The 41,752-nt window shown below is 45.0% G+C and carries 34 protein-coding genes and 1 tRNA gene; 16 read left to right on the forward strand and 19 right to left on the reverse strand.

Annotated elements, in window-relative coordinates; translation table 11 throughout:
- Positions 1 to 36 precede the first annotated feature (36 nt).
- Positions 37 to 270 carry a ribonuclease H family protein gene (locus EQU50_RS06715; protein WP_130154393.1) on the reverse strand — a complete coding sequence of 78 codons (234 nt, stop codon included), beginning with the start codon at positions 268 to 270 and terminating at the stop codon, positions 37 to 39.
- On the reverse strand, positions 257 to 1,612 hold the full coding sequence (locus EQU50_RS06720; RefSeq protein ID WP_130154362.1) for a cation:proton antiporter: 1,356 nt from the start codon (positions 1,610 to 1,612) through the stop codon (positions 257 to 259). Before EQU50_RS06720 ends, EQU50_RS06715 begins: the two co-directional genes overlap by 14 nt.
- Before the next feature lie 295 nt (positions 1,613 to 1,907).
- Between EQU50_RS06720 and EQU50_RS06725 the strand changes: the two genes are divergently transcribed.
- From EQU50_RS06725 to EQU50_RS06745, 6 genes are all read left to right on the forward strand, one after another.
- Positions 1,908 to 2,741 carry a M23 family metallopeptidase gene (locus EQU50_RS06725; RefSeq protein ID WP_165380380.1) on the forward strand — a complete coding sequence of 278 codons (834 nt, stop codon included), beginning with the start codon at positions 1,908 to 1,910 and terminating at the stop codon, positions 2,739 to 2,741.
- Between the two features lie 174 nt (positions 2,742 to 2,915).
- Positions 2,916 to 3,293 (forward strand): preprotein translocase subunit YajC, encoded by a 378-nt coding sequence (gene yajC / locus EQU50_RS06730; RefSeq protein ID WP_130154364.1) that lies wholly within the window; start codon positions 2,916 to 2,918, stop codon positions 3,291 to 3,293.
- Between the two features lie 31 nt (positions 3,294 to 3,324).
- A complete protein-coding gene (gene secD, locus EQU50_RS06735; RefSeq protein ID WP_130154365.1) occupies positions 3,325 to 4,920 on the forward strand; it encodes a protein translocase subunit SecD in 1,596 nt (531 codons plus the stop codon).
- A 41-nt stretch (positions 4,921 to 4,961) separates the two neighbouring features.
- Positions 4,962 to 5,870, forward strand: a complete 909-nt coding sequence (gene secF / locus EQU50_RS06740; RefSeq protein WP_130154366.1) for a protein translocase subunit SecF — start codon at positions 4,962 to 4,964, stop codon at positions 5,868 to 5,870.
- 8 nt (positions 5,871 to 5,878) lie between these two features.
- The gene (locus tag EQU50_RS08395; protein WP_165380381.1) at positions 5,879 to 6,052 is read left to right on the forward strand and encodes a hypothetical protein; all 174 of its coding nucleotides are present in this window, start codon (positions 5,879 to 5,881) and stop codon (positions 6,050 to 6,052) included.
- 63 nt (positions 6,053 to 6,115) lie between these two features.
- Positions 6,116 to 6,718, forward strand: coding sequence for an FkbM family methyltransferase (locus EQU50_RS06745; RefSeq protein ID WP_242508840.1), 603 nt, complete (start codon positions 6,116 to 6,118; stop codon positions 6,716 to 6,718).
- A 13-nt stretch (positions 6,719 to 6,731) separates the two neighbouring features.
- Here EQU50_RS06745 and EQU50_RS06750 read toward each other — a convergent pair whose 3' ends face one another.
- Positions 6,732 to 7,799, reverse strand: a complete 1,068-nt coding sequence (locus EQU50_RS06750) for an anhydro-N-acetylmuramic acid kinase (protein ID WP_130154368.1) — start codon at positions 7,797 to 7,799, stop codon at positions 6,732 to 6,734.
- 55 nt (positions 7,800 to 7,854) lie between these two features.
- On the opposite strand from EQU50_RS06750, the gene tyrS reads away from it, so the two are divergent.
- Positions 7,855 to 9,111, forward strand: coding sequence for a tyrosine--tRNA ligase (gene tyrS / locus EQU50_RS06755; protein WP_130154369.1), 1,257 nt, complete (start codon positions 7,855 to 7,857; stop codon positions 9,109 to 9,111).
- Position 9,112: 1 nt separating this feature from the next.
- Here tyrS and EQU50_RS06760 read toward each other — a convergent pair.
- Positions 9,113 to 9,189, reverse strand: a tRNA-Ile gene (locus tag EQU50_RS06760).
- Positions 9,190 to 9,393: 204 nt separating this feature from the next.
- On the opposite strand from EQU50_RS06760, the gene EQU50_RS06765 reads away from it, so the two are divergent.
- From EQU50_RS06765 to EQU50_RS06775, 3 genes are all read left to right on the forward strand, one after another.
- Positions 9,394 to 9,993: a hypothetical protein gene (locus tag EQU50_RS06765; protein WP_130154370.1), complete on the forward strand. Its 600-nt coding sequence runs from the start codon at positions 9,394 to 9,396 to the stop codon at positions 9,991 to 9,993.
- Between the two features lie 321 nt (positions 9,994 to 10,314).
- Positions 10,315 to 11,541, forward strand: a complete 1,227-nt coding sequence (locus tag EQU50_RS06770; protein ID WP_130154371.1) for a pyruvate dehydrogenase complex dihydrolipoamide acetyltransferase — start codon at positions 10,315 to 10,317, stop codon at positions 11,539 to 11,541.
- A 35-nt stretch (positions 11,542 to 11,576) separates the two neighbouring features.
- On the forward strand, positions 11,577 to 14,873 hold the full coding sequence (locus EQU50_RS06775; RefSeq protein WP_130154372.1) for an FAD-dependent oxidoreductase: 3,297 nt from the start codon (positions 11,577 to 11,579) through the stop codon (positions 14,871 to 14,873).
- 2 nt (positions 14,874 to 14,875) lie between these two features.
- Here EQU50_RS06775 and EQU50_RS06780 read toward each other — a convergent pair whose 3' ends face one another.
- The 5 genes from EQU50_RS06780 to EQU50_RS06800 form a co-directional block, all read right to left on the reverse strand.
- Positions 14,876 to 15,445, reverse strand: coding sequence for a hypothetical protein (locus EQU50_RS06780; RefSeq protein ID WP_130154373.1), 570 nt, complete (start codon positions 15,443 to 15,445; stop codon positions 14,876 to 14,878).
- 47 nt (positions 15,446 to 15,492) lie between these two features.
- Positions 15,493 to 16,509 (reverse strand): type VI secretion system baseplate subunit TssG, encoded by a 1,017-nt coding sequence (tssG, locus tag EQU50_RS06785; RefSeq protein WP_130154374.1) that lies wholly within the window; start codon positions 16,507 to 16,509, stop codon positions 15,493 to 15,495.
- On the reverse strand, positions 16,473 to 18,332 hold the full coding sequence (gene tssF, locus EQU50_RS06790) for a type VI secretion system baseplate subunit TssF (protein WP_165380382.1): 1,860 nt from the start codon (positions 18,330 to 18,332) through the stop codon (positions 16,473 to 16,475). Before tssF ends, tssG begins: the two co-directional genes overlap by 37 nt.
- A 59-nt stretch (positions 18,333 to 18,391) precedes the next feature.
- The gene (locus EQU50_RS08685; RefSeq protein WP_130154376.1) at positions 18,392 to 20,251 is read right to left on the reverse strand and encodes a hypothetical protein; all 1,860 of its coding nucleotides are present in this window, start codon (positions 20,249 to 20,251) and stop codon (positions 18,392 to 18,394) included.
- A 551-nt stretch (positions 20,252 to 20,802) separates the two neighbouring features.
- Positions 20,803 to 22,224: an SEL1-like repeat protein gene (locus EQU50_RS06800; RefSeq protein ID WP_130154377.1), complete on the reverse strand. Its 1,422-nt coding sequence runs from the start codon at positions 22,222 to 22,224 to the stop codon at positions 20,803 to 20,805.
- Positions 22,225 to 22,414: 190 nt separating this feature from the next.
- On the opposite strand from EQU50_RS06800, the gene parC reads away from it, so the two are divergent.
- The 3 genes from parC (at position 22,415) to EQU50_RS06815 (ending at position 27,154) form a co-directional block, all read left to right on the forward strand.
- A complete protein-coding gene (parC, locus tag EQU50_RS06805; RefSeq protein ID WP_130154378.1) occupies positions 22,415 to 24,643 on the forward strand; it encodes a DNA topoisomerase IV subunit A in 2,229 nt (742 codons plus the stop codon).
- Positions 24,644 to 24,686: 43 nt separating this feature from the next.
- On the forward strand, positions 24,687 to 26,015 hold the full coding sequence (locus EQU50_RS06810) for a hypothetical protein (RefSeq protein ID WP_130154379.1): 1,329 nt from the start codon (positions 24,687 to 24,689) through the stop codon (positions 26,013 to 26,015).
- Positions 26,016 to 26,128: 113 nt separating this feature from the next.
- Positions 26,129 to 27,154, forward strand: a complete 1,026-nt coding sequence (locus EQU50_RS06815) for a U-box domain-containing protein (protein ID WP_130154380.1) — start codon at positions 26,129 to 26,131, stop codon at positions 27,152 to 27,154.
- Between the two features lie 526 nt (positions 27,155 to 27,680).
- Here the strand turns inward: EQU50_RS06815 and EQU50_RS06820 are convergent.
- Positions 27,681 to 27,935, reverse strand: coding sequence for a hypothetical protein (locus tag EQU50_RS06820; protein WP_130154381.1), 255 nt, complete (start codon positions 27,933 to 27,935; stop codon positions 27,681 to 27,683).
- A gap of 293 nt (positions 27,936 to 28,228) precedes the next feature.
- On the opposite strand from EQU50_RS06820, the gene EQU50_RS06825 reads away from it, so the two are divergent.
- The gene (locus EQU50_RS06825) at positions 28,229 to 29,170 is read left to right on the forward strand and encodes an ABC transporter substrate-binding protein (protein WP_130154382.1); all 942 of its coding nucleotides are present in this window, start codon (positions 28,229 to 28,231) and stop codon (positions 29,168 to 29,170) included.
- An 86-nt stretch (positions 29,171 to 29,256) separates the two neighbouring features.
- Here EQU50_RS06825 and EQU50_RS06830 read toward each other — a convergent pair whose 3' ends face one another.
- Entirely contained in the window at positions 29,257 to 29,601 is a 345-nt protein-coding gene (locus EQU50_RS06830; protein ID WP_207216331.1) for a KGG domain-containing protein, read from the reverse strand.
- A 568-nt stretch (positions 29,602 to 30,169) separates the two neighbouring features.
- The gene (glmU, locus tag EQU50_RS06835) at positions 30,170 to 31,480 is read right to left on the reverse strand and encodes a bifunctional UDP-N-acetylglucosamine diphosphorylase/glucosamine-1-phosphate N-acetyltransferase GlmU (RefSeq protein ID WP_130154383.1); all 1,311 of its coding nucleotides are present in this window, start codon (positions 31,478 to 31,480) and stop codon (positions 30,170 to 30,172) included.
- 68 nt (positions 31,481 to 31,548) lie between these two features.
- On the opposite strand from glmU, the gene fumC reads away from it, so the two are divergent.
- The gene (fumC, locus tag EQU50_RS06840) at positions 31,549 to 32,919 is read left to right on the forward strand and encodes a class II fumarate hydratase (RefSeq protein WP_130154384.1); all 1,371 of its coding nucleotides are present in this window, start codon (positions 31,549 to 31,551) and stop codon (positions 32,917 to 32,919) included.
- Between the two features lie 36 nt (positions 32,920 to 32,955).
- Here fumC and EQU50_RS06845 read toward each other — a convergent pair whose 3' ends face one another.
- Positions 32,956 to 34,254: an MFS transporter gene (locus EQU50_RS06845; RefSeq protein ID WP_130154385.1), complete on the reverse strand. Its 1,299-nt coding sequence runs from the start codon at positions 34,252 to 34,254 to the stop codon at positions 32,956 to 32,958.
- Between the two features lie 97 nt (positions 34,255 to 34,351).
- Positions 34,352 to 35,462, reverse strand: a protein-coding gene (gene prfB, locus EQU50_RS06850; protein ID WP_130154386.1) for a peptide chain release factor 2 whose coding sequence is annotated in 2 segments (ribosomal slippage) — positions 34,352 to 35,392 and positions 35,394 to 35,462 — 1,110 coding nt in all. Because the reading frame shifts where the segments join, the coding sequence is not laid out codon by codon here.
- Between the two features lie 144 nt (positions 35,463 to 35,606).
- Here prfB and EQU50_RS06855 point away from each other — a divergent pair.
- Complete coding sequence (locus EQU50_RS06855; protein ID WP_130154387.1) at positions 35,607 to 35,906, forward strand: hypothetical protein; 300 nt, start codon at positions 35,607 to 35,609, stop codon at positions 35,904 to 35,906.
- Here the strand turns inward: EQU50_RS06855 and EQU50_RS06860 are convergent.
- From EQU50_RS06860 to EQU50_RS06880, 5 genes are all read right to left on the reverse strand, one after another.
- Complete coding sequence (locus tag EQU50_RS06860) at positions 35,878 to 36,900, reverse strand: class I SAM-dependent methyltransferase (protein ID WP_130154388.1); 1,023 nt, start codon at positions 36,898 to 36,900, stop codon at positions 35,878 to 35,880. The genes EQU50_RS06855 and EQU50_RS06860 overlap by 29 nt on opposite strands.
- 3 nt (positions 36,901 to 36,903) lie before the next feature.
- Complete coding sequence (locus EQU50_RS06865) at positions 36,904 to 37,740, reverse strand: TIGR01459 family HAD-type hydrolase (protein ID WP_130154389.1); 837 nt, start codon at positions 37,738 to 37,740, stop codon at positions 36,904 to 36,906.
- A 9-nt stretch (positions 37,741 to 37,749) separates the two neighbouring features.
- The gene (locus EQU50_RS06870; protein ID WP_130154390.1) at positions 37,750 to 38,562 is read right to left on the reverse strand and encodes an undecaprenyl-diphosphate phosphatase; all 813 of its coding nucleotides are present in this window, start codon (positions 38,560 to 38,562) and stop codon (positions 37,750 to 37,752) included.
- Positions 38,563 to 38,649: 87 nt separating this feature from the next.
- The gene (locus EQU50_RS06875; RefSeq protein ID WP_130154391.1) at positions 38,650 to 40,056 is read right to left on the reverse strand and encodes a hypothetical protein; all 1,407 of its coding nucleotides are present in this window, start codon (positions 40,054 to 40,056) and stop codon (positions 38,650 to 38,652) included.
- 130 nt (positions 40,057 to 40,186) lie between these two features.
- Positions 40,187 to 41,557 (reverse strand): hypothetical protein, encoded by a 1,371-nt coding sequence (locus tag EQU50_RS06880; protein ID WP_130154392.1) that lies wholly within the window; start codon positions 41,555 to 41,557, stop codon positions 40,187 to 40,189.
- Positions 41,558 to 41,752 lie beyond the last annotated feature (195 nt).

Consider the following 41,752-nt stretch of genomic DNA (forward strand, 5'->3'; position numbering starts at 1 on the left):
TCTACAAAAGTTTGGGAAATAGCAGAAACCGTAATTTTAAAAACTAGGCTGAGGAGATGTCAGTGCAATCGCCATGAAACTTTCCCGCTGTTTTCTGCTTAGTTTTTTGGAGTCATTTATTTTTTCAAAAAAACTTTGGGGAAATAGAAGTTGATTTATTATAGCAGCTGCTGCAACGACAGGACCTGCCCAGGGCCCACAACCAGCCTCGTCTACACCACTAACGGTGCCAGCGTACAAGTTTTCAAAGTCGAAATTAGGCCGAGTCATCAGGCTGGTGAGGCGCTGGTAACTTATCAGGGTCCAAGGCAACTTCCGCCTTCAGGGGATAATGCTTTTCGCGGTGCTGCTGCCCTTTAAATCTGAAAGATTTTCTGAAATGCTTCAATTCGTGCCGAATCTTACTGAACTTTTCGTTATCAAAAAATCCTAATACACCTTGTAAGCCGGATGAGCTTTGCGCTGCAGAATCTTGAAAATGTTTGGCAATCGCTAACCAGAAGGGGCTGAAAGCTAGTGAAAGGACAGTCAATCCAACGATAAGGCGCTGGCCATCCTCATTAATAATGTTGGTCTCATGCGATATGGTGGCCATTAAAAAGGCAAACTCACCCAGCTGAGCCAATACAACACCAATTAAAAACGCTTGCGGCCAAGGTAGGCGTAGAAGTCTTAGAATGCCAACATTCAAAGCTGTTTTTCCAACGGTCACAACAAAAAGTAACTTTAAGACAATCGCAAAATTTTCCCAAATAAACTCTAAATCAAGCAATAAGCCAATTGATAAAAAGAAGACCATCAAAAGAATGCTTTGAATCGGCTTCGTTGACTCAATCATGGCGAGACGTTCATGGGTGTTTCCAAGGATAAGACCAGCTAAGAACGCCCCATAAGGTGCCGACAAACCAATCAAACCCGATATAGCTGCTGCCGCGAAACAAAAAGTCAAACTTGCCAGGGGGGTTAAATCTCTGTCACCGGCAATCATCTGGGTTAAGGGAAGGCGAACACGTTGGCGACGACTTAAATAAGTGATAAGGGCTGCGATCATCCCGACAGAAGCAATAAGTTTCAAGAAAAGAGAGGGGCTGAACCAGGATTCGCCATAACTTCTTAAAATTAAAATCATTGGGACGATCGCTAAATCTTGGGCAATCAGGATCCCGATCGTTAGCTGGCCAATTTCGGTTTTCAATTCACCGATGCTTTCCATCACTTTAACGACGACAGCTGTTGAAGATATAGACGCCACAAATCCAAGCAACAAGGATAAACCAGCCGACCAACCGAAGAAGCCCGAAATAGCCACAGTAATAGCGATGCTGCTAACGACCTGTAAGATGGTACATAAAGTTGCAACGACCCAAACTTTTTTAAAAGTACGAAGGTTCAATTCCATGCCAACAACGAACAGCAAAAGCAAAACGCCTAATTCTGCCAGAACGCTCACTTGATCACGAGATTGAATAAAAGCTAACCCAGAAGGGCCCAGTAAGATCCCTGTTAAAATGTACCCAATGATAGGAGGTTGCTTAAGGCGCACGAACCCTAACCCGCCAGCAAGTGCGGCAACAACAACCATAGCAACTTCGGTTAAGCTATTTTCTTCCATACATTAAATTTCTCAAACATCCTTGAAGTGCATTCACCATTAATGGTCAGGTGATTAGTGATAGAATAGCGAACAAATTTGTTGAGGCAAGTGTTTAATGTGGAGAGTCTGATTTTATTCATAAATCAATCCATATTTTGGAGAAATTAGGTTTTTTTTAAAGCTCTTATCAAAGTGGATGTCTTTTTTTTAAGATAAACGGATCTGAATTGGGCATATCGCTTGCGTAATGAGATTTTCTTGGCATATAGTGATCATCATTTTGGTAAATATTGTCTATTGCAAGGTGTCGTGTATGCTTAAAAAACTAAGCATTTTTTGTTTGAGCTTGCTTATGATAGCTGGCTGTTCTCGTGACGAACCTCCATCTGAAGTTGTATATAGCAGGCCTTTAAATCCATACCATGTGGTGAAAACCGGTGAGACCACGTTAATTGTTGCTCAGAAATATGGTATGAACGAAGATGAGCTGATAAAAATCAATCGCTTAAGATCCCCCTATAAATTGGTTCCAGGACAGCGTTTATTGGTTCATCGAAAGGCAACTGGTTCGGATGCCCCTCCGGCTTCTGCCCCAGAGGGGGACGTGGTTGTCAAACCCTTAGACGCGCCTGTTGATGCGGCAGTTGCAGTTGGATCTGGCGCGGGCGCAGTTGTTTCGATGCCCACAGCAACTGGAAAATCAAACCTGACAACAGATGCTCCAACAGTCACTGATGAGGTTCCGTCGTCGTCTGCCTCACCAGCAGGTGGGGACTATGTGTGGCCCGTTCAGGGTAAAGTCATTCAAGCTTTTGGCCCCAAACCCGATGGTACATTTAGTGATGGTATTAATATCAGTGCCCCAGGGAAAACGCCTGTTAAGGCCCTTACCGATGGTGTTGTAAAGGACGCTGGGGAGCCTATTGCAGCGTATGGTAAAATGGTTGTTGTGAAGCACGATGATGGCAAATTCAGCATTTATGCTCATCTAAGCGAGATTGCCGTGAAGCAAGGCGCGAAGGTTTCTAAGGGCCAAATCATTGGCCGGGTTGGAGATACAGGAATTGCAAAAAACAATCCCCAACTTTATTTGCAAATTAGAGATGCGTCGAAAAAAACAATTGATCCAGCGAAGTTGCTTCCTTAGCAGCTTTCAGGTATCAGAGGAGCACAAAGTCCACGATGTTTTAAAAGGTCGTGCAGCGTTGTATTGTTCTAAAACCTGACTCCTGAAACCTGATGCCTGATTAAGTGATTGCCAGACGTACCCATTTGAGGATACAAATAGAGAATAATTTTATATATTTAAAGAGATATAAGCATGTTCCTAATAACTGCTGCGCACGCTGATGGAGCCCCAGTTTCCTCAGGGGCTGGTTTTGATATCATGAGTTTCTTGCCTATCATTTTGATTTTTGGTGTTTTCTATTTTCTGATCCTGCGTCCCCAACAAGCCAAAGCCAAAAAACATCAACAGACTTTGACTGCCCTTCGACGGGGTGATCGCGTGGTCACCAACGGTGGAATTATCGGTACGGTTACAAAACTTGTAAGCGATAACGAAATTCAACTAGAAATTGATGATAATGTTAAAGTTCGCTTCATGCGGGCTATGATCACTGATGTTTTGTCGAAAAATGAGCCTGTTGCATCAGAGCCAGTGGTTAAAGCAAAGGCTTCTAAAAAATCGAAAGAGTAAATCCTTTTTAGTATTAGTAAAGGAACGGAACATGTTGGTTATTCCACGTTGGAAACTATGGACAATTTTGGGGATTTGCTTTTTTGGCATGGTATTCGCCATGCCCAACTTGCTGTCTCCCGAACGCTTGCAAACCATGCCCTCATGGTTAAAGAATACTGTCAATTTGGGGCTGGAACTAAGGGGTGGCTCTTACCTTCAGCTTGAGGTTGATTTGAAAGAGGTTGCCAAAGAATATTTGTCAAACCTTTTGGATGAAACACGTCTGAATCTTCGTAAACAGCAGATTGGTTACACTAATTTAGTTGTTGAATCGAAAGGGACGGCTTCTCCTAGTTTGACGTTCTTGCTGCGTAATCCTGACGATGCTGAACAAGCAACTAAAGTTTTGCGAGCTATTGACAGTGGTTTAACGGTTAGCGTTGAAAACGCCAAAGTTACTGCCATTTTGAGCGAGCAAATGCTTGAACATAGAAATCGTTCAATTATTGAACAATCGATTGAGGTTGTTCGAAGGCGCGTGGACGAATCAGGAACTAAAGAACCCATTATTCAACGTCAAGGGGCTGACAGGATTGTGGTCCAGTTGCCAGGCATAGAAGACCCAGCCGAGGTTAAGAAGTTAATCGGTCGTACGGCAAAAATGACCTTCCGTTTGGTTGACAGCGCGACGCCGCCTGTTGTTGGTGCGCCTGGTTCAATGCCCTACAAGTCAGCGCCTTTGGGGACGGAATATTTAGAGGAAGTCTCTCATGAAGGTCAGGTTCGATATTTGGCTGTGAAAAAACAGGTGATGGTCAGCGGTGAATCATTAATTGATGCCCAGGCTACCTTTAGTCATACAGGTCAACCTGCTGTCAGTTTGAAATTTAATTCGGTTGGTGCACGCAAATTCGCGGATATGTCGGCACAAAACATTAAAAAACAGTTTGCGATTGTTCTGGATGACAAGATCATCAGCGCACCTGTTTTTCAGGATATTATTCCCGATGGTAATGGCCAAATTAGCGGTCATTTCACCGTTAAAGAAGCTAATGAGCTGTCGTTACTTTTGCGTGCCGGTGCCCTTCCTGCGCCACTTAAAGTGATTGAAGAGCGCACTGTTGGCCCAAGCTTGGGGGCCGATTCGATTCATGATGGGAAAATTGGTACAGTCGTTGCGTTTATTTTGGTATCGATATTCATGTTCCTCTGTTATGGAACGTTTGGGTTCTTTGCTGATATTGCCCTGATCTTTAACTTGATTTTGCTGTTTGCTGGATTGTCGTTGTTGCAGGCAACATTGACTTTGCCTGGTATTGCGGGTATTGCGCTTACCATTGGTATGGCCGTTGATGCGAACGTTTTGATTTATGAACGCATCAAGGAAGAAATTCGGGCGGGTATCAGACCACTTGCCGCCGTTGATGCTGGGTATAAGCGGGCGGTTACAACGATCATCGATTCGAACCTGACCACCTTGATTGGGGCGGCCGTATTGTTTGAATTTGGCACAGGCCCCATTCGTGGCTTTGCGGTGACGTTGGCCTTGGGTATTTTGATTTCGTTGTTCACGGCCTTATCCCTGACACGTCTGATTATTGTTCTGTGGGCACGTCGACAAAAAGTTTTGGCCCTTCCTCTTTAATCATCTTTGGATTTAATATTTTTTAGGTAAAAGGTTTTCTTATGCGCCGTTTGCAGTTGGTCCCTTATAATACAGCCCTGAACTTCATGGGGTTTCGGTTTATCACCTTTGCGATTGCTGCCGTTGTAACTTTGGCTTCTTTAACAGGGCTCCTCACAAAAGGGTTGAATTATGGCGTTGATTTCCGAGGTGGATTTATTTTAGAAGTTCGCATGCCTCAATCTCCTGATGTGCCGCAGTTGCGAGAGAAATTATCCGCATTAGGTTTGGGCGAAGTCGTGTTGCAAGAATTTGGCGATGCCCGTGATTTGATTATCAAGGTTGAACGTCAGGAAGGCGATGACCACGCCCAGGAAAATGCTGTTGACAGGATAAAAGGAACTCTTGGCGCCGGCGTTGATTACCGAAAAATTGAAACTGTCGGCCCTAAGGTTGGCAGTGAGCTTGTTCAAAATGGATTGAAGGCGGTGGCCTTTGCCCTGATGGCCATGTTGGTTTATATTGCGATTCGTTTTGAGTGGCAGTTTGCCTTGTGCGCCATTTTAGCCCTGGCCCATGACTGTATTGCGATTTTAGGACTGTTTTCATTATTTCCTTTTGAGTTTAATGAAACGGCCATTATCGCGATTTTGATTACGGCCGGTTATTCAATTAACGATACGATTGTGATTTTTGACCGTATTCGTGAAAACATTCAAAAATACAAAAAGTTATCGATGGGTGAACTGATTAACAAAAGCTTGAACGAGACCTTGTCGCGGACGACGCTTACGGCGACCACGACCCTGTTGGCATTGCTAGCATTATATTTCTTTGGCGGAAAAGTCATTTCCACGTTCAGCCTGCCTATTATCATTGGTATCATCATCGGGTCCTTCTCATCCATATGTCTGGCCGCCCCCTTGTTGTCGTATTTGAACCTGAAGCGGGGCGAAGAGGTGAAGGAGTGATTAAGATCATGCTTCTATTTAAAAAAGTAAAAAAGAAAATCAAAGAAGTTATTCTTGTTCTTAAAAGAGAACACCTTTTTGTAGAGAAGAAAAATTTAAAGGATTTTGTTGTCGAAAATTTTCTAGCATTAAATACTCATGAAAAATTTAAAGCCTTACATAAAAATCAATTTCATTCCTAATATGGAGAAGATTTAATTCTGTCCATAGCGTTTATTGATGAGTTAGATAAACACCGATTTTACATAGATGTAGGGGCAAATTCTCCCCACGATGATTCAGTAACCAAATTATTTTATGATTTAGGATGGAAAGGTATCAACATTGAACCTATTACCTACCTACATGATCAACTCCAAGAAGCACGTCCCAATGATATTAATCTGCCTATTCTGGTAGGCCAAGAAGCTAAGGATATTACTTTTTGTGAAATTATCAGTGAGTCCCACGGGCTATCTACTGCCAATAGTGAGGAGATCAAAAAATTGCAAGAAAGACAGCTGCCCTTCAAAACTTATAGCGTTAAACAAAAAACTTTAGATCAAGTGTTTGAAGAATATAATGTTTCCCTTGTTTCCTTTTTGAAGATAGACGTTGAGGGAAATGAAAAAGAAGTTTTAGAAGGCATAACCCTTTCTAAAAACAGGCCTATTGTTATAGTGGTTGAGAGCACGTTTCCTTGTACAATGACCCCCAGTTATCAAGATTGGGAACATATCATTACAGAAAATGACTACGTGTTCGCATTATCCAGCGTCATTAACCGGTATTATGTCAGGAAGGAAAATCCTGAATATCTAGCTCGATTCGCCTTAGCTGGCAGAATTATGAAAATGTTAGAGGATTGAATCCCAATATTGCTCAAGAACTAATCCGCCCCCCGCTGACAGCTTCCAAAACCCCAGTGGTTGTTGGTAAGGTGAGGGGCAGGTTCTGGCGGGATCGCATAGCCAAATAGGCGAATGCTTGGGCCTCTATAAGGTCGCCGTTCCAGCCGAAATCCTCAACAACCTGTGTGCTAAATCCTTCACTTAATTGTTTTCTTAAAAACATATTGTGCCGCCCACCACCTGTTAAAATCAGTTTTTGGATTTGCGGATAAGGGCTGAGGGCGTTAGTAATGGCCTGTACCGTAAAGGCCGTTAAGGTGGCTGCACCATCGTTTGTGCTCAAGGGCTCACAATCTGTTAGAAACCTGTAAAATGTTTGGCGATCGAGGGACTTCGGTAAATCATTATCAAAGAAGGGATGTTGCAACCATTTCTCCACCAGGTGATTTTGAGCGGTACCCTTTGCTGCTGTTTCTCCGTTTTTGTCATAATTTTGACCTGTCCGATTTTTCATCCAGTCATCAATCAGCGCGCCACCCGGTCCTGTATCTCCGGCGTACAAGCCATCATCGGTGATAATTGTTACGTTTGCTACACCTCCCACATTCACAAACGCCACGGGCTTGGGCAAATCAGCCGCCAAGGCCTGATGAAAAACGGGCACTAACGGCGCCCCTTCACCTCCATGGGTTACATCGTTTTGACGAAAGTCATAGACAACGGGAATGCCCAAATCAGTTGCCATTTTTTGGCCGTCGCCAATTTGTATGGTTTGAGCGTTTGACGTTTCCGTGCGAGGACGATGAAGAATAGTTTGACCATGGAATCCAATAAGTGCGGGTTGAATGCCCGCTTGATCCACCAGTTGACGGACTACGTGGGTGTGATGGTCGGTTAATTTTTGTTCAAGGGAACCTCTGTTGTCTGCAAAAGGGTTTTGCAACAAATCGAACAATTCCGCGCGAAAAGCCGGGTCGTAGGGCAGGGTCAGGCCAGGCCCAAGCTCGCTCACCTGAACACCATCGGTTTTCACATAGGCCGCATCAATCCCATCCAGGGACGTGCCGCTCATCAATCCGATGACCCAAACTGGTTTCATTTTCAGTACTTCCCATGTTAAAAAGATAGATCATTCTACTTTGAAGTTTTCGGTTATGACACAGTATCGTTCTGATTTTTTGCATATCGCCCAGGCGCGCGGGTTTATTCACCAGGGAACCGACCTAACGGCCCTTGATCAGTTGATGCACAAAGAATGCGTGCCAGCCTATCTTGGCTTTGATGCCACGGCGACCAGTCTGCATGTGGGCAGTTTGGTCGGCATTATGTGGTTGCGCCTTTTGCAGAAAACAGGTCATAAACCGTTGGTCTTGATGGGTGGTGGGACCAGCAAAATTGGGGATCCAACCTTTAAAGACACGGCCAGAAAACTGTTAAATGATGAAGACATCCAACAAAATATTCAGGGTATCAGCCAGGTTTTTGCCAAGTATCTGACCTTTGGTGTTCATCAAACCGATGCGGTGATGTTGAATAATGCCGATTGGCTGTGCCAGTTGAACTATATGGATTTCCTGCGGGATTACGGCACGCACTTTACCATTAATCGCATGCTGACCTTTGACAGTGTGAAGCTGCGCCTTGATCGTCAGTCGCCCCTGACCTTTTTGGAATTTAATTACATGATCTTGCAGGCCTATGATTTTCTGCACCTAAACCGCCAATACAATTGCCAACTGCAACTGGGTGGGTCAGATCAATGGGGGAATATTATCAATGGTGTTGAACTGGTGCGACGGCTTGCCGACAAGCCTGCCTATGGCCTGACGACCCCTTTGATCACCGCGGCCAATGGTGCCAAAATGGGCAAAACGTCTCAAGGGGCTGTGTGGCTTAATGCGGATTTGTTATCGCCCTACGACTATTGGCAATTTTGGCGCAATACCGATGACCGCGATGTGGCGCGTTACTTGCGTTTATTTACGGAAATCCCTTTGGATGAAATCGCCCGTTTAGAGGCTTTGCAAGGGGCTGAGATTAACGAGGCCAAAAAGATTCTGGCTGATCACGCCACAACCTTGGCCCACGGCCTTGAAAGTCTGAACGCGATCCATCATACGGCCTTTCAGCTGTTTCAAGGTCAAGGTGAAAATACGGACAGCCTTGTCAAGTTTATTTTAGACGCTAAGGATTTGCCCCTAGCCATAGATGAGATATTAGTCAAGACACAGATGGCTGCCAGCAAAGGTGAAGCTAAGCGTCTCGTTGAGGGTCGAGGGGTGCGCCTGAATGACCAGGTTGTGGAGGATTCAAAAGCTTTGATTGCAATTGAAGATTTTATGGAGGTTGAGGCATTTAAGCTGTCGGTTGGGAAAAAGAAGCACCTATGGCTAGATATAGGTGAATCATAGATGGTGGGCCCGGTAGGACTCGAACCTACGACAACGCCGTTATGAGCGGCGGGTTCTAACCAACTGAACTACAGGCCCAACATTAGGGTATTACACACAAAAAACAGGGCCCTCGTCAAACAAAAAATCAATAAATGTAAACGCAATTTAGAAAAGTTCGGTTTTGTGGGTAACAATCGCAGAAAGAAATCTAGAAGGATCAGTTTTTAATAGTTCGTTAATAATTATATGCTGTAATCAAATTTGTGTGCGTAATAAAAAAATTATTTTTAGTTAGAGGAAATGATGAAATTCTTAAAAAAAACAGCGATAACTGCGTTTTTAACAACAGCTTTGGTAAGCGGTGCAATGGCTGCTAGTGCGTTGCCGGAACCTCTTCAGCCCAATAAATATGGTTTCGCTTTAAACTCGATAGCTAAGCTGGTTGTTGTTATAGACGGCTCATTGTTAACAGCCATAAAAGAGAATGCGTTACCAAGCCCAAGAGATCGGACTCATATGAATCAAATGCACTTTCTTAAAGAAGTAGTCGACAAAACGTTGACGTTAGTAAAAAAAGAAAAGGCGGATGCTGATCTAAGTTTTATTATTGGTAAGCTTGGATCTAATAACTTAGAGAAAGAAATCGGTTTCAATTTATCAGCTGATCTAAAAAACACTGAAGTACATAAAGCTTTCCAAGACACGGTTGATGCGACTGCGAAGGATCTTTTTAAGTACCTAGGTTTCAAAAACGCCGATGTTACTTTGGTCAATGGTGATAAAGTTGAGGCAGGTGCGATAAGTGGAACAACACCTGTCATCCCTTCTGCTGCAAGGGTGAAAGTAGAAGAAAGTGATGGAAATAGTCCTATTGAAAAAAGCTATGGAAAAGGAAAGTAAGGATGGTTATTACGTCACGAACATGCGTTATGATAACCCGACTTCCTTTATAGATGATGAGATCAGGTCAGATGAGAAGGTTCTAGCTTAGAAATGCACGGTTTTCTGTCAGGGCTGCTTATTTAGAAGTCCACAGCCCTAACAGCTAAGCTGGACATCATAAAAGTTTGATATCAGTATAAAATACCAGATCATTCCAAAGTCTAAAACCGGACATTATCAAATTGCGCTTACATTTTTTCGTCGAGTGTTTGCCAAAGTTATCGAAAAATCGTAGAATCTGGCTTTATCCTATTTCAGGAACAAGCGAGGATTCGTTTTATGCCCATTCACGTTCTGATGCCAGCCTTAAGCCCCACAATGACCGAAGGAAATTTGGTCAAATGGCATAAAACCGAAGGGGACGCTGTTAAAGCTGGCGATCTTTTGGCAGAAATTGAAACTGACAAAGCCACCATGGAGGTTGAAGCCGTTGATGAAGGGACCTTGGCAAAGATTCTTGTTCTCGCCGGAACAGATAACGTCCCGGTCAATCAGCTGATTGCCTTAATCCTGGAAGAGGGGGAGGATGCTAGTACATTGGAAAAGAGTGCATTGGAAAATATAACCAGTCCTCAAAAGCTGGTGCCAGTGGCATCTGCGCCAACACCATCATTGCCCGACGCCCCCGTTACGTTGCCCTCGAAACCTGTATCTTCTGGGGAACGCGTATTTATAAGTCCCCTGGCTAAACGCCTGGCGCTGCACCACAATTTAGAAATCTCTAATGTGGGTGGCAGTGGCCCTAAGGGACGTGTTATTAAGGCTGACATTGAAAAAGCTTTGCAATCAGCTGCGGCAAAAAAACCAGAAATCAGTCAAGGCGGGTATACTGATGTCAAATTGAATAGTATGCGCAAAACAATTGCCAAACGACTGACTGAATCGAAACAAACCATCCCTCATTTTTACGTAAGCGTTGATTGTACACTGGATGCCTTGCTCACTTTGCGCCGGCAAATCAATGAATTGCCGGGTTCGACACAAAAGGTGTCCGTGAATGATTTTGTGATACGGGCATGCGCTTTAGCCCTGATCAAGGTGCCAGAGGCGAATGTGACATGGCATGACACCTTTGTTCGTCAATATCAGAATGCTGATGTGGCGGTGGCCGTGGCAGTAGAAGGCGGATTGATTACCCCTATTGTGCGCTGTGCTGAACAGAAATCCTTGCTAGAGATCTCCGCAGAGGTGCGAAGCTTGGCCGAACGTGCCCGGGCGGGTCATTTATTGCCGGAGGAATACCAGGGCGGCAGTTTTAGTTTGTCAAACTTGGGAATGTATGGTGTGCGCGATTTTTCCGCCATTATTAACCCCCCGCAGGCGTGTATCTTGGCTGTGGGAGCCGGCGAACAACGCACTGTTGTGAAAGAAGGACAGCTGCAGATTGCGACGCTTATGACTTGCACCTTGTCGGTTGATCATCGTGCCGTTGATGGCGCCCTTGGGGCTCAGTTTTTGAAAACATTTAAAGAGTTGATTGAGAATCCTTTAACGTTGGTGGTATAAAAAAGTCTACTCAGGATTCTTTGCAGATTGCATTCATGGATCTTTTTTTAAACTTCGGCCTTTATTTTTCTGACTTATATGAGCTTGCCCCAAAGGGCGGCTTGATAGTGCTGGACCAGGTCTTTTCAACCTTTTTAAACGAAAGCGAACCTGTTCTGGCCGGGCGCTACCACTATGCCTGTCATCATAATTTATCCCCACGCGAACAGTCTGACTTGATGGTGGATCTGGCGCCTTGTCTTGAAGATTTTATCGGTGACCTGTTCAATATTCGATCCGCCATCGCTGATCTGCAATCAGCCCATCATGTGCTGGCTCCGCTTATGACTGTGAAGCGGCATTTTGTGCAACGGTTGGCGGTTAAGAAATATCCAAATCCAAGTTCTGAAGATGGTTTAGGGCTTGATTTTAAGGATGAGTTGTCATTTGCCGGCCAAGTTTTAGAATGGCAAGATCAAGGGGCGTCTGAAGCACTTGAAGCAGCCGCGCGTTATGCAGCCTGGGCGACCCTGACGCCCCAGGGGCAAGATATTCACAAAGGCGATGTCCTTTTTAAAATCCCTAAAAAAATTGATCCTCACGCGTGTTTGATCCCCCACCTTATCAAAAACGAGCAGGGCGCCTGGCAATTGCCACCTGCTTTGCAGCGGGATCGAAAGGGGTTTAACCTGACTGATCCGGGCTTCACCAGAGCCCAGGCATTCGACCACAGCCATTATTGCATCCACTGCCACCCCCAAAACAAGGATTCCTGTTCAAAAGGCTTACCAGGGAAAACGGGCTGTCCGCTGGAGCAAAAAATATCAGAAATGAATCTTGCCAAATCCAGGGGCTATACGGTGGCTGCCTTGGCCATCATTTGCGTCGATAACCCTATGGTTGCGGCCACGGGGCACCGAATTTGTAACGATTGTATGAAGGCGTGCATTTTTCAAAAGCAGGAGCCTGTGAATGTGCCGGGCGTGGAAACGCAAATCCTGCAAGATGTTTTGAACCTGCCGTGGGGGTTTGAGATCTACAGTCTGTTCACTCGCTGGAATCCCTTAAAGTTTGCCGATCGCTTGCCAAAGCCAGACACGGGCAAGGCCGTCTTGGTGGCGGGCATGGGACCGGCTGGATTCACCCTGGCCCATTACCTTTTGAACGAGGGGCATACGGTTGTCGGCATTGATGGCCTGAAAATCGAGCCTTTACCAGAGGATTTAAAAACTACCCCCATTAAGGATATTAACAGTCTGTATGAATCCCTTGATGAAAGGGTTGTTGGTGGTTTTGGGGGCGTTGCTGAATATGGTATTACGGTTCGTTGGGATAAGAATTTTCTAAAAATCATTCGCTTGTTGTTGGAAAGGCGCCAGCGGTTCCTTTTAAAGGGGGGCGTTCGATTGGGCGGGACGGTGACCATTGATCAGGCCTTTGAGTTGGGTTTTGACCATGTGGCGCTTTGTTTGGGCGCTGGCAGCCCGACCCTTTTAAACATACAGAATCATTTGGTGCCCGGCGTGCGACAAGCCAGCGACTTTCTGATGGGGTTGCAACTGAGTGGGGCGTTTAAAGCTGAATCGTTGGCAAATCTTCAGGTTCGTTTACCTATTTTGGTTATTGGGGGTGGGCTGACAGCGATTGACAGTGCGACCGAGGCGCTGGCCTATTACGTCAGGCAAATTGAAAAATTTTCTAAACGCTATGAACATCTTGTGAAGATGTTGGGCAAGGAAGTGGTACGCCAAGATTGGACGCCCCAAGAACAGGCGCTTGCTGATGAAATGCTGGGCCATGCGATGGCTTTACAGACAAATCCTGATAAAACGCATATGCTTTTACAGCAGTGGGGTGGCAGCACGGTTGTCTACAGGCGCGTCTTAGACCAGGCGCCAAGCTATCGTATGAATGCCGAGGAGGTTGAAAAGGCCTTAGAAGAAGGCATTAGCCTTCTTGATGAAGCGGTCCCCGTAAAAGTTACAATCGATGACTACGGTCACGCCGATGGATTGTTGGTGATGCATCATGGAGTCGAGAAACACATAAAGGCACGAACGATTTTGGTGGCCGCCGGTACGAAACCGAACACGAATCTGAAATACGATATTCCTGACGAGATCGTTTTGGCGAATGGGGCGTTCCAGGCTATTGATGAGCGTGGAAATGCAGTGGATTTGGAACGGTCGGCTAAGCCCAAAGAGACGCATGTCTTGATGCGGTTTAATGGAGGGGGGCAAAGTGTTAGTTTCTTTGGTGATCTGCATCCGTCTTTTTCAGGGAATGTGGTGAAGGCCATGGCCAGCGCCAAGCGGGGCTATCCCATTGTCAGTCGGGCTGTGCAACGATCGCAGTTGGAGTTGAAAAATCCTGAGCCGTTTTTGGCTAAAATGGACGCGTTGTTGTCCGCTTATGTGGTTGCCGTTAATCGATTAACACCAACGATTGTTGAGATTGTGATCAAAGCGCCTCTGGCTGCGCGGGCTTTTCAGCCGGGGCAATTTTATCGATTGCAGAATTTTGAAAGTTTAGGAGGACCTAGTAACACAATGGAAGGGATTGCCCTGACAGGGGCCAGCGTCGATAAAGCAGAAGGCCAGGTATCCCTTATTGTTCTAGAAATGGGTGGATCGTCGAATTTGTGCGCCGCCCTTAAACCGGATGAACCAGTTGTGCTGATGGGCCCCACAGGCACCGCCACTGAATTACCCCATAATGAAACAGTTTTGTTGGTGGGCGGGGGTTTGGGTAATGCGGTTCTATTTTCTATTGGTCAGGGGTTGCGAGCAAATGGATGCAAAGTTTTGTACGCTGCTGGCTACAAAAAAATAATCGATCGATTTAAGGTGCAGGAAATTGAAAAGGCTGCCGATCAAATTATTTGGTGTTGCGATGAACAGCCTGGCTTTACACCTGGACGCCCCCAAGATTTAACCTTTACTGGCAACATCGTACAGGCTGTGACGGCCTATGCCCAAGGCCAATTGGTAAGTGGTGAATTGGGAACGCCTTTGGTCGACTCATCGGACGTTCAACGGTTGATGGTCATTGGGTCTGACCGTATGATGGCCGCGGTTGCCAAAGCCCGTCACCTTGATTGGAAGCCTTACTTGAATTCTGCTCACATAGCCGTCGGAAGCATCAACTCGCCCATGCAGTGCATGATGAAAGAGATCTGCGCCCAATGTTTGCAAATCCAACATGATCCCGTCACGGGCGCTGAAAAAGTAGTCTACAGCTGCGTTAATCAAGACCAACCCTTGGATTGGGTTGATTTCGATCACTTAAGCCAACGTTTATCGCAAAATTCCCTGCAGGAAAAACTAACCGCTTTATGGATGAAGACTCCCTAATCTCATCCCTTTTTTTCATCAGTTTCTCCCGTAAATATACCGAATTGGTCCTCATTACTCTGAACTTCTTCACTTGCGTACTGTTCGAATTTTCTTAGTGCAGACGCTGAAAATGTCAGCAAAACCAGAGCCAGGCCCAGCTTATCCTTATAATAAGGATCACTTATACCGTAAGCAACTCCCGCAACTGTCGTACAGGCCACATTGGCTAGGAAAGAGCCCGCTTTGAACCAGCCCTTACAGAAAAAACAACAAAGCGCTGACGATCTGACATATTTTTTGGCCCAAGAACTTTTCGAAAGGACAGGATGGCGCTTTGGGTTGTAGTCTGCTGAATTCGTTGGTGTTGGAACCACAGCCAAAGATGGAGATATGGGGGAGGATGTCGATGAATTTAATGGATCAGAAGCCCCATGAGTATTAGTGCTGCCGTAATTGGCTGGAGGAGGGGTCGTTAATGACGCTGAAGTCAGAGTGTCGCTGGGCGCGGGCGAAATTTCAATGGCATGCTCGTGCGCATCTGATGCCCATGTGTTGGCGATGAATGCTAGAATGAAAAATAATACGGCCATATCTATAATCCTTTTTAAGTATATAGATATAGTTTAAGCGTAAATTATTAATCGGGTATTAATGCCTGTATTTTTAGGTCGACAACGAATTTTCTGTTGAAGCTCGGCTCGGGACTTAGCCAGCTGTTTAAACCCAAGGCAAAGCCACGATTTAAGATAAGGGGTCTGACGTCTTTGGATTGTAAAATCAATCTTAAACGCAAATCAGCATCGTATCCGACGTATAGTTCACATATTTGTTTTAAAAGCTTTCCATTGCTGGAATTCAACGGCAAAAACGATTCAAACAACGACCACGACAAAGGGCCCAGGGTAATCAGAACCCCTGCCGCCTGATCCCAAGACTTTCGGCCCAAAATCATGGATTGACCTAATGCATGATATCGACTACCCAGCAAGCTCAGCTCATCGGCCTTTGGCTGCCGCCATTGCCCTTGGAACAGGTCCAAGGTGGTTGGAACCTGGAAGTAGCTGTTTAACAGGCATAATAGGCCGGCTGCCGAATGGGGGCGGCGCCATAATAAATCGTTATAGGTGAAAAAGACGCGCTGACTGGCGGCATCATCCATAAATCGGTCAGGGTTTTGGATGCCAGCCAACTGCAACAGCGTTTTGCCCAAAGGATGTTTCTCAGGCTTTACTGATGATAAACCGATGCGGTATTTTTTGCGAAAACGAAACCAAAGGCTAGCCAGGCGATGATTAAAAATGTCTAAGAAATCGCGAAAGGCAAAATCCTTTTGGCGGTTACGCTGCAATACAAGTTCGGTATAGGGGGTGGGCAGGGGGCCCTGGATGCCTGCCAAACTTAGAAAATTCACCCACAAGGTTGTTTTTAGACCTGGCTTTTGGTGAAGTTTGTGCAGCTCCGCTGATGGATTCGCCAGGCTGACATGGGATTTAATCTCAAACGCCTCGGCGTTTGGGTCACTTCCTTCCCCAATGGGTGTGGTCTGCTGCTGGCTTTCTAAAATGGCAACAGCCTGATCAAATTCAAACTCAAAGACTTGTTTTGAAAGGGCGTCCGCTACAGCTGGATTTTGGCGCCAGGTAATAATTGCCATCTCATCCACTCCTTCGCAAAATTTTTGTGTTGTCCAGCTAAGTGACTATCCGTTTTTAAGACCAACTCCACAAAGGATGTCAGCCCAACGTTCAGGGCGAAATAATGTCTTAAAACGGACGCCAGCAAAAAACAAGTATGGCCGGTTTGAATGGATGGTTTCAAACTTAAGCTAACCTCCAACCCCTCCACAAAGCCACGCCATGCCTCTTTGCCAAACCGGCGCGTTACCTTTTGGGTGTGGATCGCCATGATCTCGTCAACCTCGTGCTGATGGGCGGCATAGGCAGGACCCGCGTACAGCTTTAAAGCTTCCTTTAAAAGTTCCAGAGATTTTCCTTCTTCGCTAAGGCCCAAATGATTGACGGACAACTGGGAAACTAATCGCCATAATGATTCTCCATCGGTTGGAGGATCCACCTGCAAGACCGGCTTATTAAGGCAAACAATTTGAGTCAGGGGGGCGACCTCTTCGATCTGAAGCTGCGCATTATAAGGCAGCTGTTCCGCCAAGAAACGGTTGGTACATAAAGTCTCGGCGTAAATAATATGATGCGCAGGCGTTACCGGATTAAATTTCAAATCAACAAATGAAATTTGCATGTCACTGCCCGGGACATCACGCAGCTCCGCTGGAATGCGTTTGATCAACCAGTACAGCCCATGATCGTCATGATTGGTTTGATGGTTAAACGAAAAATAAGGCGTTAAGGTCTGGGACGACGCCTCGCCCTCTATGGTTGCAATAACTTTTTGGATGCTGTGAATTTGGGTGGTTTTATCGCGCCGTTGATCAGGGATCAGGGGGTAGTCAACTTTGCGGCGCGTCAGCCGAAGCGGCTCGGTCGTTTTGTGGAACAGGTTGATGATCGGCGTACACCCCAAGAGAAAATTTTGCGCGCTGACGTTTTTTTGTAAAAAGGGTTCAACCGTGGCAAAAGGAAACAAAATGTCGATCGTTTGGCAAGTGGGGTCAATTTTCCCCGATGTGGCCAAATGCTGAATTTTGAAAAACAAAAACTTCTCGGGCAGGTGGAAATATTCCTGCAACAATTGATAGGCATGTGTGGTCTGGCTTGTCACGGGCAGGCCCATTTCTTCGCGACTGAAGCCCACAGGTTGTAAACTGTCAACGGGTAAGACGCTGGCCCTTTTTTGATCACCCGATATAAACACCCGCGGGTTCGTTTGCCCGAACAGACTTTGGTAGAGGCCCAAGGTCAAAACCCGCTCACCGCCCAGGTGAAAGGTCAGATCATCAGGGGTTAAGTCTTGCCAGCTGAGCCCGCCGTCAATTTGCACCGTGAGTTTCAAAAACCAAGGCGCCGCCGCCCTTTCAGAAAGATCATCCAACACATACGATTCTTTGGGGACAAAACTGACGCTTTGGACGGTGATGGGCCAAAGGGTTAAGGGGTAGACCGTTTGAAACCGGCACGTGACCCCCTGTTCGGTGTAGGTGAACAAAGGCGTGGATTTTTTAAAGGTGTAGCCGACGGTTTGCTTGGCCTTGGACAAGTCGGGTTGAAACTGAGCGATGGCCATGGTGGGCAGGGGGTTGACCAGGTGGGGGTAAAGAACGCCCAACAAAGTGCTGGCCAATTCCGGGAATCGGTCATCAATTTCCTGGCTAAGCCGGGCCGTCATGAAGGCGAAGGATTCCAACAGCCGTTCGGTATGAGGGTCGGGCGACACCGCATCGCTGATTTCCAACCGGCGGGCGATTTTGGGGTATTGCTTGGCAAACGCCTGGCCCGCATTGCGCAAGTAGCGCAGTTCGTTATTGTAATAATTTAAGAAGCGCGTGCGGGCCGATTGGAACACTAAGAATGCCAAATTACATATAATTTTAATTAAATTAAACTATATATTAGCGCGAAAAGCTAGTGCTGATTGGTATGATCCTCTGACACAAACCCAGTAACTGCATTGTAGAAGTAGAAAAACAAGGCAGCTGATGGATTGCTACTAGTAAAAGGGCACTCCCGTGCTTCTCCGCTGAGCCTGTGTTGGGCATCTTGATCCCCAAGCTTCGCTCGTTCTTCAAGGTAAGCATCTCCTGATGCATCATCAAAACCAAGGCTACTCCATTGAATATACATATTGCCATGAGGATCTCTAAGGAAAATATGCTTTGATGCCGCCTGATTAAGCCGCGTTTGAGCATGTTGGTCACCGTTTCTTGCGCGTTCTTCAAGATAAGCCCTGCCCGTTACATCATTAAATCCAAGACTTCCAGTCAGTATCGCACAATTAAGTGCTTCTTGTGCGTTCTGGTCGTTATAGTCCCCTATCCGTTCATCAAGGTAAGCACGTCCTGTTACATCATTAAATCCAAGTTGTTTAGACGAAGCTGCCCAGTTGATCTGCCGTTGTGCGGATTGGTCAGCATGATCTTTTATCCGTTCTTCAAGGTAGGCACGGCCTGTCACTGCATTAAATCCAAGGTTGGAATTATGCTGAGAAAAATAAGCTGCCTGATTGAGCTGTTGTTGTGCGTGTTGGTCACCTTGGCTTGCACGTGCTTCAAGGTAAGAACGTCCTGATACATCATCAAATCCAAGAAATTTAGACGACGCTGCATGATTGAGCTGTTGTTGTGCGGATTGGTCATCTTGGCCTGCACGCTCTTCAAGGTAGGCACGGCCTGTCAGTGCATTAAATCCAAGGTTGGTGGAATTATGCTGACAAAAACAAGCCGTCTGATAGAGCTGTTGTTGTGCGTTTTGGTCATTATGGTCCCGTACCCGTTCTTCAAGGTAAGCACGTCCTGATATATCATCAAATCCAAGAAATTTAGACGACGCTGCGTGATTGAGCTGTTGTTGTGCCTCTTGGTCAGCGTGGTCTCGTACGCGCGCTTCAAGATAGGCACGACCTGATACATCATCAAAAATATTAGCAAAACCACAGGGTCGACTACCAAAGCCTGCCGCACGAGTAAACCTCCATTCTGCTTCAGAATTTACCGTTGCGCCGGCCTGTTCCAACGAATGCAAACCCTCAGCGTAACGTTCCGCCGCCATTAACAGATACCCCTGAAGGGCTTTTGCAAATATAGGTGTGTAGCTGATATTGATACGCCCCATAAGATCATCATCATTGATAAGTCCCTGTCGATTCACAAACAAATTATGAAAATTACGATGTACATAGCGAGAGACAAGAACAGAGGTTCTCAAAGCCTCAACGTTTCTCTCGTCATGTTCTCGAATATATTGACTATTTAATTTTGACGCATGGATTTGCCTTATGACCTTCCAAACAAAGAAACTTCGATAGTTTTTCCTCGTTGACGACGCAAACGCGATGGAATCTTTCATAGAAATCATCTGGAATATAATTGATCCCAAGTCACAATGCATAACACGGTGCATGATACCATTTATTCCAGCTTTGACGTTCCTTACCGACGTTCTCTTCTCAAGGTTGATAAGCTCGTCTTTGGCCAGGCGAAGAGTGTCGTGTCTGTGATTCAAAAACGCCTCAAAGGTGGGGCGTAAGGAGGCAAAGACCTCTTTTCTTTCATGAGTTTGGGCATGGCTGATAATGCTCGGTATAAGCTCTTGGAAATCCCTTTTCGTATCGCTCCAGGCGTCATGAAATTCATCATCATTCATGGCCTTCATCACCATCGCATCAATCGCCAGCACGGCGGCCATGTGACCGTTGAACCGTGCATCCGTTTGCAAACGGGTGGTTGTTTGGGCGCGGTCATAGCCTAAATAACGGTCATTCAGCATGTTGCGCTGGCCCATAAACCGGTGGCGGGTGCGGGTAATCGAATGAATAATCAGCAGCTCTTCCTCTGGTGTGGCCGAGCGTTGCGAAAGGCCATACTTCCCGCCTATGGTAGCGGAAATCTCATCCGTGATTTTTTTAAACCCAGCATAATTGCCGGCAATGTCTGCCTTGTCCCTCTCGTCCTATAGCTGTTCAAGCCAGGCTAGGGCAGCCATGGAGGCGGGTTTTTGGTAAACAACTTGGGTCTCAATCGCCGCATCTGTAGCCACGGCCGTGTGGCTAAGTATTGAAAACAAAAATGCCCCAAGGAAGCCAAACAATCTAAAATTCATTGTATATTGGGTCTGCAGTAATGAAAACCATATGATTTATATATAAGCTGGAGCGTGGACTTTCAAGTTTTTCCCCGCCGCATTTTGTCATCCCATTAAAGGCGGGGTTCATGCAGGGTTAAACATAATGATAGATTCTCCTCCGCCCTCAATAGGGTGACAAAGGGGGGGTAAAAGGCAAAAACCACAACATCATTTAGGCATGCTAGGTTCCGCGTCTAATCCAAAGCACCTGCCTGTGCAATCCTCATAAGGGATAAATCTCTTCTGGCATCTGGACTTCCCAAATCAGCTGCCTCTCTCATAATTTCGATAGCTTGGATATTTTTTTGTGCTATGCCATCAGTTCCATTAAAAAGCATGATGGCGTACTTATAAAGTAGAATGGGTAGATTTTTCTTGCCTATTTCAAACCCTAAGTTAAAAGCATCTTTATATACCTCTATGGCTTTAGGAACGTCCCTTTTTATCCCAGATGTTCTATTTTCAAAAAGAGAAAGTGCATAATTATGTAATGCAGCAGGAATTCCACGTTTTGCTGTGTTAATTATCATATCGGGAATGGCTTTCTTCTTCAGAATAAGCTTTGTCTGACGATAGGTTTCTTCCATTGCTGAGTCAGGAATAATAGCGCCGCGTTGTTTGAGTAGTTTGGCTAACTGTGGGTTCATTATGGGGAGGCTTAGGTAAAAACGCCTTGGTCCTATTCCTCTTACACGATACCCTTGTTCTGGCAAACAATCGTGATAAATGTATTCCACAATTATCTCTTTTGAACCGAGATCGAATTTAGAACGAATTTCATCGGAAGGAGAAATGGCTCTTTCAGAAGAAGAAAAAATACTGCTTACATGGTTGGATCGTGATAAATCATGATTGATTTCTTTTCTAATAGCATCCTCCGCATCTGGAAATCTTGCGTTCTCCTCCTCCGTTAACGTCACAGGATAGGCAAAGACATCCACGTTATGCACTGTCCACCCTTTATAGATTCCTCCCGATGGAACCACCTCATTATAAACCTTTACCAAACTCATCTTCGGGGCGAAAATGTTGAACACGTCATTGGCCAGGCGCATGGTATTGCGTCGGGTCCCCAAAAATGCCTCAAAGGCTGGGCGCAAGTGAGCAAAGACCTCTTTTCTTTCATGAGTTTGGGCATGACTAATAATGCCCGGTATAAGCTGCCCAGGATCCTTTTTCGTATCGCTCCAGGCGTCATGAAATTCATCATCGTTCACGGCCTTCATCACCATCGCATCAATCGCCAATACGGCGGCCATGTGGCTGTTGAACCGTGCATCCGTTTGCAAACGGATGGTTGTTTGGGCGCGGTCATAGCCTAAATAACGGTCATTCAGCATGTTGCGCTGGCCCATAAACCGGTGGCGGGTGCGGGTGATAGAATAAATAATCAGCAGCTCCTCCTCTGGCGTGGCTGACCGCTCCGAAAGACCATATTTTCCACCTATGGTGGCGGAGATCTCATCCGTGATTTTTTTGAACCCATCAAAATTACCGGCAATGTCTGCCTGATCCCGTTCGTCCTCTAACTGTTCAAGCCAGGCCAGGGCGGCCATCGATAAAGGCTTTTGATACACAACTGTGGTATCAACCATCGCATCACCAGCTGTGGCCATTAAAGGGCTGCTCATTGAAAACAAAAAGGAAACAAGGAAGACAAACAATCTAAAATTCATTGTGTATTATATCTGTGATAATAAAAACCATGTGTCTTATATATAAGCAGGTGCAGTCACGTTCAACCTTTATATGAATGAACCAAAAAAATAAGTGCACAAAATCCGCCAAAACGTTTATAAGTAAAGCATGCAAAAAGAGACATCCACCAACATAACTCCGATTGATTTCGAACAGGCGTTACATGAACGATACCTGGCGTATGCGCTGTCGACCATTATGTCGCGGTCATTGCCCGACGTGCGCGATGGGTTAAAGCCGGTTCATCGGCGTTTGATTTACGCCATGCAGCAGCTGCGCCTGAATCCGACAACGGGGTTTAAGAAATGCGCCCGCGTGGTGGGTGACGTCATGGGTAAGTTTCACCCCCATGGGGATGCCGCCATTTACGGGGCGTTGGTGCGCTTGGCTCAGGATTTCTCGGTCCGGTATCCGCTGATCGAAGGGCAGGGGAACTTTGGTAATATTGATGGCGACGGTCCGGCGGCCATGCGGTATACCGAGGCGCGGCTTAGCCAGGTGGCCATGACCCTGATGGAGGGGTTAGAGGAGAACGCGGTTGATTTTCGCCCAACCTATGATGGCGAGGGGGAGGAACCAATTGTTTTCCCCGCGGCCTTTCCTAATTTATTGGCCAATGGAGCCACAGGCATTGCGGTTGGAATGGCCACGTCTATTCCGCCCCATAACCTGGATGAAATTTGCCAGGCTTTGACCTTGTTAATTGATCAGCCAGAGGCGTCTATTGAACAGATTTTGGCCGTTATGCCGGGGCCTGACTTTCCAACGGGTGGTATCCTTACAGAAAATGCCGACATCCTTTTAAAAGCTTATGAGACGGGGCGGGGCAGCTTCCGTGTTCGGGCTCGGTTTGAGGTGGAGGAGATTAAGGGCGGCGGTTACCGTATTGTCATCACAGAGGTTCCGTATCAGGTTGAGAAATCAAAGCTGATCGAGAAGATTGCGAATCTTTTGAACGAGAAAAAATTACCCTTTTTGGACGATGTTATTGACGAGTCAGCCGATGACATTCGCCTGGTTTTGCAACCCAAAAGCCGCAACGTTGAGCCGAATGTGTTGATGGAATCGTTATTCCGCCTGACCGATTTAGAAGTGCGCATCCCTTTAAACATGAATGCGCTTGATGGGCACAATGTGCCGCGGGTGATGTCGTTAAAAGAGGTGTTGCAGGCCTTTTTGGATCATCGTTTTGTGGTGCAAGAAAGGCGCAGCCGCCATCGATTGGAGCAGATTGCCAGCCGTTTAGAAATTTTGGCAGGGTACCTGGTTGTTTATTTGAATCTGGATGAAGTGATTCAAATTATTCGCGATGAAGATGACCCCAAGGCCGTTTTGCAGGAACGCTTTAGCCTGACGCCGAATCAGGTCGAGGCTATCTTGAACATGCGATTGCGAAGCTTACGTAAATTGCAAGAAATTGAAATTCGCCAAGAGTTCGACGGTTTGGAGAAAGAAAAAAAATCGTTAGAACAATTGCTGTCCAGTCTGAAGTTGCAATGGAAACAGATTCATAAAGAAATACAAGGTTTGCGCAAAACCTTTGGTCAGGAAACTGTTTTGGGGCGTCGGCGTACCACGATTATGAGTGCACCCGACCCTGTCGTTGTTCCCTTGGTTGATACCATAGAGGTTGAAGACGTCACCGTTGTTTTTTCTGCCAAAAGTTGGCTTCGAAGCGTCAAAGGGCACGTCCAGACGACGCCTTTAACCTATAAAGAAGGCGATGCGGAACGATTTGTTCTGACGGCGCAAACCATTGATAAGTTGGTTCTTTTTGCCAGTAATGGTCGTTTTTATACGATTGGCGTGGATAAAATTCCCCGTACCCGCGGCCATGGAGAGCCCATTCGTTTGCTGGTTGATTTGGCCAATACGGATGAGATATTAGGGGCCTTTATTGTAAAGCCAAGCAACCCAGATCAGAAATTCCTGATTGCGGCCAGTGATGGGCGTGGCTTTGTGATTAAGGCTTTGGATACCCTGGCTCAAACGAAATTGGGCAAACAGGTACTGACCCCGGCCGAAGGGGCTGTTCCAAAGTTTTGCTTGCCGGTGACAGGCGATCACGTGGCGGTTGTTGGGCAAAATCGCAAACTGTTGATTTTCTCTGTCGCTGAATTACCCGTTATGAACCGGGGGCGTGGGGTAACGTTACAAAAGTATAAAGATGGCGGCATAAGCGATTTAACCCTGTTTACAACTGAACAAGGCCTAAAGTGGAGCCGGGCAGGAAAGGTGACAACGCTGACTGATATGCGCCCCTGGCAAGGCAAACGGGCATCCTCTGGCCGCTTAGCACCCATCAGCTTTCCTCGGTCAAATACCTTTGAGGAATAATATTGTTAGAGTGAATATGTTCTTAACATTAACGAATAAAAAAATGAAATCGCTTTTTAAAATATCTGTGTCGTTAGTTGTTTTATATGCGACCTGCATTACATCGTTCGCATCAGCAACATCCAATCGCACAAAAGTGAACATAATACCATTAGGCTCATATGCGTCTTCAAGAATAGTGACAACTTCGAACGCGGACTCTTCTATGGCTGATTTATCTGTTAACCTAAAGGCAATTCTTTTTGACGAGATTCAACCCGCAGTTCAAATCCTCCATGAGGAGCTAAGACCTTTAAGTGTGAAATACAAAATTGTAGAGACTAAGAATGATGCGGGTTGGAGTGACTATATTAGAGAAGCCCATCAACTTGCTAAGGCCTCCGAGGCTGAATGGCAACCGCTTGTAGACCGTAATCCTCTTATACCTGTTTCCTTGGAAGAAATTGATGCTGCATATAAAAGGGTGACTAGAAGTCTTTCTACAACAGAAAAACATAAAAGTAATCCTCGATTTTTCCTGGTTCTAGGTGTCGATGCACTAAAGCTAACGCAGTCTCCCGCTGCTGAAAATGCTGTGATCCAAGCAGCCAGTCAGGGGAATTTTTTGGAGTCTTCATCATCAGATTACATGCCTTACACAGACTATATATATGATCAAACTCAAGGTCCAAGGGTATCGCTAGCATCTTTGGCAGCCTTAATCGTCCGGGATTATTGCATGAGAAGCACACCTACTGATAAAACACCTAAGCAACCCCTATTGGAGGATAATTTAGCTTCATTCAAACTTGAGTCTGGTGCGGTTTTGGAGAATGGATATTTAAAGCCTGCTCTTTTGAACGATCATGATCAGGAGACTTTTGCTACAAGGCTAGAAACTGCCGGGCCGGGTGATTTGAGAATTCTTGCTCAACCTGGGTACTCAGAAGATGGAAAGAATATTTTACAAGTTCTCAATTTCGCCCCTGCTTATCAAGGTTTTCATCCGCCAGCTTCAGGATCGGCTGGCCACAGGATTTGTAAATTTCTTGTTCCTCCGCAATATCGGGCTACTGCCCAACTTGCCGTTATGAAGGCGGTTAAAACTGGTCGACGTATTCCACTTCATTTAACGCTTATTGGGCAAGGTGCATTCAAGAACCCAAGTGATGTGATGAAAAAGGCATTGAAGGACGTATACGATACTGTTCAAGGATATGATGTTGATGTTTACATTCATGTATTTTCAAAAAGCGGCTTGGATAAATTGCAACCAAACTTACCTTCTGAGATTGGCACTTTGACGGTCTCCTCTAATAAAGATTTTGATATGTTTGCACCAGGAAAACCCTTTGATCCCTACATTTTTTATACTATGAGCTCTTCCTTTTGAAAACCGGTTGTTTTGTGGTGTTTTTATCAAAAGTTTTTTAGCTTTGACATGACATTTCTATTTTGGTTTATAGAACACATTTTCTGAATACATAATTTTAAGTGAGGGTACACATGAAGAAGATAACACGATATTGTTTACTGACCTGTGCTTTTGTGTTGATGAGCCATACTTGTATGGCAGCAGCGTCATCATCTGCGGCCGCTGAAATGCCGGCATCGGCAGTGTCCGATGATGCTGGAAGGCCTCGTCGTCCTGCGTGTTTATGTCCTATAACATCAAAAGTGATGAGAGATCCGGTTGTGGCATCAGATGGTCACACATACGAAAGAGCGGCTATTGTGAAGCTTATAGGGAGCTCTAGGGATCCCAAAAGCCCGTTGACGGGGTTACCGTTCACGAGCAAAGACGTGTTTGATAATCTAGCCTTAAAAAGAATAATTGAGGAATTCAACCCTCGCATACAGGGAGAACCCTCTGCACTTGAGCCTTTGAGAACCAGTCCATCAGCAGCAGCCGTAGAAAATGGAAAGGGGGAAAAGGATGAAGAAAAAGCCAAGATATCAGTCGTTACCCATAGACCCATCCCCGCGATTGCCCATGGTTATGAAGAAGTTTATCAACGGCTATTGAAGGGTCAGTTGGTTTATCGCCCAAATAAGGGGAGTGATATTGGGATGATCGTGCTGCCGTTTGCCTCTTTAGAGAACCCGTTAGACGGAACCTTTAATTTATCGCAATGCGGTGATGCTGGGCAGTATTTGAGCATCGCGACGGGATATCGCCAGGGAAAGAAGGCAGAGAACGCCAACAAGGTAGAAATATGGATAGCTCCCCGTTTTGTGATAGATATGGCGCCTGCGACAACAGCGGGTCACTTCAAAAGCATCATACGGGAATGGCCTGTCAGGGCTCCTATTGGACTTTTTTGGACATGGGGTGGCGCTGATAGCTTAAATATTATGGATTATTCTGTTTTTAATAGTTTTGAACAATTAGCGAGTGAGACTTTAAATGAAAAACACAAAGTCGCCAACTCTACCCACGAGACCACGGGTGAGAGCCTTTTGCACTCCCTTGTATATTCGTGGCGTTGTCCAAAAGAGGAGATATTCGGTCATTTTCAAGTTTCGTTTTGAAATTTGAATAAGGACTAAAATCGATAATTTACCCGAGCTGTGGACATAGCTGGGCACCCGGTATCCAACTGCCGGGCAGAGCAGCGTTTGAACAGACTCCTCAAACGCTTTAACTGACGGGATGATAGAGCTTACGAATTATTTCGATATGGGGTCCTTGGGCACATGAGTTTGAACGGACAGGTTTTTTTTTCAAAAGACTGCAAACCACTTTATCAAGCCCCTTTTTACAAGATACTAAGTGAATCACTTTGATGTCTGGAAATTCATCAGGAGTGCTGCATAAGTGATTTGACCCTGTTTACAACTGAACAAGGGCTGAAGTGGAGCCGGGCAGGAAAGGTGACAACGCTGACTGATATGCACCCCTGGCAAGGAAAACGGGCATCCTCTGGCCGCTTAGCACCCATCAGCTTTCCCCGGTCAAATACCTTTGAGGGATAGAGCCATCCAGTGATCCCCATTCAAAGGATTTCCCAAGATTTCATCTGAATGGGGTATGGAGGAGATCAACGTTATAAAAGGACTACATCTTTTTAGCCGTGTCCATTTGTTGCTTATCCATATTTTCCTTATTCATCATCATTTTATCGTCGGTCATCTTATCCATATTTTCCTTATCCATCATCATTTCTTTCTCGTTCTTGTCTTCTTTATTCTTGTTCATGTTTTTGTCATTCATATCCATTTTCTTGTTTTGCATATCACCACTCGCAAAGATAGTACCCGTTGAAAAAGTAGCGATCGCTGCAATTGCTGCAAAAAGAATTGTTTTATTCATGATAAAGCTCCTTTAAAAAATAGTATTAATAGAGAACAATTTTTTAATTAACAACTTCAAAAATAGTTTTATTTAGTTAAAAGTTCGTTAATAAGAATAAAAATTGCAAAAATATCAAGAAGTCATTTGAATAAATAGTATTGTTTTTTGCCCTTAAAAAGGAGATTATAAAAATATAACCCTTTTAATTGTTATTAATCCGTATGAACAATGCTTTTTTAATTTTGTTTTGTTGTGACTGCTTAATTTCTCATTAAGTCCTAAAATAAAGTTTAAAAATACGGAGTTTTCCTATGTCTATCAAAACCCTTGCCGGCTGGGTTGCCGGTCTTATTGCTGTTATTGTTCTGGGATTTTATTTCTTTCACCAATCCAAGGCCATCCCTTCCCATAAACCCATCATCGTCATTTCGCAAATTATTGATCACAATACCTTGAACACGGTTCATAAAGGATTGATCGATGGACTAAAGGAACAGGGCTATATTGACGGCCAAACCGTTGAAATCTTTTACGAAAATGCCCACGGAAATTATACGTTGTCCAAGCAAATTGCTGACAAATTTATTTCCTTGAAGCCATCCGTGATGGTCGGTTTATCAACGCAGTCGGCCCAAAGTTTCCTAAATGCCAGCCTTAGCAAAAATATTCCTTTGGTGTTTTCGGCGGTGACGGATCCAGTTGCAGCCAAGTTGTCGGGGCCAACGGTCACGGGCATCAGTGATTTTATGCCGGCAGAACCTCAACTTAACCTGTTTTTAAAGCTGTTACCAAATTTGAAAAAACTGGGCGTCATATACAACCCCAGCGAAATCAATTCTGTCAGTTTCATTGAAAAGTTCGAACAAGTTGCCCTTAAAAAAGGGATCATCCTGGTACGTGCCGCTTTAAATTCCACAGCCGAAGCCACAGCCGTCACAGCAAGTTTAGTCGGGAAAGTTGATGCCATTTATTTTCCCAATGATAATACAGCCATGGCCGCGGTTAAGGCGATTGTGACAGTAGGCCTAAAACATCATCTGCCTGTTTTTGCCAATGATACAGCATCGGTGGAGCAGGGGGCAGTTGCGGCTGTTGCCTATGATCGTTACGAGATGGGAAAAATGACGGCCCTTATGGTTGTGAAAATCTTAAAAGGCGAAAGTCCATCAGAGATCCCTGTCATTTATGATGCAGCCACTCAGATTGTTACGAACAAGGAAAGCCTTAAAAATTTGAGTTTACCTGGCTCATAAGAATTCTTGGCCATTATCTTTCCTCGTGGTGTTAAAGAGTTGCACCTACGAGGAAAGATTTTTATAGGGGGCTTAATTTTTAGTCATTACTTCTTATGTTTTTCTTGGCCACCTTTTCCCTGTCGTGAGCTATGAGGCGCAGAACCACCCTTGTGGGCCATTTCAACATAACCTTCATGTCCTAAATCCTTCGCTCGAGTTTCACCACCTTTATGTCCCATTTCAACGTAACCTTCGTGACCTAACTGCTCAGCTCTAGTCTCACCACCCTTGTGGCCTCTTTCTGACATGCCTTCGTGTCCAGCCTTTCCTGCACTGGCATGCCCGCCTTTGCTAGCAATTTCTTGCACCTTTTCATGAGGCATAGAAGCAAATCCTTTAGCAGCATTGCCTGTTTTGTTATTATCTTGATTAGATTTATTTGTTGCCATGATCTTTCTCCTTATTGCTTTATAGCTTACTTAAAAGACAGCGACTTATAATTAACTTTGAATCCAGATTCTTGGGTTCAAAATACGGCACATAAAAGAGATAAACATATTCTTAAAAACTAGCTTTTTCAGATCTTGTTATTTAGATGAATAATCCCTTCTAATCATCACCTCTTTTACTAGCTTCTCACTATTAAGACTGTCTGACCATATTCTGTTAAGGGATTTTATATGGTCTTTCTTATATATAAACAATAGGCGTAATAAAGAATAGTTTAATCTATCTGATTTTTAACATAATGGAGTTTAAAAATTTATTTTTTTCAATTGAAATAAGAATTGATAGGTGCAAAAGGGTTATTTTTATCCGCTTTCCATATGATAGAAACCCGACTGAATTTGGACCGGCAGTATTAAGCCACCAGACTCAATCGTACAATGCAAATATATTAAACGGGATTCGTCAGGAAAGGTTTTTTGGATGACTTCTGGATCCAACTTATCCTTTACGTCCCCAGCAAGCCCTCAAATCGTACCCACGTGTAAATGGCCATAGTTTCTGTCAACACTACTTCTTCACCCACCTACCTCGAAAAATCTTGGCACCCTGGGGTTTGTTGACCTGCTGAGGGCGACCAATTGCCAGGGCATCAGATGGCACGTCCTTGGTAATTGTGCTGCCCGCTGCAATCAGGACCCCATCTCCAATGGTTAAGGGGGCAACCAGACAGGTATTCCCCCCCACCATTACATTCGCGCCAATAGTTGTTTTAAACTTTTCAAACCCGTTATAATTGCACGTTACCGTGCCCGCGCCCACGTTGGTGTCCGCACCGATGGTTGCGTCCCCAATATACGACAAATGCTTGGCCTTAACATTTGGGCCTAACTGCGACCCCTTCACCTCAACAAAATTCCCAAGCTGTGTGCCATGCTGAAGAAACGTTCCCCCCCGGCAATGGGCAAACGGGCCGATGATCACATCAGGCTCAGCAGAAGTGTTTTCCAAATGGCAAAACGGCAAAACGGTTACGTTATGGGCCAACTGAACGCCTGGGCCAAACGTCGCAAAGGGCCCGATACAACTATCTTGACCAATTTTGGTATCGAAACTTAAGAAAATAGTTTCTGGTTGCCGCAACGTTACGCCCTGATCCATCAATTGGTGGCGCCAGCGCTGCTGCAACAACTGCTCCGCCAGACTTAAATCTTGGCGGGTATTGACACCCTGAAATTCATCAGCATCCGCGGTGATCATGGCCAAAGGGTGGCCCTTTTGATGAGCCAACTTTACAATATCGGTCAGGTAATATTCATGGTTGGCGTTCTGGGGTTCAATCTGGGGCAAAAGAGCACGCAGGGCTGAGGCCTTGATTTTGTAAACCCCACTGTTGGCCCAGGGCAGGGCGCGTTGATCATCTGTGGCATCCTTATACTCAACAATCTGAGTCGGGCGGCCGTGCTCATCGCAAACAACCCGTCCATATGTGTCGTTGACATTGCGAACAGGCATGGCAATCAGGTTAACGTCTGCAGTTAGATCATTCAGGACTTTCAACGTCTGGACCTGTAAAAGCGGTGTATCGCCACAGATAATCATCACTTCCTGGGTGTCGGCGTTAAGGTAAGGCAGAGCAACCTTTACCGCATCGGCCGTCCCCTTGGGGGTTTCTTGTGCCACTATGGTGACGCCCTGAAACACCGCATGATCCTTTAAGCCAGGTGACGTGACCACAAGAATTTGATCAGGGTTCAGCCCCCGCGCCGCATCAAGAACGTGCTGAATAACCGGATTACCGCCCAAGGGATGCAAAACCTTTGGCAACGTTGACTTCATCCGTTTGCTTTGACCGGCGGCTAAGATAATGACTGAAACCACGAAAAGTCTTTCTCTTGTAAGGAAGTGATTTTAAACTTAAGGCAATCTTCACCAAACTTGGGTTTAAAATGCAAGACTTTCGTTATGAAACCGACTCCATGGGGCAAATTTCTGTTTTGAATGACCATTACTGGGGGGCGCAAACTCAGCGGTCGATGAAGTATTTCCATATTGGTGAAGAAAAAATGCCAATGGCTGTAATTTTGGCGTTGGTGACCATCAAGAAAGCGGCAGCCATGACCAACAGGGATCTTGGCATTCTTGAACCACAGTTGGCGGGGTCTATCGTCACCGTTTGTGATGAATTGTTAACGGGCAAGTGGGATCACCAATTTCCCCTAAAAGTCTGGCAAACAGGGTCGGGGACCCAGACAAATATGAATGTTAACGAGGTGATCGCCAATCGGGCCAACGAACTGCTGGGGCAACCACTGGGCACCAAGCATCCCATCCACCCCAATGATCACGTCAATTCCGGCCAGTCATCAAACGATTGCTTTCCGACCGCCATGCACATGGCCGCGGTACAGGCGCTGACTGGGCGGTTGTTGCCGGCTTTAAAACAGTTTCAAAAGGAGCTTGAGGAGAAAGCCGACGCTTTTAAAGACACCGTCAAGGTTGGCCGAACGCACCTGCAGGACGCAGTGCCCATGACGGTGGGCCAAGAATTCGGGGCCTTTGCCTATCAAATAGAAATGTCCATCGAACGACTGCAGGATTGTCTGAAATATTTATACCCCCTGGCCCAAGGTGGAACGGCGGTCGGAACAGGCATGAATTGCCCCCCCGGTTTTGTTGAAAAGTTCATTCATTATATTCGGGAATTCACAGAGTTTCCTTTTACCAGTGCCCCCAATAAGTTCGAGGCGCTGGCGAGTCACGATGCATTGGTTAACCTATCGGGGGCCTTGAATACACTGGCTGCCAGCTGTATGAAAATCGCCAACGATATTCGTTGGTTGGCATCAGGTCCCCGATGTGGTCTTGGCGAGTTGCACTTGCCGGAAAATGAACCGGGCTCCTCCATCATGCCGGGCAAAGTAAACCCCACCCAGGCGGAAACGATGACTATGGTGTGTTGTCAGGTAATGGGGAACCACACCACCATAACGGTGGCCGGCAGTCAGGGGCATTTCCAGTTGAACGTGTTTAAACCAGTGATTATTTATAACCTGCTGCAGTCGATGCAATTGTTGGGCGATGTTTGCGAAAGCTTTACCGAACATTGCTTGCAGGGGCTGACTGTGAATCAAAGTCAGCTTGACCGTAATCTTGAACGATCTTTAATGGGGGCCGCGGCCCTAAATCCTCTTATCGGCTATGATCAGGCCGCCAAGGTGGCGCAGGCGGCCTTTGTTGAAAATAAAACCTTAGAACAAGTGGTGGTTGAAAAAGGCATTATGACGGCAGAGGATTTTCGGGCTTTACGAAAGGTTTGATAATGAATCAACATCCCTTGACACCCACATCGGATTTTAGGCAGCATCAAGCCTTTGGAATACCGAAATTTCCGGTGTCTTCTTAGCTGTACGTAAAATGGTAATACTCAAACCAATAACGGTTAGTGCACAAACGGTCATCAGATAATATGCCACGGCATCTATCCCGCCAGCATTCTCAATTAACCACATCGCTAAAATTGGCGCCACGCCTCCAAAAGAAACCGACGTAAAATTCCAACAAAAAGCAACACTTGTGGCTCTGATATTGGTTGGGAACGACTCTGCCACCAAGGGGTTAAGCGTTCCTTCGGTCATGCCAATCAATGCACCAAGGGCCATAGACATCAATAGAATATATTCTGCGGCACCAAATTTTAACGCTGCAATAAATGGGTATGCTGCAAGTAGGATTCCTACTGCTCCAAATAAAATGATGTAACGCTTGTTTATTTTATCGGACAAATAACCAAATATAACAGTAGCAATGGTGTAACTAATTAAGGTGGATATATTGAATTTTCCAGCTGTATAGCTATCAAAATGTAAGAAGTCCATCATCATGGTTTTGCCGTATATAAACACCACAAAAAATGAAACTTGCGTCGTTAAGAATATGGCAAACAATCCAGCCAAAGTTGCTTTGTGATTTTTAAACATTTCAAATAATGGATTAGCGACCAAATCGTTGCTCTGTTTAACCGCGATAAAATCTTTAGTTTCCAGTAAATTCCTTCGCATATAAAACGCTACTATGCTGCCAATAACACTAATGAAAAATGGTATGCGCCAACCATATGAATACAGAGTTTCCTCCGTAACTAAAGACTCAACTAAAAATATTGTGCAAGCACTCAAGACCAAACCCGTGCCTACGCCAGTTAGGGCAATGGAACCAAAAAAACCACGTTTATTCTCTGGCACTGATTCGTATAAATAAACACATGACGCTCCAAATTCGCCACCCAATGCAACACCTTGCAATATACGCAAGGTTATAAGTAAGACTGGTGCGGCAATGCCAATGTGCTCATAAGTGGGCAACAAGCCCATACACGTGGTAGGAATAGACATCAGTAGCATGGTCATGGAAAGCGTTTTCTTCCTACTATATCGATCACCCAAATAGCCGAATATTATACCTCCGATTGGTCTTGCTGCTAAGCCAATGGCAAAGGTCGCAAAAGTCATAACCATTGCAACAAAATGGTTATCCAGAGGAAAGAAAAGCTTGCTTATTACTGTAGCAAAATACGCATATAATGTGTATTCGTACCATTCTAAGACATTGCCGATTGAGGAAGAAAGTACGGATTTTAACGAATTACTATTCACAAAAACTCCATTAACTAAATAATCATTTGTGAGACTTTAATAGCGCTTTTGGTGGTACCCAGCAAGAGCAAAAGTAATAGTGTAAGTTATTTTATGGCTAGCTTTCTCCATCACCCACCCGTTGCGCAAGGGCAGCCTCAAGAAAGATATCAATGTCGCCGTCCAACACGCCGTGGGCGTTGCCCCGTTCAACGCCAGTTCGGTTGTCCTTGACCATTTGATAGGGTTGCAAGACATACGATCGAATCTGGTGACCCCAACCAATCTCTGTTTTATAGGCAGTTTGGGCGCTCAGCTTTTCTTCGCGTTTTCTAAGTTCTAATTCGTAAAGACGGGCCTTTAACATATCCATCGCTTGGGCACGATTACGATGTTGCGATCGATCGTTTTGGCATTGCACCACGATATTAGTTGGCAAATGGGTGATCCGAATGGCGCTTTCGGTTTTGTTGACGTGCTGCCCACCAGCACCCGAGGCGCGATAGGTATCGATGCGCAAATCTTTTTCTTCAACCTCTATGTTTATGGATTGATCAATAACCGGGTAAACCCAAACCGAGGCAAAGCTGGTATGGCGACGGGCGTTGGCATCAAAGGGCGAAATACGAACCAACCGGTGGACACCACTTTCGGTTTTCAACCAGCCATAGGCCTGGTGGCCCATCACTTTGAATGTAATGGATTTAACGCCGGCTTCATCGCCGGAATTTTCGTCCATGATTTCCAATTTATATTTGCGAGTTTCTGCCCAGCGGCTGTACATCCGTCCCAAGATTTGGGCCCAATCCTGAGCCTCGGTCCCGCCAGCGCCGGCATTAATTTCGATGAAGCAGTCATTCGTATCGGCCTCACCCGACAGCAAGGTTTCCAGTTGCAACCGTTGGGCCTGTTGAACAAGGATGCCAAGGGTGTCTTCGGCTTCTTTTAGCAGATCCAATTCCCCCTCTGCCTCTGCTAACTCTATCATTTCCAAGCTGTTTTGAAGGGATATTTCCAGATTTTGGATACGTTGAATGGAATGATGAAGCGCCTCGCGCTCCTTTAGTATTTTTTGTGCATTCGCCTGGTTGTCCCATAAATCAGGGGATTCGGCTTGTTTGTTTAAGCCATCAAATGTTGCAAGGGCGTTATCCCAGTCAAAGATGCCTCCGTAACAGGGCTAGGGATTGATTGATGATTTTGGCTTGGGCTTCGATTTCGGCGCGCATACAAAAAATTTCTTGCTAGGTGATTGGGGAATAATTATTGATAACCGAGAATCATTTTAAAATTCAAGCGATCATTGATTCTTTTATAGATTTTGGGTTTATAATCATTCGATAAAATACGCTCATTTAAGGTCTGTCATCAGTATGTTCCCTTACGGTCTTATCATTTTAACTTTTTTATCCCTTTCACCAGTCAATTCTATGAATGGTGGTGAGCCATGTGCAAAGAATGAACAATTGCAGCTAGGCCCGACAACCCAAAGGAATCTGCTGCAGATGGATTCATTGAATCATGAACATAACAGCAAGAAAATGTTACGTTTGTACGCAGCAGCTGGTTCCTTAAAAATAAATTATGTTAATCTTGATGGAATGTTTTTATTATTCCAGGAAAGCTGGCTTGGCAACCTTCTGGCTAAGGCGTTTGGATCGTCAAAACTTTGAACAAAGTGCCCATCGCGCTGGGCGCAACCAGCCGAGCAACCGCTGTTTTTAGGGCCATCGCCTCATAAGGGGGCGCTTGTTGACAAAGGGCCATTAGCCTTTGTTCCAGGCCCAGTTGTAAAAGAAAATCCCGTTGGGTGGTGAGGTGTGTCTTTAAGATGGGATCAACCTGACGTTTTAAAGCACCAAAATCAACGGCATGAGACAAGTCTTGATGCCCTATGTTCTCAAAGGGGGAGGTGGGTCGATGCTGATGAAGGGCTTGCAACGTATCGCCATGGATATGTCCAACGTCCGTATCATCACCGTAATCAATCATCACGGCAGCACCCCTTGAAGTTTTTAGGCGTTGGTTGATAGCTTGCATGTAAACATCATAGTCAGGGCATGATTGACGAATGGGGACATCCTTTGGCCCCAGGAAATCTAGGTTGCCGTCCACAAAACCCACCTGGCGTGTTTGCCAGTGTTCATCGATCCATACATACTGCTCAATCGGTAAGGCATCAAAAAATTCATTGGCGATAATGAATGTAACATCCGAGGGGGAAGTGTCCTCTAACGTTTGGACCCATTCAACTGGATGACCTGCCAGTTTTTGACGTTGAATATTTTTTAAAGCCGGGCTGATCTCAATCAGGTAAACTTTTAATAAGTCGTAAAATTTTGGAAATCTTTGAAATACCCGTAACATGTCGGCCATTAAAGTGCCACGCCCAGGGCCCAATTCAATTAAGGCGATGGAGGAGGGAGGAGTCGGTAGTTTCGCAAAATAATTGAGGTGCCAAATAGCCAAAAGTTCCCCAAAAATCTGCGTCATTTCAGGCGCTGTGGTATAATCCCCAGCGGCTCCAAAGACGGGATGGGTCATGTAGTACCCATTGAGGGGGTGGTAAAGGGCGTGTTCGATAAACTGCTTGACTGTTAGGGGTCTAGTCGACAAATCCTTTAAGAATGCCTTTTCATTGATAGACAAGACGAATCTTTCTGGCACCTGCTATCGGTTTCCTAAATCATCGCTGCAATACGTGGGGCTGTTATGCTCCCAACTTTTTTTACCTAGATAACTCTGTAAGTTTTCATTCTGGGCGCGCAGGTCGTTTCCTGTGTTGCCTGTCAAAACCAACAAGCTGTCCATACCAACCTGCTTGGCCCCTATGATATCCGTCTCGATCGTATCGCCAATCATTAAAATTTCTTCGGGTTTAATGCCGCTAAGATTGGCCATAATCTGGTGATAAATAAAAGGAGATGGTTTACCAATAAGCGTAACTTGCCCCCCTTGTTCAATGATTTTATCAGCAAAGCTGCCGGCGCATTTTCGAATTTGGTCGCCGAACATGGCAATCTTGTCAGGGTTTGCACACAAAACAGGGATCCCCTGTTCAATAATTTTCTCAATTATCTGTTGATGGGGTGATTCGTCCTCACCAGGATTCAAAAAGGCCGTCAAAAGAACCACATCAGCCAGTTCGACTTTGCCGACTTGGTTCAGGTCTAACCCAGCGTCGATATCCACATTACGCTCAGCGCCCCAATGAAAAACTCTTTGTCCTGCATAAGTTGTCGTTAATAATGTGCGCGTCACATCACCAGAGGTTAGAACGTCAAAGGATTTTGTAATGCCCAATCTTTTTAATGTTTCACGGGTTTGGGTGCCAGGTCGGGGCATGTTTGATAAAAAGATTACCCTTTGATTATAATCAAGAGCATTAATGGATTCTATGGCATGGGGGAATGCTTCAATACCATTATGAACCACCCCCACCACGTCAAATAACAAAACCTTGTAGTTTTGGGTAATGTTTAAAAAGTTTGTGATTTTTTCAGTCATACAGGGCCTTTAAAAGGATTTATAATAAGCAAAGGCTAGCAATCCTAAACCGAACGCAACCCTGTAAATCATAAACGGCTTAAAGCTGTGACGTTTCAGGAAAGACAAAAGGCTGTGGATAACGACAAATCCTATGACAGCGGTGATGACAACCGCTTGACCAACAGCGGCCCAATCCAAAACGATGCCTTGTTTAAACACATCATAACCCGTCAGGGTCACGGCCCCAAGCACAGTCGGAATCGACAGCAAGAAAGAAAAACGGGTGGCCTCAATGCGTCCCAGGCCCATACATCGTGCTGCTGTAATACAGGTCCCCGACCGACTGGCCCCAGGGATAAAAGCCAAAGCTTGGGCGCTGCCAATAACCATCGCTTTAAGATACGTCAATTTTTGAGGTCGGCGGTGTTGATGGATATCAGCCAAATACAACAGAATACCAAAAATAATGCTGCTTATTCCCATGATAAGAAGCGGATTAAAGGGGGGAATTTTGCCTTTTATGAAATAGCCAATGACGATGGCTGGTATGGTCGCGATAATCAGCAACAGGGTCAACTGACCATCAGGATCATGAGGGAAAGAACGCCAATTCCTGACCTTTAAAAGTCCCAACGTCACCTTGATCATGCTGAGAACTTCGTGCCGAAAATAAACCACAATCGACAATAATGTTCCCAGATGCAAGGCCACCTCCCATTCTAAACGAGACGCTGGCTGATTCCATAAAAGATTAATTAAAGTTAGGTGCGCACTTGAACTAACGGGGAGAAACTCACTTATACCCTGTATGATACAGAGAGTAAGGATATAGACGTTCATAAAGGTGCACCCATCTGAGGCGTGATTTTAATATCAATACCAAACCTGGGGGCGGGGTGCACCTAGTATTTTTAGAATGAGAGGAAGTTACCTCCTGAATGATAGTAGATTATGTTCTGGATAGTGAGGATCAAAATAATTTGTCGCATCATCCCAATAGCCGTCAAGTTCGAAGTGTGCCTCATCCATCATTTCTCCACAAAAACCGAATTTATACCAACGGTTTCGAACCTCAACTTTTCGTCTCGCGTGGGGATCGTAAATTTTTATTCTCGAAGGAACAACTGAAATTGCTCCATGGTCATAGGCTAATTTAAACACCTCATTATGCTCATCAAAAGCAATTAGGGACCCATCGCTGTATCTTGCTAAATTAGTCGGAATCCCATCCTCTCCCCATTCAAGAGGGCTGTGAACTGTAATGCCAATTGTCAGTTGGGGCTTATTGTTCTCCAGCCTTTTAACCCTAATCATCATTCCACCTTTGTGAACCCAATTGTGTTGTTGATTGCTTTGCTTTATTCCCCAAAAACCTAGGTCAATTAACTTTTTTGCCAAGTCTCCATCGTCCATTGATCCGTTATAGTGTGTGCAGCTAATCAAACCGGTTAAGTCATCGACTTGGTTCAAAAGTCCTTCAATAAACCCGTAACCATAGGCGATTTTTTTCAAAGTGGGGTTGGTACTAACATAGGGATTGGAAAGGTGCCAACGAACTAACATGTTTTGGTACTTTTGCAAATCAAATAGGGCAAATTCAGCAACTTCATCATTACAAAACTCCGCATAACAAAAGGCCGAAATCACCTTTTCAAGCTTTTGAAGCAAATAAGTAGTTGGTCGTCCCCCGGTTTGCCTAATCATTGCCAATTCTTGATTGCAAAGTTTAATGTTCATACGACCCTGAGAAGATGGACCATGGTTTTGTGTGTAACGACCGGTTCCCAATTTTGATAAATCATAAAAATAGTCAGCATCGTCAGTTCTTCCAAGGTTTCTAAAATAAGTACCTATAGCTGCGGCAACATCCGCCCAATAACATTCATGCCCTTGCGCATTGTCGATAGCTGTTAATGCTGCTTGGTAGGCAGGATGTTTTTTGGAATAGTCCTCAATCTTTGTATGGATTTCACTTTCTATTTCTTGAATCATACTTGTACGTTTTTCTTCAGCTTCTCTCCATTTTCTTTGTTCTGCTTCCTTTTGTGCGGGAGTCTTAGCGGCTTCCCTTTGGAGGCTCCTTGCGCAAAATCTTTTTGCCTCTTCTATGTGTTGTTCATATGTCAATATGGGCTCGTCTGGATGGCGGGCATTGAGGCAATCGTTTCTTATGTCTCTATTTTTCTGGGCATTTTTTAAGTTTATAAGAACTAAAGTTTTATTACGTTCACTCTTTGCGGTCTCATCCTGATACGTACCAGCAAAACTGACGGAGTAAGTGCCAAGGGCAAGAGCCGCCATGGGCAGGTAATTAAAGAAAGATTTTAACAGCATTTAAATAATCCTATTTGGGTTTAAGTATCGCCTGAATTTAAAGTTACTTTGGAGGTTCAGAAAATCAGGAAAAGATACGTATGTAGTGTTTGGTGCACCCAATTTTTTTTTTAGAGTGCACCTAGTATTTTTAGAATGAGAGGACACTATTTGGCGAATAGGTGTGATAAAGAGAATTTATAATGTTACTCCAACCGCCTGGTAATTCAAAATGTGCAAGGTCCATCATATCCCCCATAAAACGGGGTTGGTGCCACCTTACGCGTGCTTCATACAATCTTCTTGAGGGGACAACGAAAATAGCACCATTGTCATAGGCTAATTTAAACACTTCGTTATGTTCATCAAAAGCAATTAGTGATCCATCGCTGTATTTTGCTAAATTAGTGGGGATCCCATCCTTTCCCCACTTAAGAGGGCTGTGAACTGTGATGCCGATTGTCAATTGGGCATCATTGTATCCCCATTTTTTAACCCTGATCATCAGTCCATCTTGTCTTACCCAATTGTGGTGCTGGTCATCTTGCCATATGCCATAAAACCCAAGGTCAATTAATCGTTTTGCCAAATCACCATTGTCCCGTGCACCATTGTAATGCGTTGATTTTAGCAGACGGCCTAAAGAAGCGGATTGCTTTAAAATTTTGTTAACAAATCCGTAACCATAGGCAATCTTTTGCAAAGTAGGGTTTGCACTCACATAAGGGGTAGAGAGGTGCCAACGAATAATATGGTCCCTTTGTTGTCTTAAGCCGGGTAAGGCAAAGTCGGCGACTTCATCGTTGCAATGACCCGCATCACAAAAAGCCCTGATCGCTTTTTCAAGTTTTTGAAACAAAGATGTGGTTGGTCGCTCACGTTTTGCCAGAATTGTTCCCAATTCCTGATTGTAAAGCTCAATACACATACGACCCTGGGAAGACGGAGCATAATTTTGCGTGTATCGACCAACGCCCTGGTTTGCTAAGTCATAAAAGTAGTTGGCTTCATGGATTCTTTTTTGCGCCCGGAAATGGTTTCCCACTTCTTCAGCGAAATCGGCCCAGTATTGAAACTCTTTCGATTTCAATATCTCATCTAATTTTTGTTTGTCAGTAGTATTAATTTTGCGAAAGGTTTTAATCTTTGCCAGAATACCATCCTCTATTTCATCGGTCCATTTTCTTTCTTTTTCTTCACGTTCTTCCTCTATCCTATTCTCTTCTGCTTTTTGTGCAGGGGTTTTGGCAGCTTCCTCTTCCCTGTCGATTCTTCGCATTTGTTTTGCTAGGTACTTGTGTTGTGCATCTGTGATTTGAGGTTCATTTGGATCATCATAATTATCGCAAGCGTTCATAATTTCGACCTCTCGCTCGGCGTCTGCGAAGCTAAAGGGAACCAAAGCTTTATTTTGTTCCCGGTCCATCGCATCATCATCAACATCAGAAGCAAAACTGGCAGAGTAAGTGCCCAAGACAAAGGCCGCCAAAGGTAGATAATTAAAGAAAAATTTTATTAACATTAGGTAATCCTATTTGGGTTTAAGTGTCGGCTGAATTTAAAGTTACTTTGAAAGTTCAGAAAATCAGGAAAAGATACGTATGTAGTGTTTGGTGCACCCAATTTTTTTTTAGAGTGCACCTAGGGCGTGTCATCAATTGAATAAGTCATAGATTTCTGTTTTAATTGAGAAAAATTTTACGAGGTTTTTTTCGGT

The sequence above is a fragment of the Candidatus Finniella inopinata genome (assembly GCF_004210305.1).
GTDB classification, from domain to species: Bacteria; Pseudomonadota; Alphaproteobacteria; order Paracaedibacterales; family CAIULA01; genus Finniella; species Finniella inopinata_A.

Coding starts and splice junctions, on each gene's coding strand:
- EQU50_RS06825 (WP_130154382.1), top strand. CDS start 28,229: ATGTCTATCAAAACCCTTGCCGGCTGGGTTGCCGGTCTTATTGCTGTT.
- EQU50_RS06875 (WP_130154391.1), bottom strand. CDS start 40,056: ATGCTGTTAAAATCTTTCTTTAATTACCTGCCCATGGCGGCTCTTGCC.
- tyrS (WP_130154369.1), top strand. CDS start 7,855: ATGACACAGTATCGTTCTGATTTTTTGCATATCGCCCAGGCGCGCGGG.
- yajC (WP_130154364.1), top strand. CDS start 2,916: ATGTTCCTAATAACTGCTGCGCACGCTGATGGAGCCCCAGTTTCCTCA.
- EQU50_RS06780 (WP_130154373.1), bottom strand. CDS start 15,445: ATGGCCGTATTATTTTTCATTCTAGCATTCATCGCCAACACATGGGCA.
- parC (WP_130154378.1), top strand. CDS start 22,415: ATGCAAAAAGAGACATCCACCAACATAACTCCGATTGATTTCGAACAG.
- EQU50_RS08395 (WP_165380381.1), top strand. CDS start 5,879: ATGCTTCTATTTAAAAAAGTAAAAAAGAAAATCAAAGAAGTTATTCTT.
- EQU50_RS06810 (WP_130154379.1), top strand. CDS start 24,687: ATGAAATCGCTTTTTAAAATATCTGTGTCGTTAGTTGTTTTATATGCG.
- EQU50_RS06880 (WP_130154392.1), bottom strand. CDS start 41,557: ATGTTAATAAAATTTTTCTTTAATTATCTACCTTTGGCGGCCTTTGTC.
- EQU50_RS06720 (WP_130154362.1), bottom strand. CDS start 1,612: ATGGAAGAAAATAGCTTAACCGAAGTTGCTATGGTTGTTGTTGCCGCA.
- secD (WP_130154365.1), top strand. CDS start 3,325: ATGTTGGTTATTCCACGTTGGAAACTATGGACAATTTTGGGGATTTGC.
- secF (WP_130154366.1), top strand. CDS start 4,962: ATGCGCCGTTTGCAGTTGGTCCCTTATAATACAGCCCTGAACTTCATG.
- EQU50_RS06750 (WP_130154368.1), bottom strand. CDS start 7,799: ATGAAACCAGTTTGGGTCATCGGATTGATGAGCGGCACGTCCCTGGAT.
- EQU50_RS08685 (WP_130154376.1), bottom strand. CDS start 20,251: ATGCTGAATGACCGTTATTTAGGCTATGACCGCGCCCAAACAACCACC.
- EQU50_RS06715 (WP_130154393.1), bottom strand. CDS start 270: ATGACTCGGCCTAATTTCGACTTTGAAAACTTGTACGCTGGCACCGTT.
- tssG (WP_130154374.1), bottom strand. CDS start 16,509: ATGGCAATTATTACCTGGCGCCAAAATCCAGCTGTAGCGGACGCCCTT.
- EQU50_RS06765 (WP_130154370.1), top strand. CDS start 9,394: ATGATGAAATTCTTAAAAAAAACAGCGATAACTGCGTTTTTAACAACA.
- EQU50_RS06870 (WP_130154390.1), bottom strand. CDS start 38,562: ATGAACGTCTATATCCTTACTCTCTGTATCATACAGGGTATAAGTGAG.
- EQU50_RS06725 (WP_165380380.1), top strand. CDS start 1,908: ATGCTTAAAAAACTAAGCATTTTTTGTTTGAGCTTGCTTATGATAGCT.
- EQU50_RS06855 (WP_130154387.1), top strand. CDS start 35,607: ATGTTCCCTTACGGTCTTATCATTTTAACTTTTTTATCCCTTTCACCA.
- EQU50_RS06830 (WP_207216331.1), bottom strand. CDS start 29,601: ATGGCAACAAATAAATCTAATCAAGATAATAACAAAACAGGCAATGCT.
- EQU50_RS06865 (WP_130154389.1), bottom strand. CDS start 37,740: ATGACTGAAAAAATCACAAACTTTTTAAACATTACCCAAAACTACAAG.
- fumC (WP_130154384.1), top strand. CDS start 31,549: ATGCAAGACTTTCGTTATGAAACCGACTCCATGGGGCAAATTTCTGTT.
- EQU50_RS06800 (WP_130154377.1), bottom strand. CDS start 22,224: ATGGCCACAGCTGGTGATGCGATGGTTGATACCACAGTTGTGTATCAA.
- EQU50_RS06775 (WP_130154372.1), top strand. CDS start 11,577: ATGGATCTTTTTTTAAACTTCGGCCTTTATTTTTCTGACTTATATGAG.
- EQU50_RS06770 (WP_130154371.1), top strand. CDS start 10,315: ATGCCCATTCACGTTCTGATGCCAGCCTTAAGCCCCACAATGACCGAA.
- EQU50_RS06815 (WP_130154380.1), top strand. CDS start 26,129: ATGAAGAAGATAACACGATATTGTTTACTGACCTGTGCTTTTGTGTTG.
- EQU50_RS06820 (WP_130154381.1), bottom strand. CDS start 27,935: ATGAATAAAACAATTCTTTTTGCAGCAATTGCAGCGATCGCTACTTTT.